This window comes from Martelella alba (assembly GCF_005217455.1).
In the GTDB taxonomy this organism is placed as follows: Bacteria; Pseudomonadota; Gammaproteobacteria; order Enterobacterales; family Enterobacteriaceae; genus Acerihabitans.
In genome coordinates, this window is the sequence record NZ_SZPQ01000030.1 from 1 (window position 1) to 57,671 (window position 57,671).

Consider the following 57,671-nt stretch of genomic DNA (forward strand, 5'->3'; position numbering starts at 1 on the left):
GTCTGGCCTTTAAAGCCCAGACGGACATAGCTGTTATCCCCATCAATGGCGGTATTGTCGCTGAAATAATGCCGGGCGCGCACACTGCCGTACAGATCCAGCTTATTACCGTCATTATTGTAAATTTCAGCGGCATAAATGGTCGGCGTGATCAGTGCAATTAAAATACCGCATGCTATTTTCTTCATCATTATCCCCTATGACTACGCTTGTATTAAATGACAGAATGAGATGCTTAATGATCCTAAAAGATGTTAAATTTATAGTTGCGATCGAGGCCGCATGAGCCGGCTTATCGGTGAAACCCTATCGACAGGCTCAATATCATTTGCAAAACCATCATGGTTATTTGCTGGTTGCATCCGGGATAGCACTCAAACGCTCAAAGTAAACATGCCTATTTACCTTGATGGTTAATTTTTGCCTGCTTTATTTCGTGGGTTGTTATCGCTATCCTTCCGTTAACGATTGCTTTACCTCCTCTTCAATCATTTCCCAGATCTTATCGACGATAGCGCCGAATTCAGGCGTCCGCTTCAAATGCAATGTCCGCGGCCGCGGGAAAGGCACCGTGATGGATTGTTTCACTTTACCGGGGCGGGCGCTGAAAACCACGATACGGTCAGCGAGATAAACCGCCTCATCTATCTGATGGGTAATCATCAGCACGGTTTTACGGCTGTCCTCCCAGATACGCAACAATTCCGCCTGCATGATTTCCCGGGTCTGGGAATCCAGCGCGGCGAAAGGCTCGTCCATCATCAACAACTTCGGATCCATGGCCATGGCGCGGGCGACATTCGCGCGTTGGCGCATACCGCCCGAAAGCTGATGGGGATACGCATGCTCAAACCCCTTAAGACCGGCCACATCGATATAGCGCTGAACGCGCCGATGGGCTTCGCGTTTGCGGACCCCCGACAGGGTCAGGCCGTAAGCCACGTTATCAATCACTGATTTCCAGGGTAACAGGCAGTCGCGCTGGAAAACCATGGCGCGATCGGCGCCGGGAGCGGAGATGGTTTTACCATAAGCCTGGACATGGCCTGAAGACGCCTCCATCAGACCGCTGATGATACGTAATAACGTTGATTTGCCGCTACCGCTGGCGCCGACAATCGCGACAAATTCACCTTCCTCTATGGTGAGGTTGATTTCCTCCAATGCCAATAGCGACTTTCCTTGGTTTGTTTTGAAGGTTTTACTCAGCGATGAAATAGTTAATGCCGTTGAGCTCATACGTACCTCCAAGGCGCGAGACGTTTTTCTAAAACGCCCAGCAATAACGTCCCGATTAAGCCAAATATGCCCAGCACAAAGACATAAGCCAACAGTTTGGCGGTATCGAAGTTTTGCCCGGCGGCCATGATGGCATAGCCATAACCGGCGAACGAGCCGAAAAATTCCGCCACCACCACACCCACCAGCGCGCGTGCCCACGCAACGCGGATACCGCCGATGATAAACGACACCGCGTAAGGGAACGTCACTGTGTGGAAGACTTGCCAACCCGAGGCATTAAAGGATCGGGATGCTTCGATTAAATCCTTATCGGCGGCATTCAATGCGGATTCGGTGGTTACAATGATAGGAAAAAGCGCAACCATGATAATCAATATGATTTTCGACGCGTAGCCCAATCCCAGCCAGGCAACCAGCAAAGGCGCGATGGCAATGATCGGAATGGATGACAAGGCGGCAATGACCGGACCCAGCATAAGCGATAGCAGACGGCTGCTGTTTAATGCCAGTCCGATAAAAACGCCCAGCAGCACCGAGAGCGGGAACGCGACCGTCAGTGAAATACTGGTGGCCACGGTGTTGTCCCAAAGATGGCCCGAGCGGTATTCCTCCACCAGGGCATGCCATACCGCAACCGGAGAAGCCAGTAACATGGCATTATGAACCAGTGTCGTCGCTACCCATTGCCAAATGAGAACAATAGCCAAAATGGTCAGCGCCATACGGCATGTTGCCGGAGCGATGCCGTCTTGTTCCAGATAATTGAGCCAGCGTGATTTCATCAATAGTTACCCGAATACGTGGCTTTCGCCAATTTACCGAAACCGGGTTCACCGGTCACCACGCCGTCGCGATAGACCGAATGCCCGCGTACCCAGGTCTGCACCGGTTTGGCGCGCACCTGCCGGCCGGCATAAGGACTCCAGCCCACCAGACTGATGACGTCTTCATCACGTATTTCGTAACTGGCATCCAGATCAACCAGTACCAGGTCGGCATCATATCCCACGGCGATGTCGCCTTTATGGTGAATGCCAAAGATCTTGGCCGGCGCGGTGGCGCCCAGTTCCACGACTCTTTCCAAAGAAATATTGCCTTCCAGCGCCGCCGTAAAAAACATGCTTAAGTAAAATTGTATTGATGGCGTGCCGGTGTGCGCTTTCCAACCGTCCGTCCAGCCGATTTCTTTTTCTTCCCGCGTATGGGGGGCATGGTCTGTCGCCAGAATATCAATGGTGCCATCCTTAAGCCCCTCCCATAAACCCGGTACATTTTTTTCCGGTACCCAATAGGAAAGGGCATAGGAGCCCAATCGTTGAATCGCCGACCAGTCACAACCTAAAAACAGCGCCCAGGGGTTAAGCTCGCAGGTGACTTTTTGTCCGGCGCGTTTTGCCTGGCGGATCAGCTCCACGCTACCGGCGGTTTGCACATGCAGGATATGCAAATGGCAGTGGGAGGCTTTTTGCAGGCGCAGCAAGGTGGCGATGGCGGTTTCCCATATCACGCCGTCGTGGGCGGCATAGGCTTTGGCATACGCCAGGGCATCGCGCTCACCGCGTTGCCAGAATTCCTTTTCGATGACGTCCATTAACGATTGGTCATGGGGATGTACCATCAACGGGACATGGTATTTCGCGCACATCTCCATGATTTTCAGTATCTCGCCATGATCATGCACCCCAATCCCCGGCATATGCGGGTAGCTGCGTCCGGTATCCACCACCATGAAGATTTTGAATGCGGTAATGCCGGTTGCGGCCATGTGGGGAATCTCATCAATTACCGTGGGTGCGGGATTGAAGTTCCAGTCAACCAGCGAACCTTGTTCATATTTGGCGAATTGACGTTGGAGCAGTTCCAGCGTATTCGGCGGAGGGGCCACGTTCGGCATCCCGACGGTGGTTGTCACGCCCCCGGCAGCGGCGGCCATGGTGGCGGTACGGATGGTTTCTTTATATTCGAAACCCGGCTCGGAACCTTCGCGATGATGGCAATGCATATCGATAAACCCGGGTATCAGCGCTTTACCTTGAGCGTCGACAATATTTTCAGCATCCATTTCATCATCGGAGTCCGTGCTGTAAATACCGCAAATTTTCCCTTTATCGATTCCCACGCTCCCTTTAAAACGCGCGTGAGCGGTGATGATGTCAGCATTCTTAATTAGAAGTTCCATTTTTTCCTCTTTGATAAATTTGGTGCTTAAGCCGCAGAAATCTTCTTTGCCCTGATGACTGCTAAAACGTCGTCAATATATTTCTTGCTTAACCCTTGTGTGATGAAAACGATGCGAGAGATTCGTTCCTGGTCGACCTTGTCGTTTATTACAGTAGGGGGGTGAAATAGCCCTTGCACCACATGAATAACAATAGGTTTATCCTGATTTTTGATCCAGCAAATGCCTTTCACCCTGAGTAATTGTTTCCCGTGCGCCAACGTCAATGCATCCAGCCATGCGGATAAATGTTCCCAATGAAACGGCTCATCAATCGTCAAATAAAAATTGTTGATTCCATGGCTATGCTTGTCCTGCTGAAATGAAGCGATGGCGTGATGGACGGGTTTCCCCTCGTCAAGGGGCCGCCAATTTAACCAGGATGATATTTGGTCGCTTGAAATTCGCGACGAATAATCAATCCCGTTAAGTACCGACTCCGCCGCCGGCATTTGACTGTTCGAACTGAGAAAAACCGGCGCGCCGGGATTAACGGCGCGGCATCTTGCCAATGGCGTGTTCTGCTGTTCGGCGGGCAGCAAGTCAAGCTTGGTGATGACCACTCGATCGGCTAACGCCAATTGTTTGACCGCTTCCGGGTAAGTGTTCAGGGTATCGTCGCTTTTGACGGCATCCAGCGTGGTGACGACATTGCTCAACCGATATTTCGCCACTACCGGCTGAGTCATGAGCACTTGAATGACCGGTCCCGGCTCCGCCAACCCGGTGGTTTCGATGATGACTTTGCCAAAACGCCGGCAATCGCCGCGTTGGCGGCGTACAAATAATTCCCGCAACGTATCCACCAAATCGCCGGTCACCATACAGCATAAACAACCGGTCGACAGCTCAATGGTATTTTCATTGCTTGATGCTATCAATTGATGATCAATGCCAATTTCACCCAGTTCGTTGACGATGACGGCGGCATCCGCTAAAGCGGGTTCTTTGAGCCAATGATTGAGTAATGACGTTTTACCGCTGCCAAGGAAACCGGTTAATAACACTACCGGGATGCGTTCGTCGTGTTTTGCCTCAATTGCCATGGGCGATCGCCTCGACGAGTTTGGCATCCACATATTTATTTATTGAGAAGTCATTCAAGCCCGCACTTGACTTATCACCGTATTTTTCACCGATCTTGATGATATTGGTCAGACCCTCGGGATTAACCCGCAAGCCTTTGCCGATTGCCTGATGCTGCTGAATGATAAAATCATAAGATTTTTCGCAGATATCTTTCGGCGTTGATGTGTAAGTTGATAATATATCGATGGCCTGTTGCTTATTTTTAGGGTCATACAGCCATAAGGTTGCCTCTTTTAATGCCAGGGCCATTTTCTCGGCCGTATCACGATGTGAGGCCAGCCAGTTTTTGTTATAAACCAGTGCCGTCTCGATATAGGGTTCGGAGTACACATCGACGATTTTCATGCCGCGGCTGCTGGCCATGCTATCGAATGGCGCGATAAGCAAGGCGCCTTTGATTTGGCCGTTCTCCAGAGCAATAATGCGATCTTTCGAGTTGGTCAATGCCAGAAACTTTACCGAATCGGGGTCAACGTGATTGTCGGCGAGTTGCATGCGCAGTAAATCCACTGTGCCGCCTTTCAACGCGCCGGCGGAAACGACCGATCCTGATAGAGACTTCACATCCGGTACATTTTTGGCCACGACCAGATGCAAAATGCTTTTCTCAATGATCGATCCGGCGATGGTAATCGGCGCCCCTTTGTCAATGGCGGTAAGCGTAATGTCTCCCAACGCGGCCCCGGCATCGGCGCTGCCGCTGGATACCGCCTGGACCAGTGCCGGGCTTGAGCCTACCAATAGCTCTCTGACAGAGATGCCATGCTTGTCATACATGCCTTCCGCTTTGGCCACCGCATGGGGCCACAGCAGAGCACTGGGGGCCAATACCGCGAAACGCACTTCGGCCTTGGCATTTTCGGCGAAAGCGGAGGGCGCACAACCCAGGCTTAATAGCGTAATTATCTGAAAAGTCAGTCGTATTGAGCGTAATATGGCGGTTTTCATTATCTGGATCCCCGATGAGTGAATAACGTCCAATCTAGATAGGGTCTGCAAAATTGTCAATAATAGTCAATTAGACATAATGATCTCCTATGACGAAAGTCGAGATTTTGCCATTATGATCCGTTATAAGAGAGGGTAGGGGACGTGATGGCGATGATAAGCGGCGCACCTGGCGGCATCTTCAGACGGCTCGCCGACGATACAATGATCCGATTTTATTTGTGAAGGACTCTCAGATGAGTTATGTCAAGAATGGACTGGCGAGGACTCTGCGGATCCTCGAACTTTTTGAACGCGACTGGCTGGTGATGACTATCGAGGATATCGCCGCGGAGCTGGGCGTCCAGCCACGAACGGTTTATCGTGATGTTAAGCAATTGAAAGAGGCCGGTTTTCTTGATCCCGTGTCGAATGCCGGCTATACCCTGGGGCCGGCGTTCGTGCATTTCGATTGGCTGCTGCGCAAGAGCGATCCTTTGATTCACTATGCGATGCAGCCCATGAAAGAATTGCTCGCCAGCAGTTCGCCAAGCGCGACGGTGGTGTTGTGTCGCCGTTATAAGGACTGCGTGATGTGCGTGTATGAAGTCAGCGGCAACGAACCGCATATGTTGCCCGCCTATGAGCGCGGCGTGGCCCTTCCGTTGTTCAAGGGCGCGACGTCCAAAGTGATTTTGGCCCATCTTTCTCCCCGCGGCCGTCAGCGTATCTATCTGGAAAACGAGGATGTGATAAAGTCCAAGGATCCGGCGATTAATTGGAAGACGTTTTCCGCGGAACTGGCCAAAACCCGGGCCAACGGTTACGAAATGACGTTTTCGCAAATGAAGGAAGGCAATATCGGTATTGCCTCGCCGATTTTAACCGCCGGCCAGGTTGCCGGTAGCGTATCGTTGATTTTTGAGGCGCGTGACAAGCATTTGCCCGCGAGCAGCCACGAAAAAATGATCAGCTTGGTAAAAGCGTGCGCCCAACGGATTTCACAACAGCTTTCGCAGGCCCCGGCCTTTCATATCGCCAGAGAATGATCAGGTTCCGGGTGCGCGCCGCACCCGGAATACCCCGCGATGTGGCGATACACACGACCTTCCGCCACGTTTCCCAGGGAATTGCGCGTTATTCCTTCACCGTGTCTTCCAGGAAGAAGCGGCCGAGAGGATTTTGGTGGAATCCCTTGATGTTTTTACGGCTGACATTCCGATAAGGACTGTAGTAGAGATCAATCCAGTTTACGTCGGCTTTGGCCATCTTTTGCAAATCAATATACATCTGCTCGCGTTTGCTCGGGTCCATTTCCACGCGGGCGGCGGCCACCAGCGCTTTGACCTGGTCGTTATGGTAACGGGTCATATAATCCATATTCGCGTCCTCGCCCAAGACAAAGGTGGTCTTCTGATCCGGGTCCAGGATGTCATTGGTCCAGTACATGACGGAAATATCGTAATCGCCGGCCACCAGCATATCCCAGCTCTGGCTTGGGTCGACCTTTTGCAAATTGACCTTCACGCCGGCTTTCGCCAATTGCTGTTGTAACAGGATGGCGATTTGTTCGTCCACTTCATCGCCGGCGTTGACCACATAGTTAAGGGTCAAATTGCTTGCGCCGGCGTCTTTCAGCATTTGTTTCGCTTTTTCCGGGGAGTAGGGGCGGCGCAGGTTATCCTCATAGTGGTATAAGGCCCCGGCGGGAATATACGAATTCGCCACCTGACCATAGCCGAAGGTTACTGTTTTGACGATGGCGTCTTTATCAATGGCGTAGTCCAGCGCCTGGCGTACCGCCACCTGACCCAATGCGCCGTGGGAGTGGTTGATCAGCAAGTGATCCTCCCGGGTCGAGGGGTCCAGCTCCACCTTCAGGTTAGGGTCTTTTTGCAGCGAGGCGATACGGGAAAACGGCACGGTCAGCGCGGCGTCCAACTCTCCGGCCTGCACTTTGAGCATTCGGGTGTTGTCGTCCGGAATCGTCAGCCAGTCCACTTCATCGAGGCTGACGTTTTTCGCCTGCCAGAAATAGGGGTTTTTCACCAGAACGATTTTCTCGCCGCGCGCCCATGATTTCACACTGAACGCGCCGGATCCAACGGGCTTTTCCGCGAAAGCTTCTTCTCCTTCCGTCTTCATGGCTTTTTCGGAAATAACGGAAGCGTTGGGTAACGCCAGTTGCGACAAAAAGGGGGCGGAAGGGGATTTCAGCGTTACCACCAGCGTATGGGGATCGGCGGCGACCGCCGTGGCGATAATACTGTAGGAATCGCGCCACAGCGATCCTTGGTCATCACGAATGCGTAGCAGGCTGAAGGCGGCATCGCCCGCCGTAACCGGGGTGCCGTCGGAAAACCGGGTGTCGCGGATTTTAAAAGTATAGACCTTGCCGTCAGGGGAAACGGTCCAGCTTTCCGCCACGCCGGGCTCCAGTTTGGTGCCGCTCTTATCAACACGCACCAACGGATCGAACACATTGGAAAAAACCCAGTTGTCGGCGTTCTGAGCGGATTTTATCGGATCGAAGGTGGTACTGTCCTCACGCCGGCCGATCGTCAGCACACCGGCTGCTTGCGCTATCTCGCCGGTGATGCTAAGTGCCAGAAATACCACGGCCGCCGCTAACTTAACGTGCTTGCGCTTCATGCAATCTTCCCCCAGTTAATGGAAAAACAGTGTCTTTACCCACGTGCGACAGCACGCAGGCATAAGAGTGATCGGCAATATGCCGGGTTTGCGGTGGTGCGCCGACGCGGCATTGCGCCTGCGCGTGGGGACAACGCGGATGGAACGCGCAGCCCGGTGGAATAGCGATGGGACTGGGGGGATCTCCCCTCAGGGGTTGGTCCGGTAATGGCTTGTCCGGGTCAATTTCCGGGATAGCCGCCACCAGGGCGGCGGTATACGGATGACGAGGATGGGAAAAAACCGCCTCGCACGGCCCTTCTTCAACGATCCTGCCCAGATACATTACCGCCACCCGATCGCACAGATGGCGCACAATCGCCAGATCATGCGCGATGAACAGGATCGCCAACCCCATTTTTTCCCGCAGATCCATAAGCAGATTAATGATCTGTCCTTGAATGGAGACATCCAGCGCCGCCACGCATTCGTCCGCTACAATCAATTTCGGCTCCATGGCCAGCGCCCGGGCGATCCCCGCCCGCTGGCATTGTCCGCCGCTTAAGCCGGCCGGCTTGTGCCCGGCGTGCTCGGGGCGTAGGCCCACCAGCGTGAGCAGCTCCGCCACGCGCGCCGGCACCGCGCCGCGCGGCACTTTATTATGGACCCGCAACACTTCCGCAATGCTTTCGCCGAGAGTCTGGCGGGGATTCAGGGATGAGAAGGCATCCTGAAATATCATGGCGGTATGGCGGCGCAGGCGCGCGACATCGCTTTTCAATCCATGGGTGATGCGGCGCCCCTCGAATCGCACTTCGCCTTGCGTGATCCGTTCGAGCTGCAGCAGCGCCCGTCCAAGCGTGCTTTTACCGCTGCCCGATTCACCTACCAGACCAAGGGTTTCGCCGGCGTGGATCGCCAGCGATACCTGGTTGACCGCATGTACGGCGCGGCGGCGGCGCCCGAAACCGCCGCCCATCGGAAAGACGACCGAGACTTCATCGGCTTCCAGCAGGGGTTGTCGTGTGGCTATCCCCATCATTCCTCCCGGTGCGCCAGCGGCGCAAGCGCGTGATGGCATGCCACCCTGTGCGTCAGGCTGTTTTGCCTATAGTGCCGGGGCGGCTGCAACCGGCGACAAAGGTCATCGGCATAATGGCAACGGGGGTGGAAACGGCAACCCGGGGGAAACTGTTCCGCCACGGGCGGCTGGCCGGTAATGGTCGTCAGCCGTCCCCCCGCGCCCCCGCTCGCCGGCTGGCAATCAATGAGTCCGCGGGTGTAGGGATGCAACGGCGAGGATAAAACTTCACGCTTGCCGCCCGTCTCGCACAGACGGCCGCCATACATCACGGCGATGCGATCGCAGGTTTGCGCCACGACGCCAAGATCGTGAGTGATCATAATGACCGCCAATCCCAGTTGTTCCCGCAAGTCGCTCAGTAAACGCAAGATCTGCATTTGCACGGTGACATCCAGCGCGGTGGTGGGTTCATCGGCGATAAGCACTGCCGGTTCCGGCGCCAATGCCACGGCTATCATGGCGCGTTGGCGCATCCCGCCGGAGAATTCATGGGGGTAGTTCTTGATGCGGTTTTGCGGGTCCGGGATGCCGACCTGGCGCAGCAATGCCGCGTCTTCCCGCGCCTGGCGGCGACTCGCGCCGAAGTGCCGCCGGCGGCTTTCGGCAATATGCTCGCCAATGGTCATGACCGGATTCAAATGGCTGGCGGGGTTTTGAAAAATCATGCCGATTTCCCGCCCGCGAACGGCGGACATGTGTGCTTCGCTAAGCGCGAGGATATCGCGTCCGGCCAGTAGCGCCTGGCCGCCGGTAATGCTTAACCGCGACCCGGGCAGCAAGCGCATCAACGCCCGGCAAGTCACGGTTTTGCCTGAGCCGCTTTCGCCCACCAGGCCAAGCATTTCTCCGGCATGGAGATGAAATGAAACATCATCCACCAGGGCGATATCCTGTCCGCTGGCAATCGAGAGATGAGACACGGCCAATAAGGTCATACGCGTTCTCCCAGCTTATCGCCCAGGCCGTCGGCCAGCAGGCTGAAACCCAAGGCCAGAAGCACAATGGCCGCGCCCGGGAAAGTGGTTATCCACCAGGCGGTGGTGATAAAGCTCTGCCCCTCCGCCACCATAACGCCCCACTCGGCGGTGGGCGGTTGAACGCCCAGGCCCAGATAGCTCACGGCGGCGCCATTGAGTAGCACCAGAACGCAATCGGACATGGAAAACACGATGGCGCCCGCCAGGGCGTTCGGCAGTAAATGACGAAATAAAATACGGGTATGCCCATACCCCAGACTGCGGGCGGCCAGGACGAAATCCCGCTGTTTCAGGGTAAGAACCTGGGCGCGCACCAGTCTTGCATAAGATACCCAACCCACCATGGCCATCGCGATATAAAAACTGCCTAACCCCGGTCCCAGCACGGCGATAATCGCCAACATGAGCACCAGAAAGGGAAACGCCAGCACGATATCGATCACCCGCATCACCGCCGCATCCGCCACGCCGCCCAGATATCCGGATAACGCGCCCAGCGTGGTACCGAGCGTAAACGGGAAAATCACCCCTAAAAAGCAGATCTGCAAGTCCACCCTGGCCGCCCACAGCACCCTGGAAAAAATATCGCGGCCGAAATTATCGGTGCCGAACCAATGCGCGCCTCCCGGCGGCAGTAAGCTGGCCGCGGCATCCTGCGCCACCGGATCGAATGGCGCGATCCACGGGGTAAAACAGGCGATGACAAGCCATACACCGATAATGGTAATGCCTAGATTCAATGCATTGCGCCGTGGCAGGCAGCGGCGATGCAGGGCGGCCATCAATGCCGTCGCGCTCATAATTTCACCCTCGGATCCAGCGCCACCGTCAGCACATCGGCCGCCAGATTGACCGTCACCGTGGCGAGAGCGAACATCAGCACCACGCCCTGGACCACCATGTAATCGCGACTGAAAATGGCTTTTACCAGCAACTGCCCCAGACCGGGAATAGCGAAAACGCTTTCGATGACCACGGTGCCGCCAATCAGCCAACCAATATTGACAGCCAGTAAATTAAGGGTCGGCACCAGCGAGTTTGGCAACACATGGCGCCAGAAAATCCGATTTTCCCGTTGCCCGCGCGCCCTGGCGGCCACGACATAATCGCCGCTCATCTCAATTAGCAGGCTGGCCCGCAGATTACGTATGAGAACGGCGGAAAGGGCGAGGGCCACTGTCAGACAAGGCAACGCCATATGCCGTAATTGTTCGGCAAAATCATCGCCGTAACCGGATACCGGGAACCAGCCCAGCTTCACGCTAAATAAAATGATCATCATGATCCCCAGCCAGAATGCCGGGAAACCCAATCCGGCGGTGGTGAATATCCGGATGATCAAATCGGCGGCGCGCCCGCGACGGCGTGCGGCCAATGAGGCCAGCGGCACTGTCAGGATGAGGGTGAGCGCCACACTGCCCGCCACCAGCCAAAGCGTCGGCTCAACGCGAGACCCGATCAGTTTTAGCGTATCCACGCGGTAGACAATGGATTTGCCCAGTTCCCCCCGCAGCAGGTTGCGTAAAAAAAACAGGTATTGCATCCACAGCGGTTCATCCAGCCCAAATTGCGCGCGGATACGGGCCAGCGCCGCCGGGGTGCTGCGCACGCCCAGCAGGATGCGCGCCGGATCGCCGGGAATGGCGCGCACCATGGCGAACGTCATGACGCTGATGCCGAACAACACCGGTAATAACTGTAACGGGCGATACAGCAGAAAACGGTAACGGTGCATCACACGCCTCCCGCAGCGCGCGGAAACGCGGGAAAATCGAACGGCCTCGGATGGCGGATTGGCCTCTGGGCATAAACCCGGCGTTCGCCGAGATTGACATGCCAAGACCGTGAAATGAGCGCGTCCGCCAAAGCCGGTTTCATCTTTATGGCGCAGGCGTGGGGCAAGTCTTGCACCAAATGCGGCACGGGCACCGGCGGGACCCCCACCTGCGGGGAGCGGATTGCTCCCACGCGGGCGCGATGGTCCCCAAGCGTGATGTTATGCCATCGATCAAGCTGTATCGCATTGCACATACGTTTTTCCTCGTCCACCGACGCCGTCGGCCGCCGGTGTTTCCTTTACGCTAACGGCTTAGCGAATGGCTGGGTAGTTAGTAAAAATACTAGTTTTACCGTCAGACAACGTTCATCTGGTCCGCAACGGGGCGGGTCAAATCAAGAATGGCATCGTAATTGCTTGTTTTGGCGATAGCCATGGGCGGGAGAGCGCAAGCCTTGCCCCGCCGAACGGCGTTTAACGTGGAGGGGATGATATGCGGTTGGAGATCGAACACCCCGGCGCATCGCCCGCGAACAGGTTGGACGATGCCTTCGCCGGATTGTTTCATCAGACGCGCGCGCTGGGATTCGACGCGGTCATTTATGACTATACGCCGGTTCCCCGTTCTCTGGAGGGAGAACTTATCACGCCGTCATTGCTCAAAATGCACAATGTGCCGGATGATATGCGGCAGCTTTGGTGCGAGCGGGGGTATTACCAGGTGGATCCGGTACAGCATTGCGCGCTGGAAAATTGCGCGCCCTTTGTCTGGTCCTATCAACATCCCGACCTGAGCGTACTGCGCGGCAAATTGGCCGATGAGCATCAGCCGGTGACCCATTATATGCGGGATCACGATATGCCTTGCGGCGCCACGGTGCCTCTCCATTTGCCCCGCGGCGGCTTTGTGACCCTGACCGGCATTCTCGCCGGCCAACGGCGGGAGCGGGATATCACCGACACCCTGGCGCAGCTCACGTTTCTTGCCCATCGTTTCCAGGAATCCGCGTTTCCCTTATTTGACGACGCCATGCGGGTCTGCCGGTATGTCAAACTCAGCCAACGGGAACGGGAGTGTCTGGCCTGGGCCGCCGAGGGGCTGACCGCCAAACAGATCGCCCGTAAGATGCACCGTTCAGTGGCGACCGTCACCCTGCATCTCAATACCGCCGCCAAGAAACTCGGCGCGAGCAATCGGGTACAGGCAGTGGTCCGCGCGTTGCATTACCGCTTGCTGGACAGTTAAGAACTAGCATTTTTGCTAGTGTTCACCGCCGCTGACGGCGTTTTACCCTGATGGCGAATTCAAGCGACAGGGTATCAGCCACTCATGTATACGATTAGCGAAGGTTTTGCTCCCTTCCGGGATTACCGGACCTGGTTTCGGATATGCGGCGATTTGCGTAATGGCCTCACACCGCTGGTGGTCGCCCATGGCGGACCGGGTTGCACCCACGATTATGTCGATGCATTCCGGGACATCGCCCATACCGGACGCGCCGTTATTCACTATGACCAATTGGGTAACGGCCGTTCCACCCATCTGCCGCAACAAAACCCGGATTTCTGGCGGCCCGCCTTGTTTCTGGCGGAGCTGGACAATCTCTTGCGCTATCTGGATATCGCGGAGGATTACGCGCTGTTGGGTCAGTCCTGGGGAGGAATGCTGGCGGCGGAACACGCGGTCGGCCGGCCGGAGGGGCTTAGCGCGTTGGTTATCGCCAACTCGCCGGCGTCCATGGCTCTCTGGTTGCGCGCCGCCGCCGAATTGCGCGCGGCGCTTCCCGCCGATGTTCAGGCCGTCTTGTCGGCGCACGAGGCGGCAGGCACCCTGGATAGCGCGGCTTATAAAGCGGCGAGCCAGGTGTTCTATCAGCGCCACGTTTGCCGCCTGGATCCCTGGCCGGAGGAAGTGCGGCGAACCTTTGACGCCATGGATGCCGACCCGACGGTGTATCACGCCATGAACGGTCCCACGGAATTTCATGTGATAGGCAGTATGAAAGACTGGACCATTATCGACCGGCTTTCCGCCATCCGCGTGCCGACCTTGCTGATTTCCGGACGCTACGATGAAGCCACGCCGGAGGTCGTTCAGCCTTTTGCCGACCAGATCGCCGGCGCGCAGTGGGTTATCTTCGAAAACTCCAGCCATATGCCCCATGTGGAGGAACGCGCGCTGTGCATGAAAACCGTCGGCGACTTCCTCACCGCCAACACCTGACATCCCCCGGGCCGAGGCTTGTCATCGGACCGTGGCGCCACGCGCGGCCGGTCTGGCAAACAGCCGTAAACGCGGCGGGAATAGGGTGGTCCGGCAATGTCCCGCCCGGTCCCCGCGGCAAACGACGCGAAAGGTTTCAGCGCGGTATCGCGGCGGCGTTGTCCCGCGTGAAGAATTGCAGGATCGCCGCCAGCAAAGCCGCGACGGAACCGACGACAAAACCGGCCAGATAGCCCTGGGCGTTGTCCCAGCCGCCGAAATGATCGATAAGCCACCCGGCCAGCGGAGAGGCGGGCAGTGTCCCCAGAAACGTCAGCATCAGCAACAGACCCATGGCGGAACCGGAGGCTTTCGGCGCATGATCGGCCATCATGGCGTAATAGACCGGGAAAACCGCGTTCAACCCCAGCCCCCACATGAGCAAAATGACCCATAGCATGCCGATGCCGGAAATGTAACTCAGGGAAAAAACGCAGATGGCATACCAGGCGGATAAAAATATCAATGTCTTGCGCCGGCCGATATGATCGGAAATATAGCCAAAAAACAATTGGCCGAACCACCCTGTGATATAGGGCACCACGCCAATGATCGCGCCGAAGGTATCCTGCTGGTGCATGGTGAATACCACATAGGGCGCCAGGAACCACAGGCCGACGGTTTGGGAAAAGTTGATCAGGCCCGCGCCAATCACCGTCAACAGGATATGGCGGTTGGCCAGCACATTTTTGGTTTCGGCCAGTTGCTCCCTAAAGGTCAGTATCGCCTCCGGTTCGTCGGAGGGCGCCGTCAGACCGTGGGCATGGGCGTAATCATTCACCTCGCGGTAGCTTTTGGGGGTGGCGAACATCCACAGCGCCAACGCGAGGATATAGCCGATGATAGGCGTGAACAAAAATACCAAACGCCAGTTATCGCTACCGAAGGCCGCCAATATTCCGCTGGCGGCCAATCCGCCGAGCAGCGCCCCGACAGGATAACCCGTGTGATGCAGACCAAGCGCGAATCCCCGATGTTCCCTGGGCCAATATTCGGAACATTGGGCGATATTGGTCACTTCGGCGCCGCCGGCGGCGCCCATTCCCAGCACGCGCCACAGGACGAATTGCCACAATTGCAGACAGGTGGCTTTAATCCCCACCAAAATGGAAAATGTGGTGAATACCACCATATACCACACCTGGCTTTTCTTTCTTTTCCAACCGCGACCGATTTTATCGGCGATAATACCCGCGGGCAACGCCACCAATGCGTAGGCTAGAAAAAACAAACTGACCAGATAACCCCATTGTACGCCGCTTAAATGAAATTCATTGATTATGGAGGGTTGGACACGAAACATAATTTCCCGGTCATTGGCATTCATTACCCATAATACCCATGTCAGGAAAAGCATAATCCAGCTCGCGCGAGCCCCCTTTGGTACCTTGAAACCAATCATAAAAACCCCCTGATTTTATTATTGATACCCGCCATAATTCACGTTGCCTGTTTGTTGGCGGCGTTCGCGCATGGATCGTACGATGCGACTCGAATTATTTACGATATGGAATGCCGGGCGACCTTGACGAGGTATGCAATAATATTTAATGAGACAATACCCATGCTCGCATAACAGAAACGCAGCAGAAAAACGGCATCGAATAGCCCCACCGTCGCCCAGGCAATAAGTAGACTAATCATCAGGCCGGCGACGATCATAAGACACAATTCACGTCGAATCAGCGCAATCGTGGATAGGCGCCCCGGCGATAATGGCCGTGATAACTTCATGATTTCACCCGCTTTAAATACCTCGTGCAGCCAGCGTTGCTGGCTGCGTTCATTCACCCCGGCCACCTGGCGGACTTTATTTAAAGTAGAGGAAACGTTCTCCCGGAACCATCAAGTGAAATTTATTGCCAGGATAGGACGACAACATATAATCCACGAAATAACCTGGGTTATCCGTATTACAGGTAAACATATCAAAGTGAAAGGGCAACAAAAGATCCGCCTGGACATGATTGGCAAGATCGGCCGCATCCCTGAAACTCATATTCGGCACAATACCCCTTTTGATTCTGGCGTAGTCGCCGCCGTTAATGGGTAACGCAACGATATCCGGCGCCAATGCCGTTAATTCCGCCTCCAGTTCCGGCGTGACCAGCGTATCGCCGCTATGGTAGAAAGAAAGTCCGTCAACGGTAACGACATATCCCAGAAAACGATCATGGCCCAGGACGTTTTTGTCGTAAGTACTGTGCGCCGAGGGAATGGGACGGACAGTAAAATGGCCGATGCTAAATGCCTCGCCGGTCACGGCGGCGCGCACATTCCCCTTGATAAGGGCATTATCCGCCTTGACTCTATCGGCATCAAACGAAGGAAGATAAAACGGGATATCCCCCCTGGCGACCGCGACGCGTTCCAATGTGGATAAATCCATATGGTCGTCGTGATAATGCGTGACGATAATGGCATCGGCGCAGAGAATATCCTCCGGGTCGACTACCGGTCCGAACGCCCTGACGAATTCCGTGCCGGGTTTATTTACCTCGATTGAATGGGTCAAATAGGGGTCGATGACCACTATGTCATTGGCGCTGTTTTTCAAAACGAATCCGGCTTGTCCCAAGCTCCAGATTGCCAGGGCGCCGTCAGGCACCCGGGTTTCCCGTAACTCATGCTGTATCGCTGATTTGTCGCGCAATGTATAAGGCATCATCTTTTTCTCTTTCACATAAGGTACGCTGTTTTCACACGGCGAGCGCCGGGATGTCCAGGTTGTCGCGCGGCTGGCCGCGATGGCCATAGCGCTGTCGTTCATGTCAGGCCCTTCAAGCGCTTGGACGCGCTTGCGATCATAACCAGCGCCGCCTGTTCCGCCGCATCGCCATCCTGGTGGCGGATGGCGTCGTACAGATCACTGTGCTCGCGTAATGTCAGCGGCATATTATTCCTGTCCGGCATATAGGTCCGTTCGAAAACCGCCCGTTGCAGGGAACTGATGGCAACGCCGAGCTGTTGCAACACCGGGTTATGCACCGAGTTCAACACCGCTTCATGAAAACGGATGTCCGCCTCGTTGAACGCATCGCGATCTTGATGGTTGGCTATCATATCGTTGAGCGCGGTTTCTATTACCGCCAGCTCGCTGGAGCTGGCGCGTTCCGCCGCCCACCGGGCGATGGTGGGTTCGACCAGATTACGGACTTCGCTCATGGCGGCGATTAACCGGGGGTCGTAACCGCTGGATAAAATCCACTGTAAAACATCGGTATCCAGATAATTCCATTGACTACGCGCCGCCACAAATGCCCCCCGGTAACGTTTTACCTCCACCAGACGTTTGGCCGTCAGCGTGCGAAAAACTTCGCGAATAATATTGCGCGAGGTCTGAAACTCCTCGCACAAATCGGCTTCCGCCGGCAGAGGGGCGCTGGGCGCATATTTCCCTCCGACAATCTGCCGGCCGATAGCGTGAATGATGCGATCTGTTTTGCTTAGCTCATGCGTTTTCATCATCAACTCCGGTGAACTGCAACGGTTGCGGTACATCCGTTTACTTTAACCATCCCGCCGGCGAACGTCGCTGATTGCCGTACAAAAATTCGCATTCACTCATCAGGCTTGTCAAGATTGTAGTGCAATTTACATATTAAATACTACAATATCGATCACAAAACCGACGATAGCCGGTAACGAAAAAAACCGGCCGTAGCGCGGCGAAGGGCGCCGAGGTTTGGTCGGCTCCGACTCTTATGTTGTTGATAGGCCTATGTGGGTCGGTGATAACCTCCGTCATACCCACCGTTGCCGCGCTTTGTCCTAGACTTTGCTTACAGCGTGTTTACGCCTTCCAGAACGCCTGCCCGTCGTCGCAAGGTAATTTATTGCCGCGTGCGATGTCCAAACAGCGCGCCCGCGAACGAATTATTGGATATTTTTGTTTGCTTCCGTTTTGCCCGGCGAGATTTGAGCATGATCACTTTCCCATAGTAGGTACTTTTCTAGTCTGTTTGTGAATAAAGACGAGGTCATTATGTTTCCCGAAGAGCGACGTAACGAAATCTACGCCTATATTGATGCGCATGAGCGGGCTTCCGTATCCTGGCTTGCCAGAGAATACGGCGTTACCAAGGAGACTATTCGAAGCGATTTGAACATTCTTGCACAGCAGGGGCTTATCACGCGTTGCCACGGCGGCGCCGTCGTTTTGCGCCGCAAATTGCGGTCCATGCTGATATCGGAGTCGGGCGGTAATTTCGAAGTACTGCTGAAAAAATTAAATAAACAGATGAACCGGCGCAAGCCGGCAGGCAAAGGCAGAGGAAAAATGAGAGGAAAGGTGTGTATTTTAGGTTCGTTTAACGTGGATATCGTGGCTCGCGTTGAACGTTTCCCCAAAGGGGGGGAATCCCTACTGGCGCGGGGAAGTTCTTTAGGGCCAGGAGGCAAGGGCGCCAATCAGGCCACGGCCGCCAGCCTGGCGGGCGCCCGGGTGCATTTCGTTTCCAAAGTGGGTACCGATCAGTTCAGCCAATTCGCCTTCGATCATTTATCCGCCTCGGATATCCATTCTTTCCGCCTCTACCAAACGGAACAAGAACCCACGGGTAACGCCATCATTTATGTTTCCGAGAAAGACGGCGAAAACATGATCGCCATATATTCCGGCGCCAACAAGACCTTGACGGACGCCGAGATCGCTGAAATGGCGCCGGAACTGGCCAGCGCCGATGTCCTGCTGCTGCAGTTGGAAAATAATCCCGATGCCACCTTGAGCGCCATACGGCTCGCGGAAAGCCTGGGCGTGCGAGTCATCATGAATCCGGCGCCTTATGCGCCGCATGTGCTGGACTGGCTTTCGCATATCGATGTGATTACCCCCAACGAAACCGAAGCCTCCCTGCTATCCGGCGTCGAGGTGACGGATTTGGATACCGCCCGTGAAGCGGCCCAAATTATTGTCGGCAAGGGGGCGAAACGGGTGATCATCACCATGGGTTCCCGTGGCGCGCTGCTCTACGACAACCATCAATTTCAACATATTGCCCCGTTTCCGGCGTTCAGCGTGGACACCACCGGGGCGGGGGATGCGTTCAATGGCGCTTTAGCATCAGCCGTCGCCGACGGGCAGACATTGGCTCAGGCCGCCACTTTCGCCTCAGCTTTTGCTTCGCTGGCGGTGGAGCGTGAAGGCGCTTCCAATATGCCCACCCGCCAGCAAGTCATGGCGCGGATGGGGCAACGTTAAACTGCGTTCGGATAGATTCAGGGGGTCAAATGGGCCCTGTCTGGTGAGGAAAAATAGATGAAAGAGATTGAAGGTATCGTACCGGTTATGCTTACCCCCTTCACCGCTGACGGCGCGGTGGATTACCCCGGGCTGGAAAAACTGATCCACTGGTATTTGGAACAGGGCGTGGATGGGTTGTTCGCGGTCTGCCAATCCAGCGAAATGCAGTTTTTAAGCTTGGCGGAACGGGTGGACATCGCGCGTTTCGTGGTGGAAAAAACCCACGGTGCCGTGCCGGTCATCGCTTCCGGCCATATCAGCGACGATATGGACAGTCAACGGGAAGAATTGATCGCTATGGCCGACACCGGCATCGACGCGCTGGTACTGGTGACCAACCATCTGGACCCGCAAAATCAGGGCACGGATGTGTTCATGACCCGGCTAAACACCTTGCTGGCATGTCTTCCCGCCGATTTGCCGCTGGGTCTGTATGAGTGTCCGGCGCCTTATCGCCGATTGCTCAGTGATGAAGAGTTTCAGTTTTGCGCGCACAGCGGCCGCTTCATCGTGCTAAAAGACGTCAGTTGCGATCTCGCCACCGTCACTCGCCGCGTACAACTGGCGCAAGGCACGCCGCTTCATGTCATCAACGCTAACGCCGCCATCGCCTGGCCGGCCATGCAAGCGGGTTCGCGCGGCTTTAGCGGCGTATTCACCAATTTCCACCCGGATTTGTATGTCTGGCTGTACCACCAGGGGTTATCCCATAAAACGCTGGCGGACGAATTGGCGGTGTTTCTTTCCCTGGCGGCGGTCAGCGAAACGCTGGGCTATCCGAAAAACGCCAAAATCTACCATCAGCGACTCGGCACTTTTACCAGCGAATATTGCCGGGTCAATAAAGACGATGTACTGGAAAAATTCTGGGGTCTGACGGTGATCCTTCATCAGATCCGTCAAGGCAGTGAACACTGGCGGCAAAAGATCGGCGACGCAAAAGGATTATAATATGAAAGATCTTACCTCTACCCTCGATCCGGCGCGCGCGACAACCCCGACGGCGTGCGCCTCGCCGCCTCCCATGCAGGAGGCTATCGCCCCCCCCGTCGCCGGCGCTGTTGGACGATTGCGTTGGGGCGTGGTGCTGATCTTATTGTTGGCCGCCATCGTCAATTACATGGACCGCGCAAACTTAAGTATCGCCAATACCACCATAGCCGGCGAATTCGGTTTCTCCCAGACCGAGATGGGGTTGCTGCTTTCCGCTTTCCTTTGGCCCTATGCGTTGTCCAATCTACCGGCAGGTTGGCTGGTGGATAAGTTCGGGCCAAAACGCATGTTCTCCTGGGCACTGTGTCTATGGTCGGCGTGTACGGTGGCGACCGCGTTTGTGAACGGGTACAGCTTTTTCTATGGCTTGCGTATGCTGCTGGGCGTGGCGGAATCCCCCTTCTTTACCTCGGGCATCAAGATAACCCACCGCTGGTTCGGCGAAAATGAGCGTGGATTACCCACCGCCATTATCAATACCGGCTCCCAAATCGCCAACGCCATTGCGCCGCCAATACTGACGGTATTACTGCTGTCTTTCGGCTGGCGCGGCATGTTTATCGGTATTGGATTGTTGGGGCTGCCGCTGATACTCGCCTGGTGGAAATTCTACCGCGATCCCGACGCTCGGGAAGATGCCCTGATTCACGCCGGCCATCGCTCGGTGAGCACGGCGGCTGAACGCCAGGTGAAAACCGACTGGGGTAGCTTGTTCCACCACAAAACCACATGGTTCATGATTATTGGCAATTTCTCCATCATGTTTACCATCTGGGTCTATTTGACCTGGTTACCGGGTTACCTGGAAAAATCCCTCGGTTTTAGTCTGAAGGCCACTGGCTGGATAGCCTCTATCCCTTTCCTGGCCGGTATTCTCGGCGTATTGGTGGGGGGAATGTTGTCCGATCGCCTGGTGCGGCGCGGGACCAGGGCGATTACCGCCCGGAAAGTACCGGTGGTCCTGGGTGCGGCGCTGGCGGCCTGTTTTGTGGCGCCGATCCCTTTCGTGAATAGTACCCCGCTGGCCATCGCACTTCTGGCGATGGGGTATTTTTGCTCGCAGATGCCACAGGGCGCGCTGTGGACGCTGGCCACCGATATTGCGCCCAAGGACCAGGTGGCTTCCCTGGGGGCGATACAGAACTTCGGCGGTTTTCTGGGGGCGGCCATGGCGCCGATTGTCACGGGCATCATTCTTGATGCCACCGGAAAATTCACTAACGTGTTCTTGCTGGGCGCCTGCTTGCTTATGCTGGGCGCGCTGAGTTATGGCTTGTTCGTCAGCAAACCGCTGGAACAGTCCCGGTAGTCCCGGACGGATCCGCCCGACCTGCCCGGGCGGAGGCCGTGCCGGCTGTCCGGTTGCGCGTATCGGCCATGGCGCCACGCTTGAAACGATACTGTCTGGTATCTCATTTTTTTAAAATATAAAATATTTTATAAAATTAACTTATTGATTATTCACATGTGTATCAGTTTATCAATTCTGAATTGATCGGACGCAGGAAATAAACGATACCAGTAAGTATAGTGATGGCATGGTTCCTTAGCGGACAGCCTGTCATGCCTTACTTGCTGCTTACCCTTGCCGCCCTGTTTTGGGGGGGAAACTACGTTGTGGGCCGCGTGCTGGTAGTCGGCGCGGATCCGGTTGCAATGACCGAAGCCCGCTGGGCGCTGACGGCCCTGTTGTTAATGGCGTTGTATCACAGGCAAGTCGCCGCGCATTGGCGCTTGTTGCGGCAATCCTGGCCCGTTATCGTGTTTCTGTCCGTCTTCGGCCAGGTATTGTTTCCGCTGACCCTCTATGTGGGATTGCAGTATACCACTTCGCTGAATGCGGCCATGTACATGTCGGCCACCCCCTGCATGGTGCTGCTTATCAATAAGCTGATCTTCAATGACCGGATTAGCCGTAATAACTGGGCCGGCGTGTTATTGAGTACGGCGGGTGTATTTTTCCTGGTTCTTAAAGGCCGTGTTACCGACTTCGCCGCGTTCCGGCACCTGAATCAAGGGGACTTATGGACCATGGCATCGGCATTGAGCTGGGCGTTTTACTGCTCGTTTCTGCGCAAGAAAAACAAGGCCATTCCCGGTAATGCCTTTGTGGCGGTCAGCTCCTGTCTTGGCGCGATTATCCTGTTGCCGCTGCTGGGGCTTTATTGCCTGACGCAATCGGGTATCGACTTCGCCTCCTACCATCATTGGGGCTTTCTTAGCGGTCTGGCCTACCTGGTCATCTTCCCCTCCTGGCTTTCCTATGTTTTCTGGAATCGCGGTATCGCGGAAATCGGCGCCACCCGCGGCGAAATCTATACCCATTTCATTCCGTTGTCGGGCGGGGTTTTCAGCTTGCTTTTTCTCGGCACGCGGCTGGAATATTTTCACATTGTCAGCGCGATTCTGATTGTCGCGGGTATTGGGTTATGTTCCCAAGAGCGTGCCGCCAATCGCGTTAAAGCCGTCCGCCCTCTGAATAAATAATGACCTTCAGCGCCATCCAGGCGGCCAGCGCGGGAGGGTTTTCCCGCGTTTCCATCCCCCGGCTCTGCGCCGCCGCGATGGCGCCGTCAATGAGCATCATGGCGATAAACGCCACGCGCTCGGCCGGTTCCGGCTTCAGGCATGTCGCCAGAATATCGCGAAAAAGCGCGATGATCCCCCCCTTGAGCCGGGAATTGATCTCAATGACCCGTTCGTTGTTGCGGCCGAGCTCCGCGACGGCGCGGGTAAACATACAGCCGTTGAAATCCGGATCATTGAACCAGCGATGATAAAATTGAAACAGGCAAAAAAGCCGTTCTTTTACCGTGGTGTATTTCGCGGCTTCCTGATTCAGCCCGGAGAGAAAAAACGCCAGTTTTTCCTCAAGCAAATTCACAATCAACGCGTCTTTGTCGGGGAAATGGCGATAAAAGGTCATTTTCGACACGCCGGCGGCTTCCACTATGCGATCAATGCCTGGCGCGCAATAGCCTTCCCGATTGAACAGACGAGCGGAGGAGACCACAATATCCTGTTTTTTGGAGGCCATCTTTTTCATCCCACAGGCAATGCCGTACCGCGCAGTATACCACCCAATCCCTCGGGTCGCGTCTCTGGCGGCGGGGCCGCGCGGCGATGACCCCCCCCTCATGATAAGCATTAAACCTTTTTATAACAAACTAACTCGAGTTAGCTCCTATCAAATAAATCAAACGGTTAACAAATAAGCAAGATCAAGGTCACACAAATGAGACAAAGCTTTTGAGTTTTTAATTGGCATAAATATACTTGCTAACTCAAGGTAGCATGTAATTTTGGCCCTGTTGACGCCAGGGTTTGGACACTGAGAGTGAATTAACCGGCGGTCCGGGCGGCGCCATCTCAACCTCCGGCGGCCGGGTAACGTATCTCGTCAGCGAACCCGGCCGCCGGCGACCCACCTTACCTTTGGTGCCGATACCGCCCGGCATGCCTGCTACGACGGCGGTTGCCAAATTTATCCGCGCAAGTACGACTACCCGTAAGGCGCCGCCGCATGCCACGGCGCGTCTGTGAGTACAATAAGGAGAAGGTATGCTAACGCTGAATCTGACGGCCGGGGAGACATCGGTTTGTGCCGGCGAACATGAAGTATTAATGGTGACCAATGCCGATTTGCGCGAACCCGCGAATAAGACTTGCTGGCCGGTGCAACAACGTTTTGAGCAAAAGTTGCAAGTCGCGCTGGAGAAATTGGGTTGGCGCATGAAGCGAGCGCATCCGGTGGATAGCGCCCGCGGTCATGGTTTTATCAGTTCGCAAAAAGAAGGCAGCGCGCTTTTCGCCGCCATTGATCCCGACGCGCCGTTGATCGTTCTCCTTACGGCCTGGCAATACTCCCACCATATTGCGCCGTCGTTGGCGCATCATCGGGGGCCGATACTGCTGCTGGCGAATTTCGACGGTACCTTTCCGGGATTGGTGGGCATGCTGTGCATGGCGGGAACGTTGACCAGCCTGGGAAAACCTTTCTCCCGGCTCTGGTCCGAGAATTTCGACGACGCCTTTTTCGAGCAAGGCTTGTCCACCTGGCTGCGCGATGGCGCTTTGCATCATTCCACCCAATATTTGCGGGATATCCCCGCCACCCATGCCCTGATGGCCAGCGCCGCCGGGCAGATAGGCCGGCAAACGGGCGAATATATCCTGCGCCACAAGGCCATCATTGGCCTGTTCGATACCCTGTGCATGGGGATGCTCAATGGCGTGTTCCCACAGCAGGCGATGGTGAATATCGGCTTGCCGCTGGAATCCCTGTCGCAGTCCGCACTGCTGGTGGAGATGGCGAAGGTGCCCGACGATATGCGCGAAGCCTGTCTGCGCTGGTACGAAGCGCGCGGCATGACCTTCAATTACGGCCACCGGCATGAAGAGGATCTGACTCGTCAGCAGGTGCTGGAGCAGTGCGCCATGATGATAGCCATGGCGCGCTTCGTCAAACGGTTTGGATTGACGGCCGTCGGGGTACAGTACCAGCAGGGTCTCAAGGATTGCTGCGCCGCTTCCGATTTCGCCGAAGGGGCGATCGGTAATGCCGAACGCTTCCCCATTCCGGACGAAAACGGCGAGATCATCTGCCCGGGCAAAGCGATTCCCTGTATCAACGAAGTGGACATGGGGTCGGCCATTCCGCAGGCCATGCTCTGGCGTTTGCTGGACGCGCTGGGCCTGCCGGCGGAAACGACGCTGCATGATATCCGCTGGGGCAGCGAATACAACGGCGTGTTCTATTGGGATTTGGAGATTTCCGGCGCCGTGCCCTTCGCCCATCTTAAAGGCGGTATCGCCGGCGCGACCGGCTATCGTCAGCCGAAGATGTTTTTCCCCAATGGCGGTTCGACCATTTGCGGCCAGGGAAAAGCCGGGCGGTTTATCTGGGCGCGCGCCCATTACCAGGGCGTCGGCGTGGTCATGCACATCGGCACCGGACACGGCGTAGAGCTACCGGCTGACGAATTCGAGCGCAGACGCCGGGCGACCAATTATGAGTGGCCGTTGCTCAACGCGGTATTGGACGGTGTCGAGCGGGACGATTTGATGGCGGGCCATCAAAGCAATCACCTGACGCTGGCCTATGTCGATGAGGCGCTGCTCCCCGAAGTGTTGACGGCTTTCGTCGCGCAGGCTTTGACCCAGGGTATCGACGTCAAGGTGGCGGGCAGCGCCGGCGGGCTGTTAATCACGTCCGGGGGCGACTGAATAAAATCCGCGGCGCCTCGGCGTCGAATCATCTTACTTTAGGGATAAAGCGGATCGCGGTATTGGCGCGATGGCCGCGGCGCGGCCGACGTTCGGTCGGGTATCCCGGCGCCTTTATTTTGCGTCGCGGCGTTTCACATCCATCATGGTAATGGCTACAGACAGGAGCAGGGTATGAGTAAGTGGTTCCCGGACGGGGTATGGCCGGTGATGCTGACCCCTTTTAAACACAGTGGCGAGGTCGATTACGCGGGATTGGCGCGATTGGTGGAATGGTATATCGACCAAGGCGTGGCCGGGCTATTTGCGGTTTGTCAATCCAGCGAGCAGTTTTTTCTTTCGCCGGCGGAATGCGCCAAGGTCGCCGAAGCGGTGAAAACGGCCAGCCGGGGGCGTGTGCCGGTTATCGCGTCCGGCCATATATCCGATACTATCGACGACCAGATAAACGAATTGCGGACCATGGAACAAACCGGCGCCGAGGCGCTAATCCTCATCACCAACAGATTGGCCAAAGAAAATGAAAGCGATGAACAATGGATAAATCATTGCCGGGCATTGCTGGATAATCTCGATCCGCATACCGCGCTCGGGCTATATGAATGCCCCTACCCTTATAAACGATTATTATCAGAAAAAGTGATTGATTTCTGCCTATCCACCGGGAAATTCTATTTTATCAAAGATACGTGCTGTGACGCCAAAATGTTGCAGCGGCGGATAGAGCAAACCAAAAACAGCCAGATAAAGATTTACAACGCCAACGCCACCACGCTACTGGCCTCGCTCAGAATGGGGGCCGCGGGTTACAGCGGGGTGATGGCCAATTTCCATCCCCGACTGTATGTCTGGCTATGTGAACATTACCAGGATGCCAAAGCGGACGAACTGGCGGCGGAACTGTCCATCATGTCGCTGATTGAACGGCAATATTATCCGGTTAATGCCAAATATTATCTGTCGGATGTCATTAAATTGCCGATGGGCACCGCCAGCCGTCAGCAGGATGAACACGGTCTGACCGATACCTATAAACAAGAGGTACGCTACATTTCCGCCCTCACAAAAAAACTAGAAAAGCAGTTTTATTAAGGAGTAGACAAATGAAGAGATTCAAACCTGAATATGACGTCATCGTGGTCGGCGGCGGCCCGGCCGGCGTTATGGCCGCCCTGGCTTCCGCCAGAACCGGCGCCGGCACTTTACTGGTCGAGCGGCTGGGCTTTCTGGGGGGCACCGCCACGAATTCGCTCATTGGCCCCATTTCCCCTTTTCACTTTGGCGATGAACAGGTGATTAACGGCATCCCCCAGGAATTCATGGATCGCCTGGTGGCCGCCGGCGGCAGCACCGGTCATCTGAAAACCCTCGATCCGTATGGCAGCGGCGCTTCGCTTGGTTTTTACGACCGGGAAAAGTATAAATATGTCGCCCAGGAAATGATGATCGAAGCCGGAGTCGACATGTTCTTTCATGTCGTCGTCAGGGAAATCAAAAAAGACGGCAATAAGGTAACCGGATTGACTATCGCCGCCAAAGACAAGGACTATACGTTCGGTTGTAAAGTCATTATCGATTGTTCCGGCGATGGCGATGTGGCCGTCAAGGCCGGCGCCGAATATGTCTACGGCGATAAGGACACGCATAAGGCCCAACCCGGTTCCGCCATGTTCGAGATGGCGGATGTGGATGTGGAAAAGGTCTATAACTATATCTACGAGAACCCCGACGACTTCGAATTCAAATCCGATTGCGTGCCGTTACGTCCTTATGACGAGCGCCTCAAGCAGCATTACTTCGTGGCGCAGGGTTTCAAGAAACTGGTGAAAAAAGCGGTCGACGCCGGCGAATTGAAATTCGGGCGCGACAGCATCATCGTGCTCAACAGCGTTCACCCCGGCACGATACATTTCAACGCTACGCGCGTGCATGGCTATGATCTGTCCAATTCGGAAGAGCGCTCAATCGCTGAACTGGACGGTCGCCGACAGCTGGAATCCGTCTCGGAATTTATGATCAAGTATGTGCCGGGCTTTGAAAAAGCCTGGGTGAACGATACCAGCAACGAAGTCGGCTCGCGCGAATCGCGGCACATTGTCGGGCTTTATACGCTGACCGGCGAGGACGTCGCCGAGGGGCGCAAATTCGATGATGTCGTGTCGCGCGGCTATTTCCCCATTGATATCCATAATCCCACCGGCGCGGAAGGCTATCGGAAAGATGGGCAGGGCGGCAGTTGGACCGATTTGAAGGACACCTATGATATCCCCTTGCGTTGCCTGGTTCCGGCTAATATCGATGGCGTGGTGCTGAGCGGCCGCTGTATTTCCGGCACCAGCCAGGCGCACGGATCCTACCGGACCCAGGGCGGGATCATGGGTATCGGCCAGGCGTCAGGCGTGGTGGCGGGATTGTGCGCCGTTCAGGGCGTGCAGCCGCGTGAAATCGATGTGAAAACGGTGCAGAGTCAGCTTTCGGCGTTCGGCGCGTCCCTCTGGCGCGACGAAGAGAAAACCGCCCGGGAGCGGGCGCATGCCAGGAAATGCGTGCAGGATTACATTGCCGGGCGCGATAAATTCATCACCCGCGCCGATCTGCTGGAAAAGTTCAAGGACTGACCGGGCCTGGCCATGACCCAAGCCCCCGGGCTTTATCGGCCGTCGAGGGGCGAATCCCGGCGGGTTTCCCATCGCCGTCGCCGGCTCAATGTTCGGAACGCTGCCGCCAGATCAGCGCCATGGGGATGACATGTCGCCTTGCGCCGTCCTTCTCCCCCTGTAGCAGGCGCAACAGCGTATCGAACGCCTGATTCGCCCAAACCGTTTCATCCTGTCTGACCGACCAGATGTTATTGGACAGGAAGTTCAGCATGGGATGCTCGTCAAAGGTGCCGATATTGATATCGCGGGCGATGTAGCCGCGAATCGAGCGCAACTGACTGAGCGCGCCCTCCAGCACCGGCAGGGAGGAGGCGATGAACGCCTGCGGCGGCGCGTTATGTCCGGCAAGATAATCGTTCATCATCTGTTCGCCGTCCATGCGGCGGTTATGCGGGCTTTCCAGGATCCATTGCGGCTGCACCGCAAGGCCGTGCGCCGCCATAACGTGCCGGTAGCCCTGCAAACGCTCCCGGATACTGGGCTGCTGAACGTCGCCGGCGAGAAACACGATCGGTTCCGAATGCCAGGACAGCATGGCGCGGGTCAATTCGGCGCTGCCGTTCTGGTTATCGCTCACCACCAGGGGACAATCTTCCAGGCCGAAGTCCCGGTCAAGGATCACCACGGGACGTTTCGAGCGCGCAACGGCGTGTTTTTGCGCCCCGACGGAAGAAGGCGCCATGAACAGACCATCGATGTTCCGTTGCAGCATGGAATCAACCAGTTTTTTTTCCCGATCCTCATCGCTGTAGCTGCTGCTAATGATCAGATGATACCCTTCCTCGCGGCAGCGCAACTCCAGTTTTTCCGCCAGATTTGAAAAAAACGAATTGGACAATCGGGGAATGATTAATCCCAGTGTATCGGTTTTATTTAACTTCAGGCTGCGCGCGGTGTAGTTCAGCGAGTAGCCGTGCTTGGCGACATAATCGTTGATCTTTTCCTGTGTGCGCGCGCTAATCCGGTATTGATCGGCTTTGCCGTTTAGCACCAACCTGACGGTGGTGATGGAAAGACCCAGCTCCGTTGCAATCTGCTCTACGCTTTTCGCCATATTCGCATGCTTGGGTAAAGAGGACACCAACGCAGTATACCGTTATAGCTGCGTCGGCGCAGCAGGAAACGCGCCCCTCAGGTGAAACCGGGGCTAAACAACGACGATTCCCGCCAATGCCGGCAAAAGATATGCTTGGCTTGGCGCGCGGCCGGCGCCGTCCGCCAACAAAATGCGGGCCTTCTTATCCCTGTTTACCTCCGTTAGCCGTGTCAGGGCTACCAGTAGAGGGACCAGCTTTGGGTCAGGCGCGTTAGAGCCTCGACATAGAAATAATCTCCCCAGGAGCAGCATTCATCGACGCCTTTGCCGCCGGCCAGGTGATAGACGGCGTGTTTCAGTAGCCCCTGCTCCGGGGAGCCGGGCCGTACCCGGTAAAACCGTATCAACGACTGCATCATCTGTAACGCCCGTTCCTGGTACGTGGCGCGATCAGGGTCGGTGACCGGCAAATGTTTCACCAATTCCAGAAGGCCGCAAACAGCAATGGCCGCCGCCGAACTGTCGCGTAGCACGCCGTTGCCCGAGAGCGCCAGGTCCCAATAGCACACCTGATCGTCGGGTAACCGGTTGAGAAAGTAATTGGCCAGCCGTTGGGATAACGCCACCAGACGCCGATCGCCGGTGTAGAGATAACTCAACAGGAAACCGTAAATCCCCCACGCCTGGCCGCGAGACCAGCAGGAATCGTCGGCATAGCCCTGCTGGGTATCGCCGAAACGCGGTTCCCCGGTTGCCACATCCATATAAAAGGTGTGCCAGGTGGAGGCATCGGGCCTGACCAGAAATCGGGCCGCCTGGCCGACATGCGCCCGCGCCGCGTCGGCGAAACGGCTATCGCCCGTTTGCTGGCTGGCCCAATACAGCAGGGGCAGGTTTAAATTGCAGTCGATAATCATTCTGCCGGCTTGGCGGCAATCCTGTAAATCGCCCCATGCCTGGATAATCCGCGCTTTGGCATGATAACGTTCCAATAATGCCTCCGCCGCCAGCAACGCGAATCCCCGGGCCTGGCGATTCCCGGTCAGGCGCCAGGCGCTTACGCAAGACAGCGTGTAGAGAAAACCCAAATCATGGGTATCGGTGTCACGACGCGCCGCGATACGCTCGCCGAAGGAACGCACCTGTTTTTCCGCCGCCTGACGATATTCCGCCTGTCCGGTGATTTCCCACGCCAGCCAAAGCTGGCCGGTCCAGAAGCTGGTGGTCCATTCCACGTTATCGGTCAAAGGATAAATCCCTTTCACGCAGGTTTCCGCCGGGAAATATTCACCGAAAGCTGAAAGATTACAATGGATTTTATCGATAACGTCTTGTCTGGCCGAAAGCACGTCTTGGCCAAAGGTATAACGATCGACAAGGGGTAAGTGAAGCGGATTCAATGGTTCTTTGCAGACATCATTCAGCATGTGTTTCCCTTAGCGTCATTCTGGGGGAGGACGTGATTCATAGATTGTTTAATTCCCTCGACATCATGATACCGTCGTTCAACCCCGTCGGTGTTTTCGGTCTTGAGGATAAAAATATTCTGACCAATGATAATGTTATCTACATCACATAATTTTTTGATATTGGGAAATACATTTGAAAAAATATGAAACAATGGTTTAAAATTAAATTTATGGCAAAAAAATTTAACTTTATTGTCTTATGGACGCAATCGATACGGTAGAATCCCTGGAATTGGTGTCGCTTCATGAGCGCGCGGTCTCGTTTAGCCGGCTGCACGCCAATTCCGTGCGCTATCATCATTGGCATCAATGCCTGGAAATTCTTTACGTCGAGGAAGGGTATGGCATTGTTGTCGTGAATAATCAGCAATATACCATGAGACCTGGCCGGCTGTTCGTATTCCCGCCGTTCAAACTGCACAAAATCATGGTGGCTGAAGGTCAGGGCGAGGTATACCGGCGTACCATCATTCATTTGGACAACATCGCCATCATCAACGCCCTAAGGGGGTTTCCCCGCTGCCAGGCGCGGCTCAAACGGCTGAGCCAACGGGAAAATCGGGCGGAGGTTTATGACATCTCGGCGTACCACCCGGTGATAGACGCCATTTTTGAAAAATACAACACCCTCTTGAATTTTGACGGCGGCAATGTTGAAGATATCGCCTGTCTGTTGATTCAACTGATGACTTTTCTGCCGGAAAAAAGCGAGAACAGCGACTTGCAGGACAGTTGTCTGTCCACCAATGTCATGCAGTGGGTCGAGGATAATTACAGCGACAAATTCACCCTGGATTCCCTGGCGGGGCATTTGGGCATGTCGCGCAGTTACGTCTCGCGCCGCTTTCGGCTGGAGACCGGCGAGCCTATCCATGAATATCTGTTGACCCGGCGCATCAGGCGGGCCTGCGAACTCTTGCGCGACAGCGGGCAGAGTATCGCCGATATCGCGGCGGCTTCAGGCTTTTCCGATACCACCTACTTTATCAGCTCATTCAAAAAAAGGATGGGCAAGACTCCCCTGCAATACCGCAAAACCGCCCCGTCAACCCTGGCGGAATAACCCACCCAAAATCCCTTTAAGGCTTTCTGGCACGCCCTTCTGGCCAGGACAATATTTTTGAGTTTTTTTCATGAATTTTATAAACCATTGTCCTTGATCGCGCTGTTTACCGTTTTATGAACCGACCTTGCGAAAAAATGAGAACCCGCTAACAAAATTCACTAAAGCTTTCGTTTTATCTATGCACAGAAATTAATAGAACCCGTGGTGACGCAATAAACAAAAGAGCCTAATTTTTAGTTTCTTATCAAAGATTGGCAAGTTGTATACGACGCGGAGGCGCGATATGTATTCACATTATTTTAAGCAAAGCAGTGATTTGTCCCATCGGCAACAATGGGTAAACTGCTTAAATGCCATGCTGGCTTCGGTGGATGCGATTTTCCCCAACGGCGACAGCGGGATTATTTTCGGCGCCACCTGTGCCCATTATGAAAAAAAAGTCGCGGAAATGGAGGGGCTTTCCCGCATTCTCTGGGGATTATTTCCGTTACTGGCCTCCGGTGAGAAATCACCCTATTGGCAGAAGTATCTCAATGCCATTCGTCATGGCACGGATCCGGCCCATCAAGCCTATTGGGGAGAAACCGGACCTTATGATCAACGTTTAGTGGAAATGGCCGTTTATGGCTTGGGATTGGCATTACTTAAAAATCGGTTTACCGATGTATTGACCGACCAAGAGAAAACGCATCTGCACACATGGCTGAACCAAATCAGTAACGCGGAAATGCCGGACAGCAATTGGAACTATTTCGCTATTATGGTCCAACTGGGATTCAAGCAGGCCGGCTTGCCTTGGGATCGCGCAGTTATAGAACACTGCTTCGCAAAAATGGAGGCCTATTATCTGGGTAATGGCTGGTATTCCGACGGCCCGGGCCGGCCGAAGGATTACTATATTTCCATGGCTTTTCATTATTATGGTCTGATTTATGCGACGCTGATGAAAGACAGCGATGCCGAGCGTGCGAAAACATTGCTCGACCGGGCAACGCGTTTTGCCGAAGATTTTGTCTACCAGTTTTCCGCCGAGGGGCCGGCGGTGCCTTTCGGCCGCAGCCTGACTTACCGTTTTGCGCAAGCCGCTTTCTGGAGCGCGGCGGCGTTTGCCGGCCTGGATGTCTTCACCCCGGGGCAAATCAAGGGCATTATTTTCCGCCATTTCCGCTGGTGGCTTAACCAACCTATCTTTGATCGGAACGGGCTGCTGACCCTAGGCTATGCCTATCCCAATCTTATTATGGCGGAGGACTATAATTCGCCCGGCTCCCCCTATTGGGCGTTCAAACTTTTTTTAATCTTGGCGCTGCCGGAAGACGATCCGTTCTGGCAAGCGGATGAGGCGCCGTTGCCTGTTTTAAATCACCAGCGCGTGATAAAGGAAGCCGACCAGATCCTCGTACACGAAGAAGGCTCGGCGCACGTCTATATGCTGACTTCCGGTCAGCTTGAACTGAATAATTACGTTAACACCGAAGCCAAATATACCAAATTCGCCTACTCAAGCCATCTGGGATTTACTATTGAGCGCGGCCGTTACGGCTGCGCCCATGCGGCCTGTGATTCCATGCTGCTGCTGGCGGAAAGCGACGGATATTACCGGGGCCGCAGGGAGTGCGAGCAAGTGATCACCCGGGAAGACGCCATTTTTTCCCGCTGGTCCCCTTGGCGGGACGCGCATGTCTCCACCTGGCTTATTCCCTGGGATGGGGGGCATATTCGGGTGCACCGGATTACAACCGCCCGGGAATTGGACAGCCTGGAAGGCGGATTCGCCGTGATCCAGGAAAAAACAACCCGCACCAGGCTTGAGGACGGCGTATGCCGGATTGACGCCCGCAACGGGACCAGCCTGATAGCCAGCCTGGACCCGGCCGCCGATCGCCGGGCGGATAGGGTGGTTACCCCGCCGAACAGCAACATCATGTTCGCCGAACAAGCCGTCATACCTGTTCTGAAAAAGAAACTGGCGCCGGGGACACATTGGCTCTGCTGTGGGGTGGCGGCAACGATCCACGCCGATACGGCCATTCCTGAAATGCCCGAGCTTACGCTTTTGGATGACGCCATAACGTTGAAACAGGGCGGTAAAGAAAAGCATATCGCGTTTTCGTGACGCGATACGGTATCGATGGGCAAGAATATGCAGTCTCTTAAGACAACGAGGCGATGATGAAAACAATTACAGCTGAAAATAAAGTAAGCTACTATAAAATGAGTGCCATTATATTTCTTTATTTTTTCACTTGGTCGGCCAGCGTGGGTCTTCTGGCAATCTGGCTGGGGGAAAAATCGGGTTTGAATGGCTCGGTGATAGGTACTGTATTTGCCGTTAACGGTATCTTTGCGGTAATGATGAAGCCTATCTACGGTTTTATTATGGATAAAATAGGCATGAACAAAGGCTTGCTTTATTTTATCGTCATCATGTCGGCTTTAATGGCGCCCTTTTTCATTTATGTTTATCAGCCGTTATTGCTCAGTCATCTTATGGCCGGCATTGTCGTCGGCGCCATCTATTTGAGCTTTGCCTGGTATGCCGGGGTCGCCGCCTGCGAATCCTATGCCGATCGTTATAGTCGCATCAACGGTCTGGAATTCGGCCAGGTACGGATGTGGGGCTCGCTGGGCTGGGCCGTGGCCGCCTCGTTTTCCGGTGTGCTTTTCAATATTTCTCCGGCTTATAATTTTGTATTGGGCAGTCTCGCTTCCCTGGTTATGCTGGTGGTATTACTGAGTTTAAAAGTGGATACCTCCACGGCGCAGGCCGGACAAGTGCTCGCCAAAGAAAAAATCGTGTTCAGCGATGTTATCGATCTACTGAAAAACGGCAAATTCTGGGCATTCTGCCTGTATGTGGCCGGTATCGCCTGGATGATGTTTATTGCCGAACAGCAATTTTCGCGTTTTTTCGTGACTTTTTTCAGTACCAGGGCGCAGGGCAACGCGGTGTACGGTTACTTAAGCACGGTGCAGTCCGGCCTGGAATTTCTCATGTATATGGTAATCCCCTTCATCGTCAATCGAATAGGCGCCAAAAAAGGGTTATTGCTGGTGGGGGTTCTGGTGGGCGGCCGTTTAATTGCCTCAGGCCTGTGTGAAAGCCATTTAATTATCTCAATCATCAAACCGTTATACGGTCTTGAACAATCGCTGTTGCTGGTTTCGGTGTTCAAGTATATTGCCGAACATTTCAGCAAGAAAGTGAATTCAACTATGTATCTGCTGGGCTATCAAGCGATGATTTATATTGGCTCCATCGTCATCTCGTCTCCCGCCGGGTATCTTTATGATCGAATAGGTTTCGAACATACCTATATTATCATGGGCGGCATCGCGCTATTTTTCACTCTGGTATCGGTTTTCACGCTTGCCTCTTGCCGCAGTAAAAATCAGCCAATTGTCGCCGACGATGCCACCCATCATTTTGGGGAAGATAGGCCTATTGTCAAATAGGCCATTGCCAGGGCCAATCACGGCCAGTTATCGGCAGGATATTCTAATCAAATAGGAGGGATGCGTTCTATTACTCAATAGATTCGTTGTTATTCGTGTTGCCGCTTGGCAGGCTTTGCGCGCATCGTTGCCGCGATGAAACTCAACGTATTCATGGTATATATTATTTCAGCATGCAAGATTAATTTTAATTCGTCATAGTCCATGTTGCCGTTTTGTTGGCCGGGTTGGTGTCGCCGATGAATTTATCGCGGGCTGGCCATCGGGGAGCAACTTGAATTATCTGGGATATCTAAATTGACTTCTGAGGATGAAAATGAAGAATGTTTATTCGATAACGTTATTGGGACTGGTTTGTGTCTCGCTCAATAGTCTTGCCGCCGGGCCATGGATCGAGGGACGTGAAGCTTATAATACCGGAACCCGCCAACATGAATTCATGATGCGTGGCGGTTATGGTTTCGCCAATGGCGCTGGTATTATGCTGACAAATGCTTATTCAACGAATAAATGGAATCAATTTAAACACAGCTATAATGAACTGGAAAGCTGGTATCCGTTGTTTCGCGTTACCCCACAGTTCACAATACTGCCCGCCTTAATTCTCACTGATAACAGCCGTGGCTCGACAGTTTCTCCTTATGTTGATTTTAATTATAAATTCACCCCGGATTTCAATGTCACGGCGCGCTATCGCTATAATCATAAAAATTATGAAATTATAGACAATAACGGCCATTACAATGACGACAGCACCCACCAGTTCGTTATGTACTGGAATGTCAAAATCAATGATAAGTGGGCCTATACCTTCGAGCCGGACTACTATATCCACATCAATGATTTTCATGCCAATAACGGCAGAAGCTACAGCTGGGAGTTAAACAATAAACTTATCTATAGCATCAATTCGCATTGGAAGCCTTATATCGAAGCATCGTGGCTAGACAGAACCATTGCCTATCACCGCGAGCAATACCGCTTCCGTACCGGTGTGCGCTATTATTTCTAGTTGCCGGCCGCCCGGTCGGGCGGCGGCCCTCGCTACAGTCGCTCAATGAGTTCACGTGTTTCCGCGACCGCGACCTGCCAGATGGCCTGCATGTCTTCGTCCGGACGCTGGTAAAAACCGCCGTAATTGCCGTCGCCGAGATAGGCCCGGGCCGCGGGCGGCGCCAGCTTGCGCAAATGGACCAGATCGACCATGGCTTTTTGCGTCGCCGGCGGCGTCACGCCCGGCAGCCGGGTCCAAGGGAAATTTTCCATCCAGGAGGCATGGGAAGCGACCGGGTCGATCTCCATGACTTTTTGCCAGGTTTTGGGCGCGCACCACCAGTTATGCAACTGTACGCACATGTCCGGATTGTCCATTAGCCATTCGCCGGCAATATTTTGCGCCGGTGAATTGCCGCCATGGCCGTTGACGAGCAGGACCCGCCGAAAACCCTGGCGTTTGAGACTGTCGAGAATATCCATCAGCAGACGGCGATAGGTATCGACCCGCAGGTGAATGGTGCCGGGATAGCGGGTGAACGCGGGGGTCATACCGAACGGCACGACGGGAAAAACCGGCACGCCGGTGGGTTCGGCCGCCGCCAAAGAGACCCGTTCCGCCAGGATGCTGTCCACCGACAGGCTCAGACCGGCGTGTTGCTCAGTACTGCCCAACGGCACGATCGCCCGATCATCCCGCGTGAGATGTTCTTCCAGTTGCTGCCAGTTCATTTCGCTGATTTTCATAAACGTCGTCCGAGTTGCGCAAACAAAGTTAGAGGGCCTTGATCAAAAGGGGTTTAACGATATGCTGGATATCGCCGGCGTCAGGCACGTGGCGATACTCGAAGGCGGAGGCGTGCGCGCCGATACGGGCGGCCAGCGCCTGGGCGCCGGTCGCGTAGACCAATACGTCCGCGCGGCGCAGGCAGGCGTCAAGCTGGGGAGCGCCCTGATTCAATACGGTCACCGACGCCACATGGGAGGCGAAACGGCCCACGCCCGCTTCCATCAGCGGCGTAAATTCCGGAAAAATGGAAACCACCGCCACCTGCGCCAGCGGATCAATGGACGCCAGCGCCTGCCGGGTCTCCGCCGACGGAATAAAACGAATGGCCACCACGGTGGATGTCGGCAACAGTTCGGTCACCTCCCGTCGGCGATGGGCGAACGTCAGCACCAGATCGGCGGCGGCGCAACGCCGGCGCAGTGTTTCATCCTCACGCAAACCGTTGACCGTCGCGGCTTCGACCTCGGCCTGAACGTCCGGCGCCAGTCCTTCGCCGATTTGCCGGGCATAATCCTGGGTGGGCGGCAGAAAATTGCCCACCATCACAATCCGCGCCGGGCGCTTTTCATCGGTCAGCGCCCGCAATCGTGTCTGAAGCAAGGCGGTCAATTCACCGGCCGATACGCCCAACGCCAGTCCCTGGCGAATCAGGGCATCGGCCTGCTCTATCAGGGAATAACGGCTGCTCTGCCCTAGGGCGGCGCTGGCATCGGCGATGTAATTGCCCGCGCCGGGCTTGCTGTAGATCAGATTCGCTTCCTGTAATTCCCGGTAGACCTGCGCCACCGTCATGGGCGCGACATCCACCCTGGCGGCCATATCCCGCACCGAAGGCAGGCGATCCCCAGGTTCTAGCGCGCCGAAAGTAATGCCGTATTCAATCAACCCGCGCAACTGGATACCCAGGGGGATCGCCAGGCTGCGATCAATACGAAATTCCATATTAGTCCACCATCTGTATTGGTCTACTATTACAATAATGCATTTTTAGTCAAATGAAAATCACTTGAATTCATAAGAAATGCTGCTGGATCAGGTTCAGTGATAGGATTTAGTGATGATGAATGAGATAAATATTGACAATAGAATTAAGCGGCCGTCATTATCGTTCTAACGAACTAGAACGGTTACACAGCATACTTTTAACATAATTCGATGAGGGGCGGGCAATGATGGCGAAAAAACATGTCGTGTTGGCGGCGCTATTAGGCGCAATGATCGGCGCAAGTCCGGCGTGGGCGGCCGACGCGCCGCAACGGGGCGGCACCCTGGTTTACGGCCGCTATGCCGACAGCAACTATCTGGATCCGGTTATGATGGAAGGCAACAATAATATCTGGATCCTCTCGAATCTCTACGATACCTTACTGCTGCCCACCGATGACGGCAAGGGGGTTGTGCCCGGCCTCGCCAGCCATTGGTCCATGTCGGCCGATAATCTTTCGTTGACCATGACCCTGCGTGATAACCTGCGTTTTTCCGACGGCAGCCCCATTACCCCCGAGGACGTCAAATGGTCGCTGGAACGCGCCAGCAAGCCTGGCAACGGCGAATGGCAGTTTATGGTGGATTCCATCGCCAACGTCACCGTCTCTGGCCCGCATACCGTGGTGATTCATCTTAAGCACGTTGATCCCGCTATTTTAAGCGCGCTGACGGTCTTCAATACCGCCATCATGCCGGAGAAACGCTTCGAAGCCGAACCCGGTAAAACCGACGAAGAAAAGGCGGAAAAGTTCGCTGAGCACCCGGTGGGTTCCGGTCCCTTCGTGCTGAAAAGCTGGCAGCGCAATGGCAGCATGAGCCTGGTGAGAAACCCCTATTACTGGCAAAAGGGCGCCGACGGCAAAGCATTGCCCTATCTTGACGGTATCCGCTTCGACATTATCCCCGACGACGCCACCCGGATTCTTAAGCTGAAATCCGGTGAACTGGACGGCGCGGAGTTTATTCCTTATTCACGGGTGGGCGAGTTGAAATCCCAGCCGGGTATCGCGATGAAGCTGTTCCCATCCACCCGTACCGAATACGCCAGCGTTAACGTGCGCCCGGAATATCAAGGCGCTAAAAATCCCCTGGCCGACGTGCGGGTTCGCCAGGCGTTGGACTACGCCACCGATAAAAACGGCATTATCCAATTGGTGACTTTCGGCCTGGGTACGCCAATGACGTCTTATATCTCCAGCGCCACGCCGGGCCACTATGGCGACAAGCCGCTGTTTCCGGTGGATATCGCCAAAGCGAAAGCGCTGCTAAAAGCGGCCGGCTATGCGGACGGTTTCAGCACCCGCATTATGATACTGTCGGGCAATGAAGACGAAATCAGCATCGCCACCGCCTTGCAGCAAATGTGGTCGCAGGTGGGCGTGAAACTCGCCATCGATCAGGTGGATAACGCCACGCGCACCGCCCGTTATCGCGCCGGCGATTTCGCCATTCGCCTGGGTGTCTGGACCGACGATATCGCCGATCCCAACGAAGTCACCTCTTACTTCGTGTATTCCAAAAATATCGGCGCCCTGCACTCCGGCTGGCATAGCGACAAGGCGGATGCGCTGTTTGAAGCGTCGCAACAGGAAAAAGACAGCGCCAAACGTCTGGATGACTATCGGCAGATTCAGGCCATCTATAATCAGCAGGGACCGGTGATTCCGCTGTATGAAAGCTCCTACCCGGTGGCGTTGAAAACCACGGTGCATGGCTTCGTGCAGATTCCGCTGGGCAATAATGTTTTCACCAAAACCTGGCTGGCTAAGCATTAATCGGGTTGGCGGCGCCTATCCGCCGCCCAGTTCCGGATGACGGCGGAACATCGCCGTCAAGATAAGAGACAAGGAGATTTGGCGTGCCCGAGTTTTCCTGGCTGCTAAAGCGGCTACTGATGATCATCCCGACGCTGCTGGTGATTTTGGTGGTGACCTTTGTCCTGGTGCGACTGTTGCCGGGCGACCCCGCCAGCGCCATGCTGGGCGATCGCAGCATGGATGCCGACGTGGCGCGTATCAACGCCCAGTTAGGGGTGGACCGGTCCTTGCCCGAACAGTTTATTTTATTCGTCCGTCAGGTGTTGACCGGCCAATTGGGCACCTCGTTTTTTTTACGCCAACCGGTAACCCAAGTCATCATGGAGCGCTTGCCCGTCAGCCTGACGTTGACCGGGCTGGCGGCGCTTTTTTCACTCATTATGGCCATTCCGTTGGCGTTTGTTTCCGCTTTGCGGCGTAACTCGCCGGTGGACGTCGTCATCCGCGGCGGTTTCCAAATCACGTTGTCCATGCCGTCGTTTTATATCGGTCTATTATTGCTGACCTTGTTCGCCACGCGGTTGCACTGGTTCCCGGTGGGCGGTTACGGCGATAACTGGCACGATCGCCTCTGGCACCTGTTCCTGCCCGCAATGACGCTGGCCCTGAGTCTGGCGGCCGTGCTGATGGGCAGCCTTCGCCAGTCGATACTGGCGTTACTGGACGCCGAATACGTGGCCTTCGCCCGGGCCAAGGGACTGCCCGGCCATATCGTGCTGTTCCGTCATGTGATGCGGAATTCGCTGATCCCCATGCTAAATCTGTTCGCGCTGAATATCGGTACCATCATCGGTAGCGCGGTGATTACCGAAACGGTATTCGCGGTGCCGGGCATCTGCCGCCTGATGGTGGACAGCATCCTCAGCCGGGACTATCCGATGGTACAGGGATTGGTTATCGTGCTGGCGGTACTGGTGTCGCTGATTTTTTTACTGGCCGATATCGTGCAGGCGCTGATAGACCCCCGGAGGACGCATGACTGAGATGCTTATGGCCGGACGCCGGCGCCGGTTGCCGACGCTGCCCGCCACAGGCTGGCTGGGGGCGGCCATTCTGCTGGCGAGCCTGTTTATCGCCCTGTTCCCTCAATGGCTGGCGCCCTATGATCCGCTGGCCTTCGATTATCGCGCCATTTTGCATCCGCCCTCGGCGGCGCACTGGTTCGGTACCGATAATTTCGGCCGGGACATGCTCTCGCGGGTGATTTACGCCTGGCGGGTGGATATGCAAATCGCTGTCTTTACCACGTTGTTTCCCATGTTGTTCGGTACGCTGGTGGGCCTGCTGGTGGGGTATTACGGCGGTATCGCCGAGGTACTGTTCCAACGGCTGGTGGACGCGGTAATCACTTTCCCGCTGCTGGTGCTGGTAATAGCCATCGTGGCCATACTCAGTCCCGGGCTGGGCAGTATGTACATCGCCGTGGGCATCATCTACTGGGTATTCTATGCCCGGCTGATTTCAGCGGAAGTCGGCATCCAGAAAAAACTGGATTACGTGGCGGCGGGCAAAGTGATGGGTTATAGCGATCTGCGCATTATTTTCCGGCATCTGCTACCCAATGTCGCCACCGTTACCCTGGTCTATTGGATGACCGATATGGCGCTGGCTATTTTGCTGGGTTCCAGTCTGGGTTATCTGGGCCTGGGGGCGCAACCGCCGACGGCGGAGTGGGGGGTGCTTATCGCCTCCGGCAAAAATTACATGGATACCGCGTGGTGGATAACGGTATTCCCCGGCACGGCCATTGTTCTGACCGGGTTAGGATTCAGTTTGACGGGCGATCTGCTGGCCGCCTTGATGAAACCGGGACGGGATTAAGATGACTGACGATAATGGCGCGGCTACGCCGCTATTGGCCCTGGACGGGTTGACAACGCGTCTGCGCATGGGCGGCGGTATGACCGCGGTCGTGCGTCGGCTCTCGCTGACGTTGCGGCAAGGGGAGATCCTGGGACTGGTGGGGGAATCCGGTTCGGGTAAAAGCGTCACCTTGCGTTCGATCATGCAATTGTTGCCGCGCGGCGTCGACTATTCCGGCTCGGTGCGCTGGCGCGGCGAGGAGCTGATCGGCGCCGGCGAGCCGCGGCTTAGGCATTTGCGCGGACGCGAGATGGCAATGATATTTCAGGAACCGATGACCGCCTTGAATCCGGTACTGACGGTCGGCCGGCAAATCGACGAAAGCCTGCGCGCGCACCGCCAAATGAATAAACGCCAGCGACGGGACGAAACCATCGCTTTGCTGGAACGGGTAGGAATTCCGGCCGCCGCCGGCCGCTTGAATGATTATCCCCATCAATTCTCCGGCGGTATGCGCCAGCGGGTCATGATCGCCACCGCGCTGGCCGCCGGGCCGCGCTTATTATTGGCCGATGAACCCACCACGGCGCTGGATGTGACTATCCAGCAGCAAATTCTCACGTTGTTACTGCGGCTTCGGGATGAAAGCGGAATGAGCATGATTTTCGTCACCCATGACCTGGCGGTGGTGGCGCAGTTATGTGATCGCGTGGCGGTCATGTATGCCGGGGAACTGGTGGAGAGCGGCCCGGTGCGGCAGTTATTACGCCATCCGCAACATCCTTACACCCGTAGTTTGCTGGCGGCCATTCCTCAGACGGGCCGAAACCGCGAGCCGCTGGCGGCGGTGGAGGGAACGCCGCCCGCCCTGAACGCCATGCCGTCGGGCTGTCCTTTCCATCCGCGCTGCGGTTTTCGTTCTGAGCGCTGCTTGCGCGAGGAGCCGGTTCTACGGGCGCGCATTCCCGGCACGCTGGTGGCGTGCCATCATGCCGATGAACTAAGGAGCGCGTCATGACGGAATTACCGCCCTGGGTGATTAGCGTGGAGGATGCCTACGTGACTTTCCCGGTCAAACGCACGCTGGCCGAACGCCTGCGCCGCCGGCCGGCGCGCGCCGTGCAAGCCCTCAACGGGGTCCGCCTTTCGCTGCGGCGGGGGGAAACGCTGGGCGTGGTGGGGGAATCCGGTTGCGGTAAGTCCACCCTGGCCCGCGCCCTGGTGGGGTTGAACCAGACCAGCGAGGGGCATATCCGTTTTAAAAACACCGATATCGCCGGTTTGCGGGGCAAGGCCCGCCGGGAATTCAATCGGCAGGTGCAGATGATTTTTCAGGATCCGTTTGGTTCGCTCAACCCGCGCATGACGGTACGGCAGATCCTGGCCGAAGCCTTGCGGGTTCACCGTATCTGTGCCAAGGAGGACATCGCGGGTCGTATCGAGCGCCTTATCGACATGGTGCGCCTGCCGGCGGATGCGGCGGATAAATATCCCCACGAATTTTCCGGCGGCCAGCGCCAGCGTATCGGCATTTGTCGGGCGCTGGCGGTGGAACCGTCCGTGCTGGTGGCTGACGAATTGGTTTCCGCGCTGGACGTTTCGGTACAGGCGCAAGTGGTCAATTTGCTGCTGGAATTGCAGGAACGATTGCACCTTTCGGTATTGTTCGTGGCGCATGAATTGCGGCTGGTTCGGCATATCTGCCATCGCGTGGCGGTCATGTACCTCGGCGAAGTGGTGGAATCGGCGGAAACCGAAGCCCTGTTCCACAAACCGCTGCATCCTTATACCAAGGCCTTGTTGGCCGCGGCGCCCAGCCTGGATCCCGATCGGCGTCCGGCGCGGGCGAGCCTGACGGGTGAGCTGCCAAGTCCCCTGGATCCGCCCGCCGGCTGCCGTTTCCATACCCGCTGCCCCATGGCGACGGAGATGTGCCGACAACAACATCCGGTATTGAGGCAAGTGACGGATAACCGCTGGGTGGCCTGCCACCTGGTCTGAAATCCGGCCATAAGCCGGAATAACGGCGCCGCCGACGGGCGCGGCGTTCACTGATTATGCATTGAGGAACATTATGTCAAAAGTAGCGCTGGCGATACACGGCGGTTGCGGCGTGATGCCGGTGGAAGGTATGAGCGAGGATGACTGGCGGGCCGCACGGGCGGCCCTTGTTGAAGCGCTGCGCGCCGGCTGGCGGATATTGCGCGGCGATGGCGGCGCGTTGGACGCCGTCCAGGCCGCGGTGGAAGTAATGGAAAATGCGGCCTGGTTTAATGCCGGCTACGGCGCGGCGCTGAATACCGCCGGAGAACATGAGCTGGACGCGGCCATCATGCGCGGCGGCGATCAGGCCGCGGGCGCCGTTTGCGCCGCGCGCCATATACGCAATCCGATATTGGCCGCGCGCCGGCTGCTGGATGCGGGCGACGCGGTCTTGCTGACCGGCGCCGGGGCCGATCAATTCGCCCGTGATCAGGGCCTGGCCATCGTGGAAAATACTTTTTTCACCACGGCGCGCCAGCGCGGCAACCTGCAACGAATGAAAGCCCATCAGCAGGCCGGAACGTTCCGGGCGGCCCGTGAGGCGGACAAGCACGGCACGGTGGGCGCGGTGGCGCTGGACTGCCGGGGAGACCTGGCGGCGGCGACGTCCACCGGCGGCTACACCAATAAACCGGTGGGCCGGGTGGGGGATTCCCCGCTGATCGGGGCGGGGACCTGGGCGAAAAATGGCGTATGCGCTATTTCGGCTACCGGCCAGGGCGAATATTTCATTCGTTACGCGGTGGCGCATGACATTTCCGCCAGAATGGCGCTATTGGGGGAAACGCTGGATGCCGCCGCCGGTAGGATCATCCATGGCGACCTGCGCGAACAAAACGTGGGGGCCGGTCTGGTGGCCATTGATGCCGATGGCGTTATCGCCGCGCCCTATAACACATCCGGCATGTATCGCGGCTGGATCACCGCCGACGGCAGGGGGACGGTGGCCAGCCATTCGGATCTGTTTACCTTCGAGCCCGGCGCCTAGACAACCGTTACCGCCGGCTCTGAAAAACCGGCGGAGCAGCGACGGGGACCAAAACAGAGGGGGCTATTTCCCGCCCGCTTTTTTAATGGCGTCCTGCAAGTCCTGCTGATCCACCGCGCCGGCGAAGACGGTGACATTATCCTTGTCGGCGCCGCTGGTGGGCATAATCACAAAACCGGGCGTGCCGCTAAAACCGATCTGTTGCGCCAACTGATTAATCTTACTGAGTACGGCGTCGTTTTTTTGCAAGACCGCTTCGGCGGCGGGCGGCACATGCAGTTGCTTGAGCACGCCGTTGATATCCGCGTCAGTCAGTTTGCCTTCGTTATGGCCGGTTTTGTAAATACCGTTGTGATAGGCCAGATAGGCTTTCGGCCCCTGGGTCTTCCAGACATTCAGCCCGGTTTCGGCGGCGGTGATGGAGGGCTGCCAGCGGCCGCCGAAAATAGGCCATTCCTTGAAAATGAATTTCACATCGCTATTGGCCTTCATGACCGATTCCATAATGGGCGCCATGTGACTGCAATAGATGCATTGATAATCAAAAAATTCAATCACCGCCACCTTGGCCTGTTCGGGGCCGACCGTCGGGGTATCCTTATCGCCAAGCAGGGCGGCCTGATTGTCCAGCACGCCTTTCAGCAGGGCGCCGGCCTGTTCCTGGGCCTGCTGTTCCTGTAGTTTCTGGCTGACCTGCACCAGGATTTCCGGATGCGCCAGCAAATAATCGGCGGCGATTTTGCCTATCGCTTCCTGCTGTGCCGGCGTAAACGGCGCCTGTGCCGGCGTATCAGCCAGTCCGGCCTGGCTGGTAAAGGAAAGAACGGTGGCTAAAACGGCATATCTCAATTTACGTGTCATTATAATTCCTTTGCATGCGACCGGGGCGGAAGCGGGAGCCGCCAGAGCGTCAACCTGAAGATGACCGGTATAACCCTATACGGTTCAACCGCGGTTCGCAACGGATGCCGCGTGACAATGTCAAAAAGTCCCTTCGACGGTCTTACGCCATTCACTGCCCGCGGTTTTTCCCGACGTAACCGGCATTGCGCCCGCCGGCGCTTCGGTTGACGAACGCGGATAACCCTCACGGAAAATCAGGTGGTTACCTTATTGGGTTCGGCAATGTTTGCAGGTAAGTTAGCGGACAGACATTTTGACCCCCTATGCGCAGGAAAGAGAATTTATCGTGTTTGCCAATTGCCAATTGTTCGGGCTGGACCTGGCTTTCCCGGACGTTTGTTTAACGCCGATGCCGATGCCCGTTCCGGTGCCTTATCCGAACATGGCCCTGGGCTTTACCGCCACGCCCCACACCTGCAAAGTGCTGTTTGCCGGTCTGCCGGCCCACAATATGGCCACGCGCATCTGGTCCAGCGTCGGGGACAACGCCGGCGTGAATTTGGGCGTGGTCTCCGGCACGGTGATGGGCGCTTCGCGCCATCTCACCGGCGCCTTCACCACCTTGATCAAGGGTTCTCCCGCCACCCGGCTGACCAGCCTGACATTGCAAAACGGCACTAACGCGGTTGGCATGCGCCTCATTCCCAGCCAATGCAAAGTCATGTTGCTCGGCCTCTGATCGGCGATGGCGAGAACAACCATGCTGATATCGTTAACGTCGTTTCTGGCCGGCCATCGCCGCCGCCTGTCGCTGATCGCGGCGCTGATGCTCACGGGCTGCGCCGCGGACCCGCCACCGTCCCATGTGCTGGAACTGACTATCCCCGGCCCGGCAAACCAGGGGGCACCATTGAAGATGCGGATTTTTTTCCTGAGCGATCAGACCGCGTTCCTGTCGGCTGATTATCCGGCGTTACAAGATGGCGGCAATACATTCTTGGCCGGCGCCCTGCTCGACACGCGGGATTTTTTCCTGTTGCCGGATGAGCGGACCCGGCGGCTCAGCCTGGTGATTCCTCCCGCGGCGAAATTCCTCGGTCTGTTCGCTGAATACAAAAACATGACGCATCGGCGCTGGCGGGTAATTTGGCCGGCCGAGATCGCCCGGCCGTCTTTCTGGCATCGGTTGCTGCCCGCTGGCGCCAGCCGGCCGGCGGGCAAGCGCATCGCGGTCACCCCGGACGGACTGAAATGCGAGACGTCCTCCCATGACGGTTGCGGCGTATCGGCCGAACAGGCGGAAAATTCATGATAAAAAAAGCTCACAAGGTCCTTTGGACCGAAGGTATGTTTTTGCGTCCGCACCATTTCCAACAAGCGGAAGCTTATCTCGAAGAGCGCCAATGGCGTCTGCGGCCCGGGGGGTACTGCTTTGGATTTTCCGCGCTCTCGCTGGATGAAGGGCTGGCGGCGCTGGGTAAGATAGCGCTGACCTCGGCCGAGGGCGTTTTCGCCGACGGCACCGTATTTCATATCGCCGGGCCGGAGGAGGGGCCGGCCCCTTTGGATATCGGCGCCGAGCATGACGGACAGACCATTGTGCTGGCCGTGCCGGTCAAACATGCCGGGCGTGACGAGGCGATTTTCTGCGATTTGCCTGATTCGCCGGCGCGCTACAGGGCATTTGAAAAAGATGTCGCCGATAACAACGCCGTTTCGGCCGGCAACGCTGTCCTCTATTGCGGGAAATTACGTCTGCGGCTGATGCCGGAACGGGAACTGAGCGGTGATTGGCTGTCATTGGGCGTGGCGCGCGTTAAGCAGAAAACGCCCGATGGCGCGGTGGTTCTGGACGAGGATTACATCCCGCCGTTGATCAACAGCGACGCCAGCCCGGTGTTATGCCGATTCAGGCAGGAACTGACGGGGCTGTTACGCCAGCGCCGTCGGCAATTGGGCCGCTATCTGCAGCAATGCGCCGGCGGCCGTGAGACCGCCGTCGATTTGCATCTGCTCGGCCTGATTCATCGTTTCGGCGCCATCGCCGAACATACCCTGACATTGCCGCGTCTTCATCCCGAACGGCTTTTCGCCGAATGGTTGCCCTTCGCGCTGGAATTGGCGGTATCCCGGCCGCCATACCAGTTTGAGGGGGACATGCCCCGCTATGATCATCTGGATATCGGCGGCGCTTTCGGCCGATTGATGATGCGCTTGCGCCAGGGCCTGTTTTTTATCCTGCAGGAAAATGCGGTGCCCCTCGCGTTGACCAGGCAGATGCCGGGCCTGAGTGTGGCCGTATTGCCTGAATCCGGCATGATTGGCAATTACGATTTTGTGTTGGCGGTGCAAGCGGATTTGAGAACCGACGACGCGTCCGCGCATTTCCTGGCGCAGGTGAAAATCGCTCCGGCGGGGCGTATTCGCGATTTGGTGCAATTGCAACTTCCCGGCATCACATTGCGCTGTTTGTTCCAGGCGCCGAGACAACTGGCGGCCCAGCCCGGCTGGAGCTATATCGAATTACAGGGCGACCACGCCATGTGGCAGGATATCGACGGTACCGGCACCATCGCGGTCCACGTCGCCGGTGAATTCGGCGGCGTGCCGCTGGCGCTTTGGGCGGTACGCCGATTATCCGGCGCCGGCGAGGCCGATAAATGAACGACCCCGCCGTTTTGCCCCCATCCTGCGCCGGTCAGGATAATCCGCTGGTGTTTTGCGCCCTGCCGCTACTGAACGCCATCGCCCATCTCCGCTACGCCCCCGCGCCGGCCGAACCGGCCGCTCTACGGCAGAGCCTTGTCAATGAGGTGCGTCGTTTCGAAAAGCACTGCCAAAGCCGCGGCCTGACCCACGATGTGATCGTCGGGTCGCGCTATTGTTTGTGTACCGCGCTGGATGAAGCCGCGGCGTTGACCGATTGGGGCAAAAGCGACATCTGGACCGGCAATGGCCTGTTGCTGGCTTTTCATAATGAAACCAGCGGCGGTGAGAAATTTTTTCAACTGATGGCGACGCTGTCTCAGGATCCGGCCCGCCACGTCGACCTGCTGGAATTGATGTATTTCTGCCTGTTGCTCGGGTTCGGCGGCCGGTATCGGGTGATGGAAAACGGCATCTACCGCCTGGAAATCATCACTCAACGGTTGGCAAGGCAACTGCGGACAATTCGCGGCGATTATCCCGCGCCGCTGAGCCACTTCGAAACGGTTATCGAAGCGCCAAGACGCGGAGCCCGGTTGGGGACGGCGTTGCTGCTGTGTCTGCTGCTGGGCGGATTGGGCGCCAGCACGCTGCATATCCTGCTGGATCAACGCCTGGATACGGTAGCCAATCGGGTACAAGAACGGCTGTTCGCTTTAGCGTTGCCCAAAGCGCCGCCGCCGCTGGCCGGGTTTTCGCTGGATACGCTGCGCCGTCGGTTCAAAGATGAAATTGCCGCGGGCAACCTGTCTGTCGCCGTGCAAGGGGATCGGGTCGTCGTTTCCCTGTGCGGCGGCGATGTTTTCCCGTCGGCGTCGGCGCACATCAACCGGCGTTATGAACCTCTTATCGGGCAACTGGCCGAATTGATGGCGATGATCCAGGGGACGGTCACTGTCCGCGGCTATAGCGATGGCCAGCCCATCCGCACCCCGGCTTATGCTTCCAACCAGGCATTATCCCTGGCCCGCGCCGAAGCCGTGGCCGAGCTATTGCGTCAATCCCCGCGCCGGCCGCGACGGGTCGTCGCCGAAAGCGCCGAGGGCCAGTTGTTGCCGAATACCAGCCGCCGCAATAGAGCGATCAACCGCCGGGTGAGTCTGTCGTTTCATAACCGGCCGCCGGTTGCCGCCGGTTCCAAGGAGTGATCATGCTGAAATTCCTGATGGCGCCGGCAACCCGTCGCGCGGTGTGGGAAGCGATTGTCCTGGTCGGCGTCGGACTGCTGATTATGCTGGCCGGACCGCTCATGGCATTCGACGGCGCGCGGCCCCTGGCGGATCTGGCCGCGCGATGGCGGACGCTCGCCGTCATCATCGCCTTATGGCTGCTGGCGCGCTGGTTGCCGCGCCTCCTCTATTGGCGCCGGCAAAAACGGTTGTTCCGGCGGTTGGCCGGCGCCGATAGCGCCTCATCGACACAGCGCAGCGAAGAACGCCTGTTGCCCGACAGTTTCAAACGCACCTTCCGCCTGCTGCGTCATCGCCAATTTGGCGGCGGTGGCCCGCTGCGGCGTTACTGCCGGCGGTTCGGCAAAGGGTATGTTTATCAATTGCCCTGGTTTTTGGTCTTGGGCACCGACGCCAGCGGTAAAAACAAAGCCCTGCAGAACGCCGGCCTGGACTATTATCATTCTCTCCAAGAGATCAACAGCTTATCGCTGGAAGACAAGCCTGATAATCATTGCGATTGGTACCTGACTTCCCATGGCGTGCTGTTAAGCCCCGCCGGCGCGTATTTGCAGGATGGCAACCGCTATTGGCGGCAAATGATAGACCTATTGAGCCGCTACCGCGCCCGTCAGCCCATCAATGGCGTGGTGCTGGCCATAAACGCGCAGGATGTGCTGCATGCCTCGCCGGACGGGCAGTATCGGCAGGCCGTGCTATTGCGCAAGCGCCTGGTGGAGTTGCGCCGGCGCTTCAAAATCGATTTTCCCCTCTATTTCATGATGACCAAAACCGATTGCCTGCCGGGGTTCAGCCACTATTTCAGCCGGTACGACGGCCCCGACCTGGAACAATGCTGGGGAATGACCTTGCCCTGGCCTGGCGGCATGCAACCGGAGATATCGCTACGGCAGGCGCTGGACGAGGGATGGGATCGATTGCAAACCCGGTTGAACGCCGCGCTGGCCGATACGCTGGCGGCGGAGCGGGATCCGTGGCAACGGGCGCAGATACTGGCTTTTCCTCAAGCATTCGCCGCCTTGCGGCCGCAATTGTTGCGCAACCTGTCGACCATCTGCCTTCCATCGGGCGACGGGCCGGCACTTTCGCCCCGCGGACTGTTTTTCACCAGCGCCAATCAGAAAGACGGCGGCAAGACGGCCTGTCCAATCCCCAGGGATAACATTTTCGATTACAGTTACGCGCCGCAAGATCAGCGATTTGCCTGGGACGAGCAAGAGACTCCCGCGCCCCAGAGCTACTTCCTCAAGTCGTTATTTCGGGAAATCGTCCTGGCGGAGGGCGGACTGGCGGGCCGCAACCGATGGGCCGCCTACCGCCGCCGGCTGGCGACGGCGGCTGGTTGTTCGCTGCTTTTGCTTACAATCGGCCTGGCTGTCGGCGGATCACTGCGCAGCTACCGCCATAATCTGGACTATCTGGCGCGGGTGGAGGAAAAAATCGAGGCGTTGGCCCGGCAAAGCGCACGGCTCGATTTTAACCAAGGCGCCGGTCTGGCCGATTTGGTGCGCTTTCTGGACGACCTGCGGCGGTTGGTATGTCTCGACGGTTTCGACCCGGCGCACCCGCCGTTGGATTACCGAATGGGGATGTATCGCGGCGAACAGATGGCCAGCGCCGGCGAGTCGCTTTATCAACATGCGCTGAAACGGTTATTACTGCCGCTGGCGGCCCAGCATATCACCCGACTGCTTTATCAGATTGATTTCGACGATGCCGAACTGACTTATGGGGCATTGACGGCTTACCAGATGCTTTATCAGCCGGATCATTATGATCGCGATGGCTTATTGGCTTGGCTGACGGACACCCTGCCGGCCATGCCGGACGTCGCCGAGCTTGACGAGGCGCGGCGTGAACGGCTACGGCGGCATTTAGGACATTTGCTGTCCAGCGGCCCGCCGGCGTCCCCTTATGTCAAGGATACGCGGCTGGAGCGGGCCGCGCGGCAAGCCGTGCAGAAAACCGCGCTACCGGTGCGGGCCTATGCCCGGTTAAAAAACCGGTTGTTGCAGGACGATCGTTTTACGGCCATCAGCCTGACCGAGCTGGCGGGCGAACAGGGCGACTGGGTTTTCGAGCGCAAGAGCGGACTGGCGAATTATGAACCCCTGCCGGGTTTTTATACGCCGGAAGGCTATTGGTTGGGCGTCAATGCCCAGGCGCGGGCGGTAGTGGACGAGTTGGCGGCGCAGGACGGCTGGGTATTGGGCCATGCCCCGTCCGGCGATGGGGCGGCGATGGCGGATCAGGTCCGGCTACTGTATATGAACGATTTTATCCGGCAATGGGAGCAATTTCTTGGCGATATCACCATAAAGCCCAGCCTGAGCCTACACCAGCGTATCGGTTATGTCCGTGTATTATCCGGCGACCAATCGCCGTTGCGCGAGCTTTTGCTCAATATCGGCCGGACAGTGTCGTTGCCCGCGCCCCAGACCGGGGAATTCCCGGCGGGCGTCGGCGAGCTGGGTCAGGAAACCCGGCGCGTTTTCAACCGGATGTTCGCGCGCGCGCAACCGGACCCGGGAACCGCCGCCCCGGAGCAGATGGCCAGAAACCATTTCCGGGATATCATCGCGTTGACGCGGTCGCCCCAGCCCGGCAGCGACGGTGTATCCTTCGGTAATGTCCTTAAAGGGCTGGACAGTCTTTATCATTATCTGGTGGCCCTGGATGTCGACGACAACGCCGCCGGGCGTCAAGACGCGATTTTGACGCGTCTGCGGGCTGACGCCCTGAGGCTACCCGCGCCGTTTCGTCAATTGGTGCTTACGCTGGTGAGCGAGGCCGGCGACGATGCCCGGCACCAGACCATGCAGCGGCTGTATCGGTTGTTCGACCTACAAATCGCCGGTTTTTATCAATTCGCGTTGAAGGGCCGCTATCCCCTGGCGCCAAACGGCAAACAAGATATCAGCCCGGATGATTTCGCCCACATGTTCGCGCCGGGCGTCGGCCTGGCCGACCGATTTTTCGATCGCTATCTGGCGGATAAGATCAACACCCGCGAACAGCCTTGGCGTTTTATGCCCTGGGCTCAGGCCGACGGCTCGCCGGGAGAAAAACAACTGCTGGCCTTTTTCCAGGCCGCCGCCGCCATCCGGGACGCTTTTTTTCGCCAAGGCGGCCAGGGGCCTTCCTTTTCTTTCACCCTGCGGCCGTTATCCATGGATAACCGCATCATCAGCCTGGAGATGGATATCGATGGGCAACCGGTTGCCTACCATCACGGTCCGCCGGCGGTATTTCATCTGAACTGGCCGGGCCTGGCGCGCGCCTTTCAGGCGCAAGCGACGCTAACCCTAAGCAGCGGCGCGACCAAGACCGTGCGAACCGAGGGCCCCTGGGCCTGGCACCGGCTGCTGGCCAATGCCGGCGCCCGTTGGGATGGCCGGCACATCGCCAGCCGGGCCGTTTTTATGCTGAACGGCAGCAAGGCCACGCTTGAGATCGTCGCCGACAGCGCGCGCAATCCCTTCGCGCTACCCCCCCTGGACGACATAATGCAACAGGAGACAATGTGAAACTCGAGGCATTGCTGGCCCCCGTCAGCGCAACCCAACCTTGCGGCGAAAATCTGGAATACGACGCCGAATGCCTGCATATGCTGCAAATGGCGCGCGGCAAGCCTGAACAACAATTTGGCGACACCCTGATTGCGGCGCAGGAACCGGATTGGCGGCAGGTGGAATTGACCGCGCTGCGGCTACTGGCCCGTAGCAAGGATTTGCGCATCCTGTTGCCGCTGGCCCAGGCTTGGACCGCGCAGCGCGCGCTGGCGGGCTATGCCGACGGCCTGGCTTTGATTGCCGGCGCGCTGGAACGCTATTGGGAATCATTGTTGCCCGCGCTTTGCCAGGACGGGGAACCGGATCCGTTCATGCGTATCAACGCCCTGCGTGAATTGGGCGAGGGTTTTACGCTAACCCGGCTAGTGCGGCGCAGCCCCTTTTTGCGCGTAGACGGCTGCAGCCTGACGGTGGCCGAAACCTTGCGCGGCCTGGAAGACGGCGGCGGGGAAAGCCGGTATGCCGGCGGTCCGGCGCGTTTACAACAAGCCGTTCGGCGGGGAATCAGCCCGCACGCCCGTCATATCGCCCCGGCCATCGCCGCCGCGAAACGGATTCTGGATATTCTGCGCCGGCGCCTGGGCGAGGGCGCATTACCGGAAATGCCGGCCTTGCTGGCATCGCTGGAAAGTTTGGCGCCCGAACACGCCTCGGCGCCGGCCGGCGATGACGAACCGTCCATCTCAGACGCCGCGTCCAAGGATTCGCTTTGTCCGGCCGGCCGGCGTGACGGCGGCGCATGGCGCGAGATCGCCACACGGGAAGAGGCTGTCCGGGCGCTGGCGCAAGTGAAGCGCTATTTCTCCCGGTTCGAGCCTGGTCATCCGGCGCCCTTGTTGCTGGCGCGCATTGAGCAACTGATGGGGCAGGATTTTATGGGAATTATCGGTAATCTGGCGCCGTCGGCGGTAGCGCAATTCGAACAGGTGCTGGGCGGTCACGGCCGGGAATAAATATCCATTTTATCAAATAGTTACGTTGTATTGCCGCAGCGGGCGGGCGATCTTTCACATCACGGCCAACCCGGTGACCGAAGGCAAACGCGGCCGGCGGTCGGCGACGTAAAGTAGGACGAGTTTATTTTGTCAGTCATGGAGCGTTGTAATACATATGGATCACACCAATAGCGGACAGAAATTCCTGGCTCGCAATCGCGCGCCGCGGGTGCAGATTGAATACGAAGTCGAGCTGTACGGAACGGAACGCAAAGTTCAGCTACCGTTTGTCATGGGCGTTATGGCCGATATCGCCGGCCGGGGCGAAAACCCGCCGCCACGGTTGGACGAACGCAAATTTCTTGAAATCGACACGGATAATTTCCATGAACGGATGAAATCGCTGCAACCGGGCGTGGATTTCCGGGTGGCGAATACGCTTACCGGCGAAGGCGAACTGTCGGTCAGGATGACGTTCAGCCATATGGACGATTTTCTGCCGGATGCCATCGCGCGCCAAATCGATCCGTTGCGTGGTTTGCTGGAAGCCCATGTCCATTTATCTAACCTGTTATCTTATATTGATGGCAAGCATAGCGCCGAGGAGTGGATTGCCTCGCTGTTGGCCGATCGTGAATTGTTGCGTCTGCTGGCCGCCGCGCCGATAGCGGACATCACGCCGGCCGCCGGCCGCTCCGCGCAATGGGAGGGGGGCGCCGCGGCGTTGGTTAAGGAAACCGAAACCGTCGCCGAAGATTGCTCGCCGCCGCCTTTACACGCTTGCCGCGCCAGCTTGGAAGCGCAGTTCCGGCCCCGCAGCGAACAGGCGTGCGACGCCATCGCGGCGGCGGTGAAAACCTTGGCCGAGCAAACGCTGGAACACGACATACCGCTGTCCGGCAATGCATTCTGCACGATTCAGGATGTGATCGCCGCCGTTGACGACAAGATGACGCGGCAAATCAATCTTATTTTGCATCATCCCGATTTCCAGCGGCTGGAGGGGGCCTGGCGGGGTCTGCACTACCTGGTAAGCCACACCGAAAGCAACGAAATGCTGAAAATCCGGGTTATGGCCGTAAGCAAAACCGAACTCGGCCAGGTGCTCAAACGCTATAAAGGCGCCAGTTGGGATCAAAGTCCGATATTCAAGCGTATCTACGAAGAAGAATACGGTCAGTTCGGCGGCGAGCCCCTGGGGTGCCTGGTGGGCGATTATTATTTCGACCATAGCCCGCAGGATGTCGAACTGCTCGGCGAAATGGCCAAAATCGCCGCCGCCGCCCATTGCCCGTTTATCAGCGGCGCCTCTCCCGGCATAATGCAAATGGATTCCTGGCAGGAGCTGTCCAACCCCCGCGATTTGGGCAAGATTTTTCTCAACACCGAATATGCCGCCTGGCGGATGTTGCGCGAAATGGAGGACGCCCGTTATCTCGGATTGGTTATGCCGCGGATGCTGGCGCGCCTGCCTTACGGTATCCGCGCCAATCCGGTGGCGTCGTTCCTGTTTGAAGAGGAAACCGACGGCCCGACACACGCCAATTATGTCTGGAGCAATGCCGCCTATGCCATGGCGGTGAATATTAACCGCTCGTTCCGGGAGTATGGCTGGTGTACCTCAATAAGGGGCGTGGAATCCGGCGGCGCGGTGGATAATCTACTCTGCCATGCCTTTCCCACCGATGACGGCGGGCTGGACATCAAATGTCCAACCGAAATCGCCATCAGCGATAGACGGGAAGCCGAGCTGGCGAAAAACGGTTTCATGCCGCTGGTCTACCGCAAGAACTCCGATTTCGCCGCGTTTATTGGCGCCCAGTCCTTACAAAAACCCATGGAATACGACGATGCCGATGCGACCGCCAACGCCAATCTGGCCGCTCGGCTGCCCTATCTGTTCGCCTGTTGCCGTTTCGCGCATTACCTCAAATGCATCGTGCGCGACAAAGTCGGGTCTTTCCAGACACGCGGTGATATGGAGCGCTGGCTGAACAACTGGATTATCAATTACGTGGATGGCGATCCGGCGAATTCCTCGCAAAAAACCAAAGCGCGTCGGCCCTTGGCGGCGGCGGAAGTCCAAGTGTGCGAACTGGCCGACAACCCGGGGTATTATCAGGCCAAGTTTTTCTTGCGCCCCCATTACCAACTGGAAGGATTAACGGTGTCTTTACGGCTGGTGTCCCGATTGCCGTCGCTGAAACAGCCTGGTCAGGCCTAAGTCATTAACCGCCGCGCAAATCGGCGGCGGATCGCCGGCCCGGACTATGGTCGGGCCCGTTTTTGTCAGGAGCAATAGTGATGCACAACAGTATTTATTTACAGGTGGAAGGGGTAACCGGCGAAGCGAAGGATGCCAGGCATCAGGGGTGGATTGATATCCAGACGTTTCAGTGGCAGTTACGCCAGCCCACCGAAACCGGCGTCGGCGGTGGAGGGGGCAGCGGCAGGCTGGTGGTTCGGGATCTGGATGTGTTCGCGCGGATGGACAAGGCGATGCCGACGCTAATGACGCTCGGCGCCGAGGGTAAACGCCTCAATACGGTGAGTCTGGTGGTGTGCAAGGCCGGCAGCGAACAGGATGAATATCTGAAAATTATTTTGAAAAACGTCATCCTGAGCAGCATCGAGATGACGAAACATATTGGCGGCGATGGCGTCGAAGGCGGCGCCGTCGCCGCGGGCGATATTGGCGTTCGCTACCGTTTCTCCCCGTCGCTGGTGGAGGTGAATTATCACGAGCAGGACGAAAATGGCAGCCCGGGACCGCAGGTTACCTTTAACTGGGATGTCAAAGGCAATACGCACTAATTGATGCGCCGGCCCCGGCGCCACCAAGGCATAGGAGAAAATGAATGCCTGAGTTTCCCATTGACGCGCCCCCCAGGGATAACGATCACCGTCCGGTGAAAGACGAGGATGAGCTGTGGTCCGGGCTTTGCCGTGATTTGTCGCTACCCCGGCCCGAACCGGCCGAGGATGCGCTTTCGGATTTATTGTTCGGTTCATCCACGCCGGTAGCGGATGAAAACCCCGTCAGTGGCGGTAAGAGACGGCGATCGTCCGGGGACGACAATGTTTCCTGGCAAGGCGGAGTAGGGGATCCCATGTCCTCGCCGCCCGGCGTGGGCATCGCCACGGACAGCCGCGATCCGCTATATTGGTTCGCCGCCGGGGACGCGGGGAGTCTGGCGGCGTTGGATGCCGATGCCGAGCGGGTGGCCACGACCCTCGAGCCTGATGCCCAACGGCGACGGCAGGCCATGGCCGCCGCGCTGAACGCATGCTACAGGCGGGTGTTGGCGCTTTTTGACCCAGATGACGGCTTACGCCCGGCGAGAGCCGAGCGTGGCTGGCGGCGCTTGGGCGCCCGCCGACGTCAATGGCGGGATTATTGCAAATACCATCAACGATTGCGCCGGGACTCGGATAGCCAGGCCGATAACCTGTTCGAATCGGTGTTTTTGCCGGCCTATGAACAGCGATTGCGCGATAACGAACACGCTCTCGCCGTCCATTCGCCGACAAACGATATCGCCAATGCGCTTACGCCGCCGATACGCTGAAAAACCGGTATGTTGTCCGGATAGGCCGGAACATCCTCAATATTACCGCGTTGGCGTGGGATGACGGCGGAAATCGCGG

General features: G+C 56.8%; 51 protein-coding genes and 1 pseudogene (1 of these 52 running past the window's edge). 30 read left to right on the forward strand and 22 right to left on the reverse strand.

All coding sequences use genetic code 11. From position 1 onward, the window contains the following. From FCN80_RS18270 to FCN80_RS18295, 6 genes are all read right to left on the reverse strand, one after another. A partial coding sequence (locus FCN80_RS18270) for a porin (RefSeq protein WP_306767898.1) occupies window positions 1-191 on the reverse strand: 191 nt, incomplete at its 3' end. 259 nt (window positions 192-450) lie between these two features. Beyond that, the gene (locus FCN80_RS18275) at window positions 451-1,239 is read right to left on the reverse strand and encodes an ABC transporter ATP-binding protein (protein WP_136991605.1); all 789 of its coding nucleotides are present in this window, start codon (window positions 1,237-1,239) and stop codon (window positions 451-453) included. Beyond that, the gene (locus FCN80_RS18280; protein ID WP_136991606.1) at window positions 1,236-2,024 is read right to left on the reverse strand and encodes an ABC transporter permease; all 789 of its coding nucleotides are present in this window, start codon (window positions 2,022-2,024) and stop codon (window positions 1,236-1,238) included. The genes FCN80_RS18275 and FCN80_RS18280 overlap by 4 nt, the downstream gene beginning before the upstream one ends. Beyond that, window positions 2,024-3,421, reverse strand: coding sequence for a dihydroorotase (locus FCN80_RS18285; RefSeq protein ID WP_136991607.1), 1,398 nt, complete (start codon window positions 3,419-3,421; stop codon window positions 2,024-2,026). The genes FCN80_RS18280 and FCN80_RS18285 overlap by 1 nt, the downstream gene beginning before the upstream one ends. Before the next feature lie 26 nt (window positions 3,422-3,447). Beyond that, entirely contained in the window at window positions 3,448-4,506 is a 1,059-nt protein-coding gene (locus FCN80_RS18290) for a CobW family GTP-binding protein (protein ID WP_136991608.1), read from the reverse strand. Next, window positions 4,496-5,497 (reverse strand): ABC transporter substrate-binding protein, encoded by a 1,002-nt coding sequence (locus tag FCN80_RS18295; protein ID WP_136991609.1) that lies wholly within the window; start codon window positions 5,495-5,497, stop codon window positions 4,496-4,498. Before FCN80_RS18295 ends, FCN80_RS18290 begins: the two co-directional genes overlap by 11 nt. A 236-nt stretch (window positions 5,498-5,733) precedes the next feature. Here FCN80_RS18295 and FCN80_RS18300 point away from each other — a divergent pair, with 236 nt between their 5' ends. Continuing rightward, a complete protein-coding gene (locus FCN80_RS18300; RefSeq protein ID WP_136991610.1) occupies window positions 5,734-6,525 on the forward strand; it encodes an IclR family transcriptional regulator in 792 nt (263 codons plus the stop codon). 88 nt (window positions 6,526-6,613) lie between these two features. Here FCN80_RS18300 and FCN80_RS18305 read toward each other — a convergent pair whose 3' ends face one another. Genes FCN80_RS18305 through FCN80_RS18325 form a run of 5 tightly spaced genes read right to left on the reverse strand, consistent with a single transcriptional unit; the run spans window position 6,614 to window position 11,903 of the window. After that, window positions 6,614-8,128 (reverse strand): ABC transporter substrate-binding protein, encoded by a 1,515-nt coding sequence (locus FCN80_RS18305; RefSeq protein WP_136991611.1) that lies wholly within the window; start codon window positions 8,126-8,128, stop codon window positions 6,614-6,616. Continuing rightward, window positions 8,109-9,149: an ABC transporter ATP-binding protein gene (locus FCN80_RS18310; protein ID WP_306767899.1), complete on the reverse strand. Its 1,041-nt coding sequence runs from the start codon at window positions 9,147-9,149 to the stop codon at window positions 8,109-8,111. The genes FCN80_RS18305 and FCN80_RS18310 overlap by 20 nt, the downstream gene beginning before the upstream one ends. Next, window positions 9,146-10,126, reverse strand: coding sequence for an ABC transporter ATP-binding protein (locus tag FCN80_RS18315; protein WP_136991613.1), 981 nt, complete (start codon window positions 10,124-10,126; stop codon window positions 9,146-9,148). The genes FCN80_RS18310 and FCN80_RS18315 overlap by 4 nt, the downstream gene beginning before the upstream one ends. Then, window positions 10,123-10,968 (reverse strand): ABC transporter permease, encoded by an 846-nt coding sequence (locus tag FCN80_RS18320; RefSeq protein WP_136991614.1) that lies wholly within the window; start codon window positions 10,966-10,968, stop codon window positions 10,123-10,125. The genes FCN80_RS18315 and FCN80_RS18320 overlap by 4 nt, the downstream gene beginning before the upstream one ends. Beyond that, a complete protein-coding gene (locus FCN80_RS18325) occupies window positions 10,965-11,903 on the reverse strand; it encodes an ABC transporter permease (protein ID WP_136991615.1) in 939 nt (312 codons plus the stop codon). Before FCN80_RS18325 ends, FCN80_RS18320 begins: the two co-directional genes overlap by 4 nt. Before the next feature lie 535 nt (window positions 11,904-12,438). On the opposite strand from FCN80_RS18325, the gene FCN80_RS18330 reads away from it, so the two are divergent. Further along, window positions 12,439-13,191, forward strand: coding sequence for a LuxR family transcriptional regulator (locus FCN80_RS18330; RefSeq protein ID WP_136991616.1), 753 nt, complete (start codon window positions 12,439-12,441; stop codon window positions 13,189-13,191). Between the two features lie 84 nt (window positions 13,192-13,275). Then, window positions 13,276-14,169, forward strand: a complete 894-nt coding sequence (locus FCN80_RS18335; protein ID WP_136991617.1) for a proline iminopeptidase-family hydrolase — start codon at window positions 13,276-13,278, stop codon at window positions 14,167-14,169. A gap of 136 nt (window positions 14,170-14,305) precedes the next feature. Here FCN80_RS18335 and FCN80_RS18340 read toward each other — a convergent pair whose 3' ends face one another. The 4 genes from FCN80_RS18340 to FCN80_RS18355 all read right to left on the reverse strand — a co-directional run bounded on the left by FCN80_RS18340 (window position 14,306) and on the right by FCN80_RS18355 (window position 17,673). Next, window positions 14,306-15,610 (reverse strand): MFS transporter, encoded by a 1,305-nt coding sequence (locus tag FCN80_RS18340; RefSeq protein ID WP_136991618.1) that lies wholly within the window; start codon window positions 15,608-15,610, stop codon window positions 14,306-14,308. Between the two features lie 98 nt (window positions 15,611-15,708). Then, the gene (locus tag FCN80_RS18345; protein ID WP_136991619.1) at window positions 15,709-15,999 is read right to left on the reverse strand and encodes a hypothetical protein; all 291 of its coding nucleotides are present in this window, start codon (window positions 15,997-15,999) and stop codon (window positions 15,709-15,711) included. Between the two features lie 19 nt (window positions 16,000-16,018). Next, window positions 16,019-16,978: an MBL fold metallo-hydrolase gene (locus FCN80_RS18350; protein WP_136991620.1), complete on the reverse strand. Its 960-nt coding sequence runs from the start codon at window positions 16,976-16,978 to the stop codon at window positions 16,019-16,021. Next, a complete protein-coding gene (locus FCN80_RS18355) occupies window positions 16,975-17,673 on the reverse strand; it encodes a FadR/GntR family transcriptional regulator (protein WP_136991621.1) in 699 nt (232 codons plus the stop codon). Before FCN80_RS18355 ends, FCN80_RS18350 begins: the two co-directional genes overlap by 4 nt. A gap of 520 nt (window positions 17,674-18,193) precedes the next feature. Here FCN80_RS18355 and rbsK point away from each other — a divergent pair. From rbsK to FCN80_RS18375, 4 genes are all read left to right on the forward strand, one after another. Next, on the forward strand, window positions 18,194-19,408 hold the full coding sequence (gene rbsK / locus FCN80_RS18360; RefSeq protein ID WP_136991622.1) for a ribokinase: 1,215 nt from the start codon (window positions 18,194-18,196) through the stop codon (window positions 19,406-19,408). 57 nt (window positions 19,409-19,465) lie between these two features. Next, the gene (locus FCN80_RS18365) at window positions 19,466-20,401 is read left to right on the forward strand and encodes a dihydrodipicolinate synthase family protein (RefSeq protein WP_136991623.1); all 936 of its coding nucleotides are present in this window, start codon (window positions 19,466-19,468) and stop codon (window positions 20,399-20,401) included. A gap of 1 nt (window position 20,402) precedes the next feature. Beyond that, complete coding sequence (locus FCN80_RS18370; protein ID WP_230492771.1) at window positions 20,403-21,752, forward strand: MFS transporter; 1,350 nt, start codon at window positions 20,403-20,405, stop codon at window positions 21,750-21,752. Between the two features lie 254 nt (window positions 21,753-22,006). Beyond that, window positions 22,007-22,930: a DMT family transporter gene (locus FCN80_RS18375; protein ID WP_136991624.1), complete on the forward strand. Its 924-nt coding sequence runs from the start codon at window positions 22,007-22,009 to the stop codon at window positions 22,928-22,930. Here FCN80_RS18375 and FCN80_RS18380 read toward each other — a convergent pair. Further along, the gene (locus FCN80_RS18380) at window positions 22,902-23,480 is read right to left on the reverse strand and encodes a TetR/AcrR family transcriptional regulator (RefSeq protein WP_136991625.1); all 579 of its coding nucleotides are present in this window, start codon (window positions 23,478-23,480) and stop codon (window positions 22,902-22,904) included. The genes FCN80_RS18375 and FCN80_RS18380 overlap by 29 nt on opposite strands. 524 nt (window positions 23,481-24,004) lie before the next feature. On the opposite strand from FCN80_RS18380, the gene FCN80_RS18385 reads away from it, so the two are divergent. The 3 genes from FCN80_RS18385 (at window position 24,005) to FCN80_RS18395 (ending at window position 28,287) form a co-directional block, all read left to right on the forward strand. Next, entirely contained in the window at window positions 24,005-25,669 is a 1,665-nt protein-coding gene (locus FCN80_RS18385; protein ID WP_136991626.1) for a signal transduction protein, read from the forward strand. 174 nt (window positions 25,670-25,843) lie between these two features. Next, window positions 25,844-26,761, forward strand: coding sequence for a dihydrodipicolinate synthase family protein (locus FCN80_RS18390; protein WP_136991627.1), 918 nt, complete (start codon window positions 25,844-25,846; stop codon window positions 26,759-26,761). An 11-nt stretch (window positions 26,762-26,772) separates the two neighbouring features. Beyond that, on the forward strand, window positions 26,773-28,287 hold the full coding sequence (locus FCN80_RS18395) for an FAD-dependent oxidoreductase (RefSeq protein ID WP_136991628.1): 1,515 nt from the start codon (window positions 26,773-26,775) through the stop codon (window positions 28,285-28,287). An 85-nt stretch (window positions 28,288-28,372) separates the two neighbouring features. Here the strand turns inward: FCN80_RS18395 and FCN80_RS18400 are convergent, their stop codons facing one another. Both FCN80_RS18400 and FCN80_RS18405 read right to left on the reverse strand, forming a co-directional pair. Beyond that, on the reverse strand, window positions 28,373-29,383 hold the full coding sequence (locus FCN80_RS18400) for a LacI family DNA-binding transcriptional regulator (protein ID WP_136991629.1): 1,011 nt from the start codon (window positions 29,381-29,383) through the stop codon (window positions 28,373-28,375). Window positions 29,384-29,601: 218 nt separating this feature from the next. Further along, window positions 29,602-30,792 (reverse strand): glycoside hydrolase family 88 protein, encoded by a 1,191-nt coding sequence (locus tag FCN80_RS18405; RefSeq protein ID WP_136991630.1) that lies wholly within the window; start codon window positions 30,790-30,792, stop codon window positions 29,602-29,604. A gap of 241 nt (window positions 30,793-31,033) precedes the next feature. Here FCN80_RS18405 and FCN80_RS18410 point away from each other — a divergent pair, with 241 nt between their 5' ends. The 4 genes from FCN80_RS18410 to FCN80_RS18425 all read left to right on the forward strand — a co-directional run bounded on the left by FCN80_RS18410 (window position 31,034) and on the right by FCN80_RS18425 (window position 36,368). Further along, window positions 31,034-31,897, forward strand: a complete 864-nt coding sequence (locus FCN80_RS18410; RefSeq protein WP_136991631.1) for a helix-turn-helix domain-containing protein — start codon at window positions 31,034-31,036, stop codon at window positions 31,895-31,897. 286 nt (window positions 31,898-32,183) lie between these two features. Next, window positions 32,184-34,016, forward strand: a complete 1,833-nt coding sequence (locus tag FCN80_RS18415) for a DUF2264 domain-containing protein (protein ID WP_136991632.1) — start codon at window positions 32,184-32,186, stop codon at window positions 34,014-34,016. Window positions 34,017-34,072: 56 nt separating this feature from the next. After that, window positions 34,073-35,356, forward strand: a complete 1,284-nt coding sequence (locus FCN80_RS18420; protein WP_136991633.1) for an oligosaccharide MFS transporter — start codon at window positions 34,073-34,075, stop codon at window positions 35,354-35,356. Window positions 35,357-35,672: 316 nt separating this feature from the next. Next, the gene (locus FCN80_RS18425; RefSeq protein WP_136991634.1) at window positions 35,673-36,368 is read left to right on the forward strand and encodes an oligogalacturonate-specific porin KdgM family protein; all 696 of its coding nucleotides are present in this window, start codon (window positions 35,673-35,675) and stop codon (window positions 36,366-36,368) included. A gap of 32 nt (window positions 36,369-36,400) precedes the next feature. On the opposite strand, the gene FCN80_RS18430 is transcribed toward FCN80_RS18425, so the two are convergent. Together FCN80_RS18430 and FCN80_RS18435 are read right to left on the reverse strand one after the other, a co-directional pair. Continuing rightward, on the reverse strand, window positions 36,401-37,096 hold the full coding sequence (locus FCN80_RS18430) for a creatininase family protein (protein ID WP_136991635.1): 696 nt from the start codon (window positions 37,094-37,096) through the stop codon (window positions 36,401-36,403). A 28-nt stretch (window positions 37,097-37,124) separates the two neighbouring features. Then, on the reverse strand, window positions 37,125-38,081 hold the full coding sequence (locus FCN80_RS18435) for a GntR family transcriptional regulator (protein WP_136991636.1): 957 nt from the start codon (window positions 38,079-38,081) through the stop codon (window positions 37,125-37,127). Window positions 38,082-38,308: 227 nt separating this feature from the next. On the opposite strand from FCN80_RS18435, the gene FCN80_RS18440 reads away from it, so the two are divergent. The 6 genes from FCN80_RS18440 to FCN80_RS18465 all read left to right on the forward strand — a co-directional run bounded on the left by FCN80_RS18440 (window position 38,309) and on the right by FCN80_RS18465 (window position 44,777). Then, window positions 38,309-39,901 (forward strand): ABC transporter substrate-binding protein, encoded by a 1,593-nt coding sequence (locus FCN80_RS18440; RefSeq protein ID WP_136991637.1) that lies wholly within the window; start codon window positions 38,309-38,311, stop codon window positions 39,899-39,901. An 83-nt stretch (window positions 39,902-39,984) separates the two neighbouring features. Beyond that, window positions 39,985-40,926, forward strand: a complete 942-nt coding sequence (locus tag FCN80_RS18445; RefSeq protein ID WP_136991638.1) for an ABC transporter permease — start codon at window positions 39,985-39,987, stop codon at window positions 40,924-40,926. Then, window positions 40,919-41,764 carry an ABC transporter permease gene (locus tag FCN80_RS18450; protein WP_136991639.1) on the forward strand — a complete coding sequence of 282 codons (846 nt, stop codon included), beginning with the start codon at window positions 40,919-40,921 and terminating at the stop codon, window positions 41,762-41,764. The genes FCN80_RS18445 and FCN80_RS18450 overlap by 8 nt, the downstream gene beginning before the upstream one ends. Before the next feature lies 1 nt (window position 41,765). After that, window positions 41,766-42,764, forward strand: coding sequence for an ABC transporter ATP-binding protein (locus FCN80_RS18455; RefSeq protein WP_230492773.1), 999 nt, complete (start codon window positions 41,766-41,768; stop codon window positions 42,762-42,764). Then, entirely contained in the window at window positions 42,761-43,747 is a 987-nt protein-coding gene (locus tag FCN80_RS18460; protein ID WP_136991640.1) for an ABC transporter ATP-binding protein, read from the forward strand. The genes FCN80_RS18455 and FCN80_RS18460 overlap by 4 nt, the downstream gene beginning before the upstream one ends. Window positions 43,748-43,820: 73 nt before the next feature. Beyond that, a complete protein-coding gene (locus FCN80_RS18465; protein WP_136991641.1) occupies window positions 43,821-44,777 on the forward strand; it encodes an isoaspartyl peptidase/L-asparaginase family protein in 957 nt (318 codons plus the stop codon). Window positions 44,778-44,840: 63 nt separating this feature from the next. On the opposite strand, the gene FCN80_RS18470 is transcribed toward FCN80_RS18465, so the two are convergent. After that, complete coding sequence (locus tag FCN80_RS18470; protein ID WP_136991642.1) at window positions 44,841-45,638, reverse strand: DsbA family protein; 798 nt, start codon at window positions 45,636-45,638, stop codon at window positions 44,841-44,843. Between the two features lie 295 nt (window positions 45,639-45,933). On the opposite strand from FCN80_RS18470, the gene FCN80_RS18475 reads away from it, so the two are divergent. The 10 genes and pseudogenes from FCN80_RS18475 to FCN80_RS18515 all read left to right on the forward strand — a co-directional run bounded on the left by FCN80_RS18475 (window position 45,934) and on the right by FCN80_RS18515 (window position 57,592). After that, a complete protein-coding gene (locus FCN80_RS18475) occupies window positions 45,934-46,359 on the forward strand; it encodes a DUF4150 domain-containing protein (protein ID WP_230492774.1) in 426 nt (141 codons plus the stop codon). A gap of 21 nt (window positions 46,360-46,380) precedes the next feature. Then, window positions 46,381-46,932 (forward strand): type VI secretion system lipoprotein TssJ, encoded by a 552-nt coding sequence (tssJ, locus tag FCN80_RS18480; protein ID WP_170975446.1) that lies wholly within the window; start codon window positions 46,381-46,383, stop codon window positions 46,930-46,932. Next, window positions 46,929-48,284 carry a type VI secretion system baseplate subunit TssK gene (gene tssK / locus FCN80_RS18485; RefSeq protein ID WP_136991644.1) on the forward strand — a complete coding sequence of 452 codons (1,356 nt, stop codon included), beginning with the start codon at window positions 46,929-46,931 and terminating at the stop codon, window positions 48,282-48,284. Before tssJ ends, tssK begins: the two co-directional genes overlap by 4 nt. Next, on the forward strand, window positions 48,281-49,474 hold the full coding sequence (icmH, locus tag FCN80_RS18490) for a type IVB secretion system protein IcmH/DotU (protein WP_136991645.1): 1,194 nt from the start codon (window positions 48,281-48,283) through the stop codon (window positions 49,472-49,474). Before tssK ends, icmH begins: the two co-directional genes overlap by 4 nt. A gap of 2 nt (window positions 49,475-49,476) precedes the next feature. After that, window positions 49,477-53,043, forward strand: a complete 3,567-nt coding sequence (gene tssM / locus FCN80_RS18495) for a type VI secretion system membrane subunit TssM (RefSeq protein WP_136991646.1) — start codon at window positions 49,477-49,479, stop codon at window positions 53,041-53,043. Beyond that, window positions 53,040-54,041, forward strand: coding sequence for a type VI secretion system protein TssA (tssA, locus tag FCN80_RS18500; RefSeq protein WP_136991647.1), 1,002 nt, complete (start codon window positions 53,040-53,042; stop codon window positions 54,039-54,041). Before tssM ends, tssA begins: the two co-directional genes overlap by 4 nt. Window positions 54,042-54,198: 157 nt before the next feature. Further along, a pseudogene (gene tssB / locus FCN80_RS26935) lies at window positions 54,199-54,672 on the forward strand (type VI secretion system contractile sheath small subunit); the annotation flags it as partial. Between the two features lie 144 nt (window positions 54,673-54,816). After that, window positions 54,817-56,247: a type VI secretion system contractile sheath large subunit gene (tssC, locus tag FCN80_RS18505; RefSeq protein ID WP_373880346.1), complete on the forward strand. Its 1,431-nt coding sequence runs from the start codon at window positions 54,817-54,819 to the stop codon at window positions 56,245-56,247. Between the two features lie 80 nt (window positions 56,248-56,327). Then, window positions 56,328-56,837, forward strand: a complete 510-nt coding sequence (locus tag FCN80_RS18510; RefSeq protein ID WP_136991649.1) for an Hcp family type VI secretion system effector — start codon at window positions 56,328-56,330, stop codon at window positions 56,835-56,837. Window positions 56,838-56,881: 44 nt separating this feature from the next. After that, complete coding sequence (locus FCN80_RS18515) at window positions 56,882-57,592, forward strand: type VI secretion system-associated FHA domain protein (protein ID WP_136991650.1); 711 nt, start codon at window positions 56,882-56,884, stop codon at window positions 57,590-57,592. A gap of 42 nt (window positions 57,593-57,634) precedes the next feature. On the opposite strand, the gene tssG is transcribed toward FCN80_RS18515, so the two are convergent. After that, window positions 57,635-57,671 carry the 3' end of a type VI secretion system baseplate subunit TssG gene (gene tssG, locus FCN80_RS18520; RefSeq protein ID WP_136991651.1) on the reverse strand. Its footprint extends 1,049 nt past the window's final position, so the window shows 37 of its 1,086 coding nt (coding positions 1,050-1,086); its start codon lies off the right edge, out of view; its stop codon occupies window positions 57,635-57,637.

Excerpts from the sequence above, each read along its gene's own strand:
- FCN80_RS18320 (WP_136991614.1), bottom strand. The coding sequence starts at position 10,968 with ATGAGCGCGACGGCATTGATGGCCGCCCTGCATCGCCGCTGCCTGCCA.
- FCN80_RS18275 (WP_136991605.1), bottom strand. The coding sequence starts at position 1,239 with ATGAGCTCAACGGCATTAACTATTTCATCGCTGAGTAAAACCTTCAAA.
- FCN80_RS18375 (WP_136991624.1), top strand. The coding sequence starts at position 22,007 with ATGCCTTACTTGCTGCTTACCCTTGCCGCCCTGTTTTGGGGGGGAAAC.
- FCN80_RS18380 (WP_136991625.1), bottom strand. The coding sequence starts at position 23,480 with ATGGCCTCCAAAAAACAGGATATTGTGGTCTCCTCCGCTCGTCTGTTC.
- FCN80_RS18430 (WP_136991635.1), bottom strand. The coding sequence starts at position 37,096 with ATGAAAATCAGCGAAATGAACTGGCAGCAACTGGAAGAACATCTCACG.
- FCN80_RS18340 (WP_136991618.1), bottom strand. The coding sequence starts at position 15,610 with ATGATTGGTTTCAAGGTACCAAAGGGGGCTCGCGCGAGCTGGATTATG.
- FCN80_RS18425 (WP_136991634.1), top strand. The coding sequence starts at position 35,673 with ATGAAGAATGTTTATTCGATAACGTTATTGGGACTGGTTTGTGTCTCG.
- FCN80_RS18410 (WP_136991631.1), top strand. The coding sequence starts at position 31,034 with ATGGACGCAATCGATACGGTAGAATCCCTGGAATTGGTGTCGCTTCAT.
- icmH (WP_136991645.1), top strand. The coding sequence starts at position 48,281 with ATGAACGACCCCGCCGTTTTGCCCCCATCCTGCGCCGGTCAGGATAAT.
- FCN80_RS18470 (WP_136991642.1), bottom strand. The coding sequence starts at position 45,638 with ATGACACGTAAATTGAGATATGCCGTTTTAGCCACCGTTCTTTCCTTT.
- FCN80_RS18435 (WP_136991636.1), bottom strand. The coding sequence starts at position 38,081 with ATGGAATTTCGTATTGATCGCAGCCTGGCGATCCCCCTGGGTATCCAG.
- tssJ (WP_170975446.1), top strand. The coding sequence starts at position 46,381 with ATGCTGATATCGTTAACGTCGTTTCTGGCCGGCCATCGCCGCCGCCTG.
- FCN80_RS18400 (WP_136991629.1), bottom strand. The coding sequence starts at position 29,383 with ATGGCGAAAAGCGTAGAGCAGATTGCAACGGAGCTGGGTCTTTCCATC.
- FCN80_RS18390 (WP_136991627.1), top strand. The coding sequence starts at position 25,844 with ATGAGTAAGTGGTTCCCGGACGGGGTATGGCCGGTGATGCTGACCCCT.
- rbsK (WP_136991622.1), top strand. The coding sequence starts at position 18,194 with ATGTTTCCCGAAGAGCGACGTAACGAAATCTACGCCTATATTGATGCG.
- FCN80_RS18300 (WP_136991610.1), top strand. The coding sequence starts at position 5,734 with ATGAGTTATGTCAAGAATGGACTGGCGAGGACTCTGCGGATCCTCGAA.
- FCN80_RS18310 (WP_306767899.1), bottom strand. The coding sequence starts at position 9,149 with ATGATGGGGATAGCCACACGACAACCCCTGCTGGAAGCCGATGAAGTC.
- FCN80_RS18330 (WP_136991616.1), top strand. The coding sequence starts at position 12,439 with ATGCGGTTGGAGATCGAACACCCCGGCGCATCGCCCGCGAACAGGTTG.
- FCN80_RS18405 (WP_136991630.1), bottom strand. The coding sequence starts at position 30,792 with ATGCTGAATGATGTCTGCAAAGAACCATTGAATCCGCTTCACTTACCC.
- FCN80_RS18395 (WP_136991628.1), top strand. The coding sequence starts at position 26,773 with ATGAAGAGATTCAAACCTGAATATGACGTCATCGTGGTCGGCGGCGGC.
- FCN80_RS18285 (WP_136991607.1), bottom strand. The coding sequence starts at position 3,421 with ATGGAACTTCTAATTAAGAATGCTGACATCATCACCGCTCACGCGCGT.
- FCN80_RS18460 (WP_136991640.1), top strand. The coding sequence starts at position 42,761 with ATGACGGAATTACCGCCCTGGGTGATTAGCGTGGAGGATGCCTACGTG.
- tssM (WP_136991646.1), top strand. The coding sequence starts at position 49,477 with ATGCTGAAATTCCTGATGGCGCCGGCAACCCGTCGCGCGGTGTGGGAA.
- FCN80_RS18385 (WP_136991626.1), top strand. The coding sequence starts at position 24,005 with ATGCTAACGCTGAATCTGACGGCCGGGGAGACATCGGTTTGTGCCGGC.
- FCN80_RS18465 (WP_136991641.1), top strand. The coding sequence starts at position 43,821 with ATGTCAAAAGTAGCGCTGGCGATACACGGCGGTTGCGGCGTGATGCCG.
- FCN80_RS18440 (WP_136991637.1), top strand. The coding sequence starts at position 38,309 with ATGATGGCGAAAAAACATGTCGTGTTGGCGGCGCTATTAGGCGCAATG.
- FCN80_RS18450 (WP_136991639.1), top strand. The coding sequence starts at position 40,919 with ATGACTGAGATGCTTATGGCCGGACGCCGGCGCCGGTTGCCGACGCTG.
- FCN80_RS18355 (WP_136991621.1), bottom strand. The coding sequence starts at position 17,673 with ATGAAAACGCATGAGCTAAGCAAAACAGATCGCATCATTCACGCTATC.
- FCN80_RS18290 (WP_136991608.1), bottom strand. The coding sequence starts at position 4,506 with ATGGCAATTGAGGCAAAACACGACGAACGCATCCCGGTAGTGTTATTA.
- FCN80_RS18515 (WP_136991650.1), top strand. The coding sequence starts at position 56,882 with ATGCCTGAGTTTCCCATTGACGCGCCCCCCAGGGATAACGATCACCGT.
- FCN80_RS18295 (WP_136991609.1), bottom strand. The coding sequence starts at position 5,497 with ATGAAAACCGCCATATTACGCTCAATACGACTGACTTTTCAGATAATT.
- FCN80_RS18455 (WP_230492773.1), top strand. The coding sequence starts at position 41,766 with ATGACTGACGATAATGGCGCGGCTACGCCGCTATTGGCCCTGGACGGG.
- FCN80_RS18420 (WP_136991633.1), top strand. The coding sequence starts at position 34,073 with ATGAAAACAATTACAGCTGAAAATAAAGTAAGCTACTATAAAATGAGT.
- FCN80_RS18325 (WP_136991615.1), bottom strand. The coding sequence starts at position 11,903 with ATGCACCGTTACCGTTTTCTGCTGTATCGCCCGTTACAGTTATTACCG.
- FCN80_RS18335 (WP_136991617.1), top strand. The coding sequence starts at position 13,276 with ATGTATACGATTAGCGAAGGTTTTGCTCCCTTCCGGGATTACCGGACC.
- FCN80_RS18350 (WP_136991620.1), bottom strand. The coding sequence starts at position 16,978 with ATGAACGACAGCGCTATGGCCATCGCGGCCAGCCGCGCGACAACCTGG.
- FCN80_RS18370 (WP_230492771.1), top strand. The coding sequence starts at position 20,403 with ATGAAAGATCTTACCTCTACCCTCGATCCGGCGCGCGCGACAACCCCG.
- FCN80_RS18280 (WP_136991606.1), bottom strand. The coding sequence starts at position 2,024 with ATGAAATCACGCTGGCTCAATTATCTGGAACAAGACGGCATCGCTCCG.
- tssK (WP_136991644.1), top strand. The coding sequence starts at position 46,929 with ATGATAAAAAAAGCTCACAAGGTCCTTTGGACCGAAGGTATGTTTTTG.
- FCN80_RS18415 (WP_136991632.1), top strand. The coding sequence starts at position 32,184 with ATGTATTCACATTATTTTAAGCAAAGCAGTGATTTGTCCCATCGGCAA.
- FCN80_RS18510 (WP_136991649.1), top strand. The coding sequence starts at position 56,328 with ATGCACAACAGTATTTATTTACAGGTGGAAGGGGTAACCGGCGAAGCG.
- FCN80_RS18365 (WP_136991623.1), top strand. The coding sequence starts at position 19,466 with ATGAAAGAGATTGAAGGTATCGTACCGGTTATGCTTACCCCCTTCACC.
- FCN80_RS18315 (WP_136991613.1), bottom strand. The coding sequence starts at position 10,126 with ATGACCTTATTGGCCGTGTCTCATCTCTCGATTGCCAGCGGACAGGAT.
- FCN80_RS18305 (WP_136991611.1), bottom strand. The coding sequence starts at position 8,128 with ATGAAGCGCAAGCACGTTAAGTTAGCGGCGGCCGTGGTATTTCTGGCA.